The organism is Muriicola sp. Z0-33, from assembly GCF_026126425.1.
GTDB lineage: Bacteria > Bacteroidota > Bacteroidia > Flavobacteriales > Flavobacteriaceae > JAFMPW01.
Genome location: NZ_JAFMPW010000019.1, coordinates 1 through 53,482 on the forward strand (window position 1 = coordinate 1; position 53,482 = coordinate 53,482).

A 53,482-nucleotide genomic window follows, 5' to 3' on the forward strand; every position below is an offset into this window, starting at 1 on the left:
CAAGGGAATGGCTTTCCTTGTAAAGCCAACCCCAAGGCCCTTTCCGAGGTGGAACCGAGGAAAGCATCCAGGCCTTGGAAGAATCACTGTAACGGCATTGCAAGATTGTTTTGCTAAATTGAGATTGCGAGATTCCTGAATTCCGATTTAATAAAATAGTAAACAATGAACTAAAATTCCTGTAGGCCACTTTGCCAGAGCTACATCTGAGTAATTGAGCACCGCAATCATCTTTGTACCGCTTTTTCTGCTAAGATGATTTTTTATTACCGCACTGTACTCCTCTTCAATTTCTTTAACCATTTATATTCTACATTCTGTTTTTTGTTCAGTCTATTTCTTTATTCCGATAATTTCCAATCACTAAACAGATAATTATTTATACAATTGTAATATCTTCAAAGTGGCACCGTTTGACCTAATCAGTGCCATGGTCACTCCGGAATAGCTATAAAGTGCTTTGGATTCATAATCATTAAATATATTATGAAATAAATTCAAATATTATATAAAAAACAAACATACAACCAAAGAAGTAATGTGCGGAATTAACGGGGCAATTGCTCTAAGCAAACAAAAAACGCTCAATTGGCAAGCCGATATGCGCCCTACCATTGAGATCATGAACAATACCATTGAACATCGTGGGCCAGATTCCGATGGTGTTTTTATAAAAGAGCCCATTGCCTTTGGCTTTAGACGGTTGAGTATCATTGACCTTGATGATTCTGCAAACCAGCCCATGTTAAGCAGTGATAAAAACATTGTTTTGGTATTCAATGGGGAGATATATAATTATCTCGAAATCAAATCTGAACTTATCGAAAAAGGATACCGTTTTAGAACAGCATCTGACACCGAAGTAATCATCAACAGCTATTTGGAATATGGCGAGGAATGTGTACAACATTTTAACGGGATGTGGGCATTTGCGATTTATGACTTCAGGAAAAATAAACTCTTTTGTTCACGAGATCGCTTAGGTGTTAAACCGTTTTATTATTGTTATAGTGATAACTGTCTGTTTTTTTCCAGTGAATTAAAGGTTCTTCACAAGGTTTGTAATTTAAGAGATGCCAATCATAGTAAGGTATTTGAGTATTTAGCCTATGGCTATCGACTAAATGATGGAGAAACTTTTTTTAAAGCTTGTTCTGAATTATTACCGGGCACTAATATGGTTTATGAAAATGACAAATTTTCCTTCTTTAAGTACTGGAAATTGGAAGAAAACTCATTTAAGCACAATCCCATTTTAAGCCCACATGAAGAATACATTCAATTATTTGAAAATGCGGTAAAACTGAGATACAGAAGCGATGTTCCTGTTGCGCTCTTATTAAGCGGGGGGTTGGATTCTTCAGCAATAGCAAAAGTTACGGATAACTTAATTGAAAAGGGGGAACTGGAACAAACTGATATTCATGCCTATATTGCATCCTTTCCAAATTTTAAAGATGATGAAACGGCAATTGCCAGAGAATTTATAAAAACATGCCGTCATATAAAGCTCCATGAAATATTAATTGACAAAAGTAATCTTATAAGTGATTTTGAAAATATCATTTATAATTTAGATCACCCCCTTGGTTCTTTTACGAGCATTGCTCATCATAACATTATGAAGGAATGTAAACAAAGAGGCATTAAAGTGGTATTGAACGGGCAGGGAAGTGATGAAGCTTATGCGGGCTACGACCGCTATATTAGTGGGGCCCATTTACTCAATCAATTATTATCATCAGGTGGAAATTTTGCAAAAGAGTTTCGCGCATTAAATTCTCTGAATAATTATTCGAAATCTTTTTTGATTTCACAAATGATTAAATCAATATTAAACCAACCCTTTGCTTCTTATTTAAGAGCAAAATATCAGGAAAAATCAATTTCTTGCTTGAATAACGATTTTATAAATTCGAATTACAAACATTATCAATCAGAATATAAGTTCTCTTTTAAAGGAAATAATTTTAACAACTATCTTTTAAATGATATTAATCACAAGGGGCGCCTAAATCACATTCTACATTATGAAGATATTTCTTCTATGCAACAATCAATAGAAATTCGCTCCCCTTTTATGGATTACAGAATGTTGGAATTTGCTTTTTCAATTCCGACTGAATTAAAATTTAAAAATGGAGTAACTAAAATCATACAGAGAGATACAATAGGTAAATTGTTACCTGATTCTATCAAACTAAACCGAAATAAAATAGGATTTAATACCCCTTTTAATGAATATATCTCTAATGATCCAATTTTTAAATCTTATATTTTTGATATTTTAAACGCTGCAAATTTTAAATCTAAAAAAATCTGGAATTCAGATAAAATTCTTAAAGTTTTCGAAAACCCCACTAAATATCCAAATTTCCCTTTCTGGCGGATTATTAACTTAGAGGTGTGGTCGAAGGTTTATAATATTAATAACCTGTAATTAAATTCTTTTTACGATAGTTCTTTAAGTTCAGATCTAAATAGTTGGTTCTAAACAGTAATAACTAAGGTCATCAAGGAGAAATCAAGATATAAAGGTCTTGTAAAAACATTATTTTCAAAATGTCCGTTATAAATAAATGGCAACATCACTTCCTGGTCGCACAATATTCGGCCTGTTCTTTGGGATCAAGGGGCGGATTCGGGATATCCCCACACTGGTCTAAAAATAGGGCTAAAATTCTATAGCTCGGCTATAGGGCAAGGGCGGCAAAAAACTTAATGAAGTATAGATTTATGAATGACGTTTTAATAATTCAGAGAATTTTCCCTAAATACAGAAAAGATATTTTAGATGAACTTCATCAACACATCAATTTTACTTTAATACATGCAAAGAGCAATTCTGGTATAAAACAAGTTTCGGCTCCTTATTCTAAAACAATTGGTAGTTTTCAATATTCAAAAAAGGAATCTGGACAATTTTTAAATGTCTTTAAATACATATTGAAAAATAAGCCCAAAGTAATTGTACATGAATTCTCTATTGGCGTTTTGTCGCTCATACCAACATACTTACTAGCAAGAGTATTAGGAATAAAATTCCTTCTTTGGGGACATGGGTATGATAGAACCAAAGGTTTTAACCCTAAAAAATCATTAAACGACAAACTGAGATTGTATTTAGTAAAAAAAGTTGATGCCGTAATTTTTTATGGAAGCGAAGCTAAAACCTTGTATTCAGAGTATGTCAGTTGTGATAAACTATTTGTGGCTTTCAATTGCCTAAATACTAAAGTCTTAAGTTCGATTAGAGATAGGCTTGAGAAGGAAGGTCGAGAGAAAATTAAAAATAGAATTGGCTTTACAAAAAAGTACAATTTAATATTTATCGGAAGAATATTAGCATTTAAACAACCTCAAATCCTCCTTGATATATATGACTATTTGTATAATGAACATGGGGACATCATAGGCATTCATTTTGTGGGCGATGGTGAGTATTTAAATCAAGTAAAGGACATGGTAAAGCACAAAAGAATTGAAAAGAATATTACGTTTTATGGTGCAATCCACGACGATATTAAAAACGGAGAATTATTGTATTGCTCCGATTTAATGGTAATGCCAGGTCCGGTAGGACTTTCAGTAAATCATGCCTTCAATTTCGATTGCCCGGTTGTGACGTTTGAGCATAATAAACATAGTCCTGAAATAGAGTATTTAATCAATGAAAAAACCGGTTTTATTGTAGAAACCCGCACTGCAGAAGCGATGGCTTTGATAATCAGTAAATACTTGAAAACTCAAGATATTCAATACAAAATGAAAATTAATTCACGCAAAATGATAGAGACAACATGTTCAATAGATTCCTTTATTAAAGGATTTGTTGATGCTATAAAATTCGTACAGTGCAAAAAATAATAATCAATGAATACAAAAAGAATTCTTTGCATTTTACAACTGCCACCCCCACTGCATGGAGCCAGTTTAATGAATAGCTATGTAATAAATAGTGAGGTTTTAAGAAGAAATTTTACTATAGATATTGTCAATCTACAGTTTGCCAAATCAATAAAGGAATTAGAAAAATTTTCCTTGCTAAAAATTTATAAAGCAATATTATACGGTTTTATGATAGCGAAAATCGTTATTACCAAAAGTCCGGATTTGATATATTTTACTATAGCGCCAAAAGGATTTGCCTTTTACAGAGATGCCTGTTATGTTCTATTACTAAAATTATTAAATTCAAAAATTGTATTCCACCTGCATGGCAAAGGCATTAAAAATAATATCAAGAAAAGCTTTCTTAAAAAGAAAATATATGCCTGGGTATTTAAAAATAGTTATGTAATATGCCTATCCGAACGATTATCAGAGGATATATCTGAAGTATATACATTACCCTACATTGTGCCAAATGGGATCAAAATACTACCAAAAAGAAATGGTATTCAAAATCGATTAAACAAATCTACTGTTAATGTTTTGTTTTTATCAAATTACATTAGAAGTAAAGGTGTATTGGTATTAATTGATGCTTTAGCCATTCTTCATAGTCAAGGATATCTGTTTAACGCTAGATTAGTTGGGGCCCCTGCTGATCTAACTATTGAATTTTTGGAAAATCGGATTGCTAATCAAAGTTTGGCAGAAGTGGTACAAGTAACAGGACCTCTCTATGGAAATGATAAAATAGCTGAGTTTCAAAACGCCGATATATTTACTTTTCCAACCTATAATGAAGCTTTTCCTTTGGTAATTCTTGAGGCAATGCAACACGCCCTTCCAGTGGTTTCAACACTCGAAGGAGGAATTCCTGAAATGACAATAGATGGTAAAACTGGTTTTTTGGTTGAAACTCAAAATGCTCCTATGCTTGCAGAAAAAATAGCTGTATTATTGAAAAATAAAAATATGCGGATAGAGATGGGAAAAAGAGGATATGAAAGGTTTATGGACAATTATACAATAAATCACTTTGAAAAAAATATACATTACATATTTCAAACCTTACTAGATAGCTAAATAAAAGGTTGTTTATAATTGATTATTCTCGATTGCGAATAAATAAAACATAGTGGAAAGAATCTTATATAAAATAAGCTTATGTGTGGAATAGCTGGATTCACTGGTTTTAAGAATAACAACGAACTAGCTGAAGATGCTAATAAAATACAACACCATAGAGGACCCGATAATCAATCGGTATGGTTTGATGAATATATTGCCTTAGCACATCAGAGGCTTTCCATTATTGATTTAAGTGAAGCCGCCAATCAGCCGTTTCATAAAGGTAATCTCGTAATTGTATTTAATGGCGAAATATATAATTACAAACAACTCCAGGAAAAATTAAAAAATGAGAAACAAGTAATTTTCTCCACTTCTTCGGATACCGAGGTTGTACTTGAAATGTACAAACATTTTGGAGTGCAATGCCTTGATTTCTTTTTAGGCATGTTTGCATTTGCTATTTATAATAAGAAAAGTTCTGAACTCATTATAGCACGTGATCATTTTGGGATAAAACCACTTTTTTATACTCAGATTGATAACACTTTTGCTTTTAGTTCTGAACTTAAGACTCTTGTAAGAATACCGGGATTTAATAAAATTATTAACCCTAAATCATTAGTTAGCTGCATAAATTACATATGGGTGTCAGGAAATGAAACCATGTTCAATGATTGTCACAAACTGCCTCCGGCTCATTACCTTACTTATAACAAAAATGAAGGCGTTAAAATAATCAGATATTGGGAGCTAGATGACACATCAAAATCAATTGATACTGAACAACACATAGTTGATGAGCTGACAAGAACTATCGAAAAATCTGTGGCGCGCCACATGGTCGCTGATGTACCTGTAAGTTGCTTTCTAAGTGGCGGCCTGGATTCTTCCCTAATTTCAGTATTGGCGAAAAAGAAAAATCATCTACTATCCACTTATACGATATCTACATTGATGAAGGATAAGAAGATCGAACAAATGCCCGATGATGAAAAATACGCAAAAATTGTTGCAGACACTTTCCAATTTAATCATAATGTACTCCAAATAAACTCAGATATATTAAATGAACTTCCACGCATTGTTCGCGCATTGGACGAGCCTATTGGCGATCCAGCGGCAATAAATACCTATCTTATTTGCAAAGCAGCAAAACAAAAAGGTGCAAAAGTTCTTCTGTCCGGAATGGGAGCTGATGAAATATTTTTTGGTTATAGGAGACAGCAAGCAACACTTTTGGCACTCAGGTATAATAAACTTCCCAAGTTTGTAAAAAGCATAACTTCCGCAGTAGTAAATAGGCTACCTGTAAAAATATTTGGTAAAGGCTTCAAAATTGGCCGATGGGCTAAGCGATTTATAAGCTTTGCAACATTGCCGGCCGATGAAGCTTATATGAGAAGTTACTCCTATTACAGCACAAATGAACTTAGAGATCTTTTTAAAGTTGATTACAAACCTGCTATTGAATTAGTTGCGCATGAACATAAATCCTTGTTTAAATCAAAATATAAAGATGATTTTATCAACCAGATATGTAATATCGATACACAAATGTTTATGTTAGGTTTGAATTTAACCTATACCGATCGAGCCTCCATGGCAGCATCAGTTGAAGTTAGAGTACCTTTTATAGACAAGTTGATGGTGACAAAGGCCATGCAGATACCAGGCCACTTAAAGATTAAAAGAGGAGTGTCAAAATCCATTTTGAAAAAGGCCGCTGAAAAAGTGCTCCCTAAAGAAATTATATATAGAAAAAAAGCTTCCTTTGGGGCTCCAATTCGATCATGGATTGCAAATGATTTAAGGAGCATGGTTGATGAATTGCTTTCGGAGGAGAATATCAATAAAAGAGGATTTCTCAACTATTCTGTCGTGAAACAAATGATAGAAAGCGACCGGAGGGGTGATGAAGATAAAGCTTACCAAATTTATCAGTTATTAACTCTTGAATTATGGTGCAGAGAATATTTAGATAAATGAACTTAATTATCATTTAATTTAAGACAAATAAAAAAATAACCCGATATGCTGCAACTTACCCAAAAACTGAATAACGGTGAAATGCAAGTTCAGGAAGTACCTGCTCCGCAATTAGGGAAAGGAATGGTATTAGTTAAAAACCATTATTCACTAATAAGTGCGGGGACTGAAAGTTCAACGGTTAAGGCTGCCAGGAAAAATTTGATTGGCAAAGCTAAAGAACGGCCACAGCAAGTTAAACAAGTAATTGATACCTTAATTCAACAAGGTCCGGTACAAACTTACAGAGCAGTCTCAAAAAAGTTGGAAGCATACTCTACTTTGGGCTATTCGAGCGCTGGCGAAATTATTGAAGTTGGTGAAGGTGTTACTGAATTTTCAAGAGGAGACTGGGTTGCTTGTGCCGGAGTTGGTTATGCGGTACATGCCGAGATAATTGCCGTTCCTATCAACTTAGTGGTGAAACTAAATAATAAGGCCAGTTTAAAAAACGCAGCATATAATACCTTAGGAGCTATCGCTATGCAAGGGGTCAGACAAGCTGATTTAAGACTTGGCGAGACCTGTGCTGTGATAGGATTGGGTCTATTGGGTCACTTGACTTGTCTTATGTTAAAGGCCTCAGGATTAAGGGTAATTGGAATTGATGTTAATAGTTCAGCTGTTGAATCTGCCAGATCACATTGCACTGATCTAGCGCTTAATAGAAATTCAAAAGGTATTGAAGACCAAATACATCAATTTACAGATGGAATAGGTGTCGACTCCGTGATTATCGCAGCTGGAACCGAAAGTCTCGATCCGATAAATTTTGCCGGTGTCATTGCCAGAAAAAAAGGCAAAGTGGTTATACTAGGAGTAGTCCCAACCGGGTTTGAACGTTATCCGCATTGGTATCGCAAGGAGCTAGAGCTAAAAATGTCGTGCTCTTACGGGCCGGGCCGTTACGATAACAATTACGAGGAAAAGGGCATTGATTATCCGGTTGCATATGTCCGTTGGACTGAAAAACGCAATATGCTAGCTTTCCAACAATTAATTTATAGTGGTACCATTAACATTGATTATTTAACAACTCATGAAATAGACTTTAACGAGGCACCTGATGCTTATGATATGATTCTGAATAATTCAGAGCCGTATATGGGAATTATATTAAAATACGATATTGAAAAAAAGCAGCGTCTATTTCAGAAAATAAGCACAAATAAACCTTCTCCAATTGGCAAAGTTAACATTGCTTTTATAGGTGCCGGAAGTTATGCACAAGGCAATCTGTTGCCCAATATCCCCAAGAATAAACAGGTTACCAGAAAAGGCATCCTTACAAATACAGGGGTAACATCAAAGCGTGTAGCTGAAAGATTTGGTTTTGATTATTGCACATCTGATGAAAAGGATATTTTACAAAATGATGAAGTTAATACGGTATTTATCGCTACCCGACACGATTCCCATGCGGAATACGTATTAAAATCATTGAAGAACAATAAAAACGTTTTTGTTGAAAAACCGTTATGTATTTCCCCTGATGAATTGTCACAAATTACTGATCAGTATAACGGAAAACAACATTTGTTGGTCGGATTCAATCGTCGTTTTAGTCCGCTTTCTGTTGAGTTGAAGAAAAAAATGGGAAAAGGACCAATGTCTATGAATTATAGAATCAATGCAGGTAAACTTCCCAATGACTCCTGGCTTCAAGATATGGAACTTGGTGGCGGTCGTATTATTGGTGAAGTTTGTCATTTTATAGATTACCTCACCTGGATGAATGGAAGTTTACCTATAGGGATTTTCGCCAACGCTTTACCCGATGCAGAAAACAATAATGATACATTAAGTATTCAACTCACTTTTGCCAATGGCTCCATAGGAGTTGTTTCATATTATGCCAACGGACCAAAAACCTTACCGAAGGAGTACATCGAAGTTTTTAATTCGGGCTCAGCCGGAATTCTTAATAATTTCAAAGAATTGAAAATCTTTGGTAAGAAAAAATTCAAGAAGAAATTATTTAATCAGGATAAAGGTCAGGCGAAAATGGTGGATGAATTTATTTGTTCAATTAAAAATGGAACCCCATCCCCAATTTCATTTGAAGAGATAATTTCTGTTTCGAAAGCTAGTTTTGCCGTTTTGGAATCCTTAAAAACGGGGGCGTTGGTTAAAATCTAATCTCAATGGTAGATAAATCAATCGAAACAAGTTTTATAAAGTTAGAAGAATATTGCCGATCAGAAGCCTATAAAGGATATGATCCGTTCGATGGGCTAAATAGTAAACTTTTTGATTATCTGCCATTTTTAAGAAAAAGCAGATTATTTAAACTAATCTGGATCCAATTTTTCAAACGGTCACCTGTAAATTTTAGAAAAATTGCAGGGATAAAGAAAGATTACAACGCTAAGGCGGTTGGTCTGTTTTTATCGGGCTATTGCAATTTGTACAAAATCAATCCTACAGAGACAACCATATTCCAAATCAGGTCTTTTATTGATCAGCTTCAACAGTGTCAATCTGATGAATATTCAGGAAGCTGTTGGGGGTATAATTTTGATTGGCAGGCACGCGCTTTTTTTCAACCTAAAAACACGCCAACGATAGTCGCAACAACTTTTATTAGCAACGCATTGCTAGATGCTTATGAGATTATCGGAGAAGAACACTTGCTCAAAATGGCTCGGAGTTCCTGCGATTTTATTATTAAAGATTTAAACAAAACATATGACGATAAGGGTAATTTTGCATTCTCGTATTCTCCTTTAGATAAAAGTGTGGTTTTCAATGCCTCATTGTTAGGTAGTCGTCTCCTTTCAAGAGTATATAATTTCACCAAAGAAAGTATCCTTATTGAAGAGGCTAAAAAATCCGTGGCATTTTGTTGTAATCAACAACTTAGCAATGGTTCCTGGTGTTATGGAACGCATAGTTTTCATCAATGGATTGATAATTTCCATACCGGTTATAACCTTGAATGTATCGCAGAATACATGAAGTTTTCAGGGGATAATTCTTATGAGCAACACCTTGATATGGGGTTTACTTTTTACATTAAAACATTTTTTACTGAAGAGGGCATTCCGAAATATTATTCCAATTCTATCTATCCCATAGATATTCATGCCCCGGCCCAAATGGTAATTACTTTATCCAAATTGGATAAGTTTCAGGAACAAAAAGAATTATTAGATAGAGTTTTAAAGTGGACAATAACAAATATGCAGTCTGAAAAGGGCTATTTCTATTATCAAATCAATAAGTATTTTCCATCTAAAATACCTTATATTCGATGGGCACAGGCCTGGATGTTCTATGCCTTGAGCACATACCTATTTGAGGAGAACAAGAAAACTAACAAATTGCAAAAACCCTAAAGGAGTTCGACAACGGCAAGAGCACCCACCGGAACTACCTGAAAAGGGAGAACAGGAAATGGCTCAAGTAAAAGGGCATAAGGATGGTAGCGGCCTAGAGTTTATAATCTTTGCGAAGATCAGCAACCCTAAATACTTAAAGACAAAAATTCTAGACTAGAATGGACAATATATATATCCTTAATACCAAAATCCATAATCTAAGCGCACAAGAAACTCTGGACAAAATAGAAAGGGCGATTCAAGATAAAAAACAAATTCATCATGTTGTCGTAAATGCGGGCAAAATAATAGCCATGCAAACAGATAAAGAATTGCAAAAAAGCGTTAATGAAAGTGATATAATCAATGCGGATGGACAGAGCGTGGTATGGGCTTCACGATTCTTGGGCAAACCACTAAAAGAAAGAGTCGCAGGAATCGATCTAATGGAAAGTCTTGTAAAAGTAGCTCACATTAAAAAACATAAAATTTTTTTTCTGGGTGCAAAGGAAGAGGTGGTCAAAGCTGTAGTTGAAAAATATTCCGAGGAGTTTTCACCTGATATCATTGCTGGATATCGCAATGGATATTTTGATCGAATGGAAGAGGAAAAAATTGCAGAACAGATCTCCAGGAGCGAAGCTAATATCTTGTTTGTGGCCATAAGTTCGCCAACAAAAGAGAATTTTTTGTACAGAAACAAAAAGACGCTTTATACAGTTAATTTTATTATGGGAGTAGGCGGAAGCTTCGATGTAGTTTCCGGCAGACTGAAAAGAGCTCCTGTTTGGATGCAAAAAGCTGGATTGGAGTGGTTCTTTCGATTTGTCCAAGAGCCTAAAAGAATGTGGAAACGCTACCTTATTGGTAACACGAAGTTTATATTAATGGTTCTTAAAGAGCGTTTTATATCATAAAATGCTTTTTTAAAAATTAGTAATATTTTGCACTCAAGGAGATTTTATTCATACAAGGTAAATAATAAGGGATCTGGCTTGAAACAGGAAGATCTATATTAAAAATTAGTAATGGTTTATTGATTAATTACTGACACCTTTATATACAATTAACCAAATATCAATTTAGAATGATACTAACGATAGTGGCGGGAGCAAGGCCAAATTTCATGAAAGTTGCGCCCATTATCAAGGCCATACATTTGGCCAATAAAGCAATTCCAGAAAACATCAAATATCGACTGGTTCATACCGGGCAACACTATGATAATAAAATGAGCGGAGTTTTCTTCAATCAACTTGGTATCCCAAAACCAGATGCAAATCTTGGGGCTGGTGGGGGTACGCAGGCAGAGCAAACGGCCTCGATTATGATTAGTTTTGAAAAAGAACTAAGTAACCACCGTCCAGATGTTGTTTTGGTGGTTGGCGATGTAACTTCAACCATGGCTTGCACTATTACGGCAAAAAAAATGTGCATTGATGTTGTGCATGTAGAAGCAGGTATCCGTTCTGGAGACATGAGAATGCCCGAAGAAATTAATAGAATACTTACCGATTCTATTTGTGATCATTTCTTCACTACTACAGAGTTAGCAAACTCTAACTTATCTAAAAGTGGAATTCCGGAAGATAGAATTCATTTAGTAGGAAATACAATGATTGATACATTGTACCAAAACATTGACAATTTAATTCAACCTCCAATTTGGGAGAAATTTAACCTAAAACAAAATGAATATTTTTTAGTTACTCTACATCGTCCTGCCAACGTTGATGATTCCCAGAATTTAAAAAATTTGCTCGATGGCATTTTAAGAAGTTCATATCCGTATCCAGTTTTGTTCCCTGTGCATCCTCGGACCAGAAAAGTACTTGAAGAAATTTCTTATGAAGATAAGCAGTTAATGCAAATGGATCCATTAGCATATTTAGAATTCATTTATTTGGTTAAAAATGCGAGGTGCGTGATCACAGATTCGGGGGGTATTGCAGAAGAAACCACAGCTTTGGACATTCCATGCATTACTTTGCGGGATTCTACTGAACGTCCAGAAACTATATCTATTGGAACAAACGAGTTAGTAGGTCTAGACCCGAATAATATATCTCCTTATATTAAGAAACTAAATAATGGTGAATGGAAAAAAGGAGGTATGCCTGAAATGTGGGATGGTAAAACTTCCAGTAGAATAATTAATAAATTACTTGATATATATGGCTGATTTTGAATGAAGTCAATTATATTTTAGTAGAATGTTTTCGTTAATAGGCTTTTTCTTCTCCTTTAAAGGCATTCTCTACGGTTTGAAATACAATCTTCAGGTCAAGTCCCAAGCTCCATTTTTCGATATAGAAAATGTCCATTCGGACCCTATTTATTATGTCGGCCTTTTTTGTGACTTCGCCTCGATATCCTCTCGTTTGGGCAAGCCCCGTGATACCGGGTTTTACAAAATGCCGTACCAAATATTTGTCAACTGTGGTTTGATAATCAAAAGTATGTAACTCCATATGGGGCCTGGGGCCCACGACACTCATATCGCCCATAAAGACATTAAAAAATTGGGGCAGTTCGTCGAGACTGGTCTTTCTTAGTATTTTTCCGACACAGGTGACGCGCTTGTCGTTTTTGGATGCCATTTTGTTATGGGAGTCCCCGTTTAAGTGCATGGATCGGAACTTATAGCACCAAAAGACCTTGCGCTTCAGGCCGTGGCGTTTTTGCTTAAAGAAGAGCTTTCCGGGAGATTCCAGCTGAATTATTATGAACAGCAGGGGAGTGAGCCACGACAGTACACAAATAATCATTAGGGAAGAGAAGAGGATATCGAAGCTGCGCTTAACGATGCGCGAATACCCGGTGTCTAAAGGTACTTTTCGAAGGCTTAAAACCGGAATGCTGTCGTAGAGTTCAATGGACATGGTACGTGAGAAAATCGCTTTGTTATCGGGAATAATATTGACCTTTATTAAATTGTTGTCCGCAAAGTTTACCAGGTTCTTTAACTCATTATGATTGAATTTTGAGGCGAAGCAATAAATCTCATCCACTTTATTTTCAAGAATAAAGAGAAAACAATCCATGATCTGCCCCAAGTAACTAGGACTTTGTGTAGGATTATCGTCAAAGTAGCCCAGGTAGCGATACCCGAGTGCCGGCTGGTCGAATACTTTTTGTATTTTCTTTAGATTAACATCTCTCCCAATCACAACTACATTTGCCGAATTGCCGCCTATAATACGATAGCTGCGCATTACCCAATAAAATAATAGGCGGTATACGGTCAAACAGGCACAAATTAACAAGAAGACAAAAAGCTGATATTCAAATGACTTATAGGTTCTGCCAATTACTCCAAAAAGAGCAAAATAGGCAAGGCCATAGGTCAAATAAAGTTGAAACATTTTGTTTAGGTTGGTCCCAAATCGCTCTTTGCGATCTGTAGGATAATACCGCAGCATATGGGTAATGAGCAGCCAAGAAATATTATAATAGATTATATGGTAAAGATGGCCATAGATCTCCGGGCTAAGCCAATACAAGATACCATTGATAATACCTAAATGGATTACCAGAGAGATAGGGATAATTAAGTCAGAATTTTTAAAGTCGGTCATCAGTACATTTCAAATAGTTCCGGTGGGGTAACCGATATTTGTTTTGGTTTGTTCCGATAGCACGAATTAGGAGTTATAAACACAATGGCGAGAATCGCTTAACTGTGTAAATAATATCTACCTAAAAAGTAAGACGTTACTTCTTAAAAATTATCTGTTAACTTAAAAGTTGTAGGATTTGTGGGATTGAGGGAAAGATATGCGTTAACATCTAGTTAAATATACATATTTTGAACTAAATGCACAGAATTTATATGGAAATTTTCAAGCTAAAGCAATTGAATTTAAAAAGTATGAAGAAGTTTTTAGAGTTCACATCCAAAACCCGAAAATAATTCCGCAATCTTATAGGACAGTGTTTACTAAAATCTTACCAGTATCATCGGAAAATACTGTAATGTAGGTTGTGATTGGAGTAAAATAAAAAAATAGATGGGTAATTAGCTGTTTTATACGTGATTTATTTTACTTTGCATTCTGTAGGGAGAAGAGTTCATTCTATGTTTTACAAATTTTATGACCTTATCTTTTGAAATTGTCACTAAAAATTCAACCACTTCTTATGAAAATTAACCCCACCAAACCTTTCTTTAAAGGCCAAATTGTATCGCTTCGATTCCCTGTATTCAAATTCTTCGTCATTTTCTTGGTGGCACTACATCTTGCTTCCTGTATCAACACCCGAAAGGTGACCTATTTTAACGATGTTGGGGAAGACCGTTTTCTCGACCAGTTTGAAAATCTTGAGCCCGTACTCCAAAAAAACGATATCCTCAGTATTTCGGTCAGCAGTCTAAATCCGGAAGCAGCGGAAATTTTTAATGTCTCTAATCTCACGGCTACGCAAAGTTTCTCGTCTGAAGGAATAACTACCCAAGCGTCGGGGTATTTGATCGATCAGGAAGGTTTTATCCGTTTTCCTATTTTGGGCAGGCTTCAGGCGGCCGGGTTGACTAAAAGTGGGCTGCGCGAGAAGATTACAAAAGCCTTGAACGACCAACAACTCCTGTTGGATCCGATTGTCGATGTACGTTACCTCAATTACAAAGTTGCGGTGTTAGGTGAGGTGCAAAATCCCTCGGTACTGACCATTCCCAATGAAAAAGTAAGCCTGCTGGAAGCCTTGGGTCTTGCCGGTGATCTCACTATCTATGCCAAACGTGATAATGTGCTTTTGATCCGTGAGAAAGACGGGGTAAAGATGACCCATCGCATTGACCTCACCACCGAAGAGCTCTTGAGCTCTCCGTATTATTACCTGCAATCCAATGACATTATCTACGTGCAGCCCAACAAATCAAAAGTGGCTAGCACCTCACGGGCTATACTATGGCTGCCGGTGATTCTTAGCGCCCTGTCACTTGGGATTATTGCGATCGATCGTTATTAAATTATAAGGTAGAAACAAGCATGTACTACACCAAAAAATCAATCAAAAACAAAGACCTGTACAATACCCTGGTCGATTTGTTTTTCCCCTTTTGGCCGCTTTTGGCATTGCTCCTGATTACATGTCTTGCCTTGGCCTGGGGCTATAAAAAATATCAGGCCCCTACATACCAGGTTTCCGCCACATTGATGATCAAAGACGAGAACAAAGGCGTCGACGATTCGAAAATGCTAGAATCGATGAACCCCTTCGATTCCAAAAAGATTGTAGAAAATGAGATTAAGGTGATTCAATCTCCCGATCTTATTAAAAGAGTGGTGGATAGCTTGGGATTGTATGCCCCCATTTATGCGGAAAAGGATTTCCTTGGTTTAAAAAATATCAAATCGGTACCCGTGTATACGACCTCCCCTATACGTGTCCAGATAAAGAACCCCGAAACTATTGCAATTGCCGAAGAGGAGCCTTCCGAGTATTATTTTAAATACGATGCATTAAAAAAGGCCATTACTATAAACGGGAATTCCTACCCCATCGGTCAATGGGTGAGTAGCCCTTTTGGAGAAGTACGCTTTGTAGAGAATGGCCATAAAGTTCAGCCTGCCAAGAATAGTCTATTTTTCGTATTGGTCAATCCGCGAGTAATGACGACAAGGCTGTTAAAAGCCTTGGAAGTAATACCCCCTGAAAAATTATCCACCGTGATCAACCTTATTTACGAAGATGCCTTACCCAAGAGAGGCGAGGATATTTTGAATGAGTTGATCAAGGCCTATAATCAAAAAGGTATTGAAGACCGAAATAGACTTGCGGCTAATACCATGCAATTCATTGAGGCTCGTATCCAAAATGTGGAGGGCGAACTCAATGAATTAGAGGCCGAAATAGAAAAATATCGCTCCTCCAAAGGCGCTGTCGACCTTAGTGAACAGAGTCGATTGTATTTGCAGGATGCGGGAGAGAATGACCAGAAAATCGCAGATATCAATCTCAAGCTTTCCATTCTCGATAAAGTGGAAAGTTATATACGGTCAAAAGATTCTGGAGGCAGCATAGTGCCCTCCACCTTGGGCATCGACAATCCAGTGTTGACGCAGCTGCTTCAGAAACTCCATGATTCTGAAATCAAATATGAGGGGCTAAGGAACACAACCGGGGCCAATAACCCTTTGCTGACTTCGCTAAGAGATGAAATTAATAAAATACGCCCCAGCATTCTGGAGAACGTGCAGAGTCAGAAGAGCAACTTACAGGCAAGTCTTTCCAATCGAAGCTCAACTTCCGGCAGGTACAACTATGCCTTGAAAACCATCCCAGCACAGGAACGGATACTACTGGAGATTAGCCGTCGCCATGCGGTAAAAGGTGACCTCTTCGCTTTTTTGCTGCAGAAAAGGGAGGAGACGGCCCTTGCCTTCGTCCCTGAGACCGGCGACAATAATGTGGTGGTTTCGGCACAGGCTTCCTTAGAACCGGTGAGTCGGAGTTTGAAGATTTATGGAATTGCATTTTTCTTCTCCCTAGTGCTGTGGACAGCTTATGTGGTAATCAAGGAGCAGCTAAACAACAAAATCCTGTTCCGTTCAGAAATCGAGGAAAGTACCGATTTGCCCGTCATCGGTGAACTCTCCTATTTGGCGAATGCTAAGAAGCTTTCGAACAAAAAACCGAAAGATCAAGTGTTGATCGAGCAGTTCCGACAACTGGATGCCCAATTAGGACTGTATGGTAGGACCTTTAAGAAAAAGAAAATTCTCGTCACCTCTAGCATAGCCGGCGAGGGCAAGAGTTTCGTAAGCCAAAACCTCTCCTATAGCCTCGCCCGGAGCGGTAAAAAGGTAATTCTTGTCGATATGGATCTAAGGAAACCGAATTCCTCCGAAAACTACGGCCTGTTAAAAAGTAACGGGGTTGTTCAGTTTTTAAGGGAAGAGGCTCAACTAAAAGATATTATCACAGAAACCAAATTGGACGAAAATTTATTTGTGATCCCCGCGGGCACCCTAGGCGACGACCATACCCAATTGCTTCTGAACGGAAGATTGGAGCTACTTTTCGGGGAGCTGTCGGAACGCTTTGATTATATCATTATGGACTCCGCCCCCATTGGTCTTGTTCCAGAGGGCAAACTGCTCGCTCAGTTTAGTGACATTACCCTGTTCGTCGTACGCCATGCGATCACGCCCAAAAAGGTCGTACAACACTTAGGTCAAAATCAGGACGATAAATCACTGGAACGCACAGCAATTGTTTTCAATGGCTTAAAAAAGAGGGGGTTTGTAAAAGCAAATAGTGGGTATGGATATGGATATGGGTATAACCAAATGTACGGGTATGGGGTATAAACTCCTTCTGAGTAAAAGTGTTCTTTTAAATGGCAGTTTAATTCTGCTCGATATTCTCATTATAAAAATACTTTGTAATTCACACTTTAATAACATTTTAGAAAACTAAGTCGTTATAATAGAGGGGAGTTTGCATTTATACCCCAAAAAGTAATTTGTTTTAAATCTCAGGGGTAAACCTAAAGTAATCGATGGGCAGCTCGTTTCGTTGAAAATTATAGCATGGCATTTTATGGCCAATTATCGAATTACTAAGTAGAGAATCAAAAAGATGTATTGCCCAATCCTGCTGTTCCAGAGTGAATTTAAATTTTATGATGAGCAAATATTTTATGTCCGTAATTGCTTTTTTCCAGAAATTCATGGTTCAAGGGCATGTACGAAGCGTTAAAGCTAAAAAGAACATTGTTTCATCCGTTTTGATAAAGGGTGGGAGTATCGGGATAAGTCTATTGCTTGTACCGCTTACAATCAACTATGTTAACCCCGACCGCTATGGCATTTGGCTAACAATAAGTTCTATCGTTGCTTGGTTCAGTTTTTTTGATATCGGGCTCACTCAGGGGTTTCGGAATAAATTTGCAGAGGCCAGGGCCATCGGAGATGACGAAAGTGCACAGGTTTATGTAAGTACAACATACGCCGTATTGGGTACTATTTTTACTGTTGTGTTATCAATTTTTCTTCTGGTTAACCCACTTTTAAATTGGAGTGATTTACTCAATGTTTCATCTGAATTTTCTGAGGAGATTTCGCTCTTGGCGATTATAGTTTGTAGCTACTTCTGTTTACAGTTCGTTTTGCGGATAATTACAACGATAATCACGGCAGATCAAGAACCAGCACAGGCATCATTTATCGATTTGGTAGGACAGACAATTGCACTTTTGATAATTGCAATTTTAGTACAAACTACGTCAGGATCTTTAACTTATATGGGCATTGCTCTTTGTGCTGCTCCAATTCTTGCTTTGGTTGCAGCTAATATTTATTTTTTTTCGGGAAGATATAGACGGTATAGGCCATCATTGGCTAAAATCAGGTTTTCGAAAGCTAAGGAATTATTTAAACTTGGAGGGGTTTTTTTCATTATACAGATTGCCAGTATTGTGCAGTTTGAATTGGCAAATATTATAATTGCCAGAAATTTTGGACCTGTTGATGTTACAGATTACAATATTGTTTACAAATATTTTGGCGTCCTCAGTATGACCTTCATGATATTTTTAGCACCGTTCTGGTCTGCTTCTACGGAAGCTTTTTTAAAAAATGATATACAATGGATTAGAAATAGCATTAGAAAATACAATATGCTAAATATAGTATTCATTTTAGCTGGTACAATTCTACTTCTTTTTTCGAATTCTGTCTATACCTTATGGCTGGGAGAGGGTACGGTAGATATAAGTTTTCGATTATCCCTATGGGGGTTTTTTTATTTTAATGTTATGGTGTTTGAATCTAAATATGTTAGCTTTTTAAATGGAATCAGTGCTTTACGCATACAATTTTGGGCCAGTATTTTAAGTCCTTTTCTATTTATAGCTTTGGTACTCTTATTTATAAAACATTTTAATATGGGGGTATATTCATTGTTTGTGGCTTCAATTATTGCCAATTTTAATGGGTTTTTCATCGCTCCCTTGCAGTATTATATGATAATCGTTAAAAAGAAAAGAGGGATATGGATTGCTTAATAAAAACATACCTATGCTAATTTCATCTAAATATTTTCTGGATTGAATAAACTTTTAAAAAGGCTCATAAAAAGGCCCCAGTGGAATAATTTAAGGTCGGTCAATCCTATTTCCAGTCTTTTTGGTTCTGACCGGGGTACTCCCATCGACCGGTTTTATATTGAGGATTTTTTGTCCAATAATTCCTATTTGGTCAAGGGCCATATCCTGGAAATAGCGGACGCCTCCTATAGTAAAAAGTTTGGTGCCAAAATAGAAAAGTATGAGGTGTTGCATTCGGCCGAAGGAAATAATGTCACTATTGCTGGTGACCTCACAGATCTGGGTTCCTTGCCCGAAAATAAAATAGACTGTTTTATCTGCACCCAGACCTTTAATTTTATATACGATTTCAAGGCTGCAATTAAGGGAGCAAGACATTTACTGAAACCTGGTGGATACCTTTTGGCCACGGTTTCTGGTATTTCCCAAATTTCCCGGTACGACATGGAGAGATGGGGAGACTATTGGCGATTTACAACCTTATCGATTGAAAAAACTTTTGGTGAAGTTTTTGGGGAAGAGAATGTGAATGTCGATTTTTATGGCAATGTCCTTGCTGCGGTTGCTTTTTTGGAAGGGATAAGCGCCGAAGAATTGACCAAAAAAGAGCTGTTGTTCAAGGATGAAAACTACCAAGTAACCATTGTGGTAAAAGCCAAAAAATAAATCGATTGCGAATTTAAATTCCACTCCAAAAAATTGATACCTTCAAACAGGGTAAAGGTGGGGCCTGCTTTAATCACTGGATTTTGAGAGGGTTTCTTTAGAGTGATAGTTAAGAAATAAAATTCACTTTTTTCAAGTTCAAACATACTAGATATTCTGTACATAACATTCTTTTAATAATAAAAATGAACCTTAAATAGTAATAAGAATGAACCTTAAATCTAAGATAGATGTCATTGTTCCCAAGGCAATTGATAATGCGATCCACCTGCTCAATCCATTGCTCCTTAATTTATATAAAGAGGAGGGTAAATTGCTTATCTTTTATTTTCATGGAGTTTACAGAAATTTGGAAGATAAAAAACTTAAAGAGGTGTCTCCTCAAAATAATATTACGACAGACCAACTATCTCATTTTATTGAGTACTTCTTAGCCAATAAATATAACTTTATCAGTCCCGCCGATTTGGATGCCGGTTTATCCAGGGAGAAGCGATATATAATGATCACTTTTGACGACGGCTATTTTAACAATACCTGGGCATTACCCATTTTAAGAAAATTCAAAGTACCTGCGACGGTATTTATAACTACACATAATTTAATATCAAATGAGTCTTTTTGGTGGGATGTTGTGTATAAATTTAGAAGTAAGGAGGGTATTACACTTGATGCAATTCGCAAGGAACAGCAATATTTAAAAGCTTTTAAATATTCTGAAATAAATGAATACTTATATGAAAATTTTGGTAAAGACTGTTTTAACCCATGGTCTGATATTGACAGGCCAATGACAAAAGAAGAATTAATAACATTTGCATCTGACGAGTACATTACTATTGGTAACCACACGCACAATCATGCTATTTTGACTAATTATTCAGAACAGGAAATAGAGGAGGAGTTCAAAAAATCAAACCGTATTTTGGAAGAAACATTAGGGGAAAGTATAACCACCATGGCATTTCCAAACGGGAATTTTAATAAAAACATTCTGAATATTACGGAAGAGGCAGGCTTTAAATATGCATTTACGACACAAAGTTCAATTACTCGCCTACCGTTAAAAAATAATGGGACAATTAAACTTAACAGGTTTATGGCCAGAACCACTCCCATTAGTAATTATGGTAGCTTTACAAGACTAGGGTATGACGGCAATACGCTATACGCCAGGGTTAAGGGTAAATTAAAAAATCTTATTTAGGCGGTTAATCAACTAGTTAAAAACAACAATCAAGTTTAATGAAAATCCTACATCTCCAATATAGAACTTCCGCTGCCAGTCCTGCAAATCGACTTCATCAAGCTTTTATAGATAACGGCCTGGAATCGGAAATTTTGACCCTCTATGGAGATAATATCATAAGTCCTGGCATACAGGTACTGGGCAGGAATACCAGATTAAAAGCCAAAGCAAATAATTATATTCAGTCCTATGTCATCAAAAATAAAATAAGTGAGTTTGGAATGTTTTCCTATCCGATAGTCGGTTCTAATATAGCTACCCGAACGGAAGTTTTAGAAGCAGACGTCATTTACATTCATTGGGTCTTATATGGCTTTTTAAGTATAAAAAATCTGCGTCAATTGGCCTCCCTGGGAAAACCTTTGATTTTTGTCATGCATGATATGTGGAATATTACAGGCGGATGTCACCATAGCTTTGAATGCCCAAAGTATGAAAGCCATTGTAACAACTGCCAATTTTTTGAAGGAAATAAGACAAAAGACATTTCTTACAAAGGATTCAAAAAAAAACAGAAATTCTATAATGATTATGAAAATCTTTATTTTGTTTCACCAAGTGCCTGGTTATTTAAAAAAGCACAAAAGTCTGCTTTAACAGGAAAGAAGCCAATTTTTCATATAGGGAATATGCTTAGCGCAAGCCTTTTTAAACCGATAGATAAAAAAGTGGCAAAACAAATTTTAAATGTGGATGGAGATATGAAAATCATCGCCTTCGGGGCAATGGCGGTAGACAGCCCCTACAAAGGCTGGGCTTATCTAAAAAGGGCTCTCCACATTCTTTTAGATTCTGGTTATAGAAATTTTAAAATCTTAGTATTTGGAAGTGGTCAGAATTCTGAAATTGCAGATGCCATGCCTTACGATACCAAATTTGTGGGATTTGTAGATAGTGAATACGCGACATCTGTAATTTACAATGCGGCAGATGTTTTTGTTGCCCCTTCTTTAGCAGATAATCTCCCTTATACGATACTCGAATCTCTATCTTGTGGAACTCCTGTGGTGGCTTTTAATGTGGGCGGTATTCCTGAACTTATTAAGCATAGATTAAATGGGTATTTGGCTGAACAAAAGAATGCTGATGATTTGGCAAAGGGAATAAAATATTGTGTAGATGAAAAAGTGGTAGGGCGAAGACTCCCTGAATTTGATGAAAAATTTATTATCGAAAAACATTTTAAGTTGCTAAATCAGGTTACTTCATAATTTACTTTGATGAATAAACTACCAAATAATCTGCTACATACCACACTCAGGGAACGGGAAATAATAAATATTTTTTGGATTGGATTTTTGGTGTATACTCTTGGTTATACTATTTCTACAACTACGCTGGTCAATTATGTTGTTTGTCAAGTTTTTCAGGTTTTGGGCCTAATGCTTTTTCTGCCCACCTTTTTTTATATTATAAAGTTTCGTTTTGAAAATCGTTATTTACAGTTCGTATTTACCCTTTATTTAGTTTGGATCGCAGTAATAATTACTCGGGGATTCAATTTAAATTATGAGGAACTCAAATTTTTTCTTTTTGATGCTTGGTTCGGGGGAATTTTGTATTTGGCCCCACTTTTTTTAATGATGCCATTAAAATTTTTCTATATAAGGAGGATTTTTAACCTTCTAATCATTTTGGCATTTTTTTACGTGATTTATGATTTGGCGTTTATTAGTCATATCATGAGCTCACAACAAGATAGTGTTCTTAGCAGGGAAATGTTTGAATATTTTGCCAGAACTTTGGCTGTTCCTTGTTTTTTTTTATTAATGATTTATAGCTACCAATCAGGGAAAAAGAAATTTTTTCTGATTTTTATCTTTTTACTTACTGTCTTTTTTGCATTGGTAAGAGCTAGAAGAGGGCTTCTATTTATGTGCGGACTTACAGTATTATTTGCCTATTTACTTTATTTTATACAATCCCGACAGAAATTATTTGTTATCATATTGTCTATTGTATTGGGAGGTGTTTTAATACTATTTGGGTTTGAAATTTTTATGGCAAATAAAAATGGCGTGTTTAGTTATATTATAGATAGGGGATTAGAAGATACTCGTACCGGTGTTGAATTGTGTTTTTATAAGGATATGGAATCCATAGACTGGCTAATTGGTAAAGGCATGGATGGAGCATATTTTTGTCCGGGTATAACCCCGGATGCGATAACCGGCTATAGAACTACTATTGAAACCGATTATCTCCAGCTAATCCTGAAAGGCGGAATAATTTCCTTGTTGCTTTTTTTATTGATAACAATCCCTGCTATTTTTAAAGGTATTTTTTATTCCAATAATTCGCTTAGTAAAGCTGCAGGAATTTGGATTTTATTGATATTATTAAATATGTACCCTGCAACACTCAACACCTTTACCATGCAGTTCATTTTATTGTGGATATCAGTAGGAATTTGTTACTCAAAATCATTTAGGGAAATCCCCGAACAGGTTCTTGTAGATTATTTTAAGGGACGTGAAGATCTCAGAGGAATGGCTGAAGATATCAAAAATCAAACCCTTTAAAAAAATTGAAAGATGCTCTTACCCAAGGTTTTAATAATAAATCAACCTTTCAATTCCAATACGGGCGGTGGGATTACCCTTTCAAATCTTTTCGGTAACTGGGAAAGGAATAAACTGGCCGTTGCGTGCTCGGGATATTCGCTTACCGAAGATATGGATCCCAAGTTATGTAATAATTATTACCAGCTGGGTTCTAAAGAAAGAAAATGGATTTTTCCATTTAATCTCCTCAGACGAAAATATTATTCGGGTCCTATAAATATAGATGATAGGGCAAATAATAATGATAAAATTGTTGTTAAGAAATCAAAACTTCGCGTCAAGCTGATAATGGACTTTATTGTTCCTATTTTTGATTATATAGGGCTTTCCCATTTTCAAGCTAAATTAAAGTTGTCTTCAAGTTTTTGTAAGTGGCTTGATGAGTTTGACCCCGATATATATTACATGCAGGCCTCATCCAGAGAAGATATTATTCTTTGTAATGAGATCATAAAATATAAAAGAAGACCTGTGGTTTTTCATATGATGGATGATTGGCCTTCCTTAATAGGGATAAAAGGTTTCATGAAAAACTTTTGGAAAAGAAAAATAGACAAAGAATTTAGACTGCTGTTGACCAGGGCAGACTTGCTGATGGGTATTAGCGAGTATATGTGCGAAGTATATAAAAAACGTTATGGAAAAGCATTTGTCACTTTTCATAACCCTATTAACTTGAACTTCTGGAAAAAGGTGCAAAGGAACAATTATCAACTTACCAAAAGCCCAACCTTGTTATATGCCGGAAGGATAGGTCTTGGTATCAATAAATCTTTAAGGAACATAGCGGAAGCTATAAAAAAGGTTAACAAAGAACTCCATACCGATATAAAATTTATAATCCAGGCCCAAGATGCCCCCAATTGGATTAAGAATTATAAAAATGTCGACCATAGGGAATTTGTGAAATATGAAGATCTTCCAACTGTTTTTTCAAAAGCTGATTTTTTAATCCTTCCCTATGATTTTAGCACAGAATCCCTAAGTTACATTAAATACTCTATGCCCACAAAAGCCCCTGAATATATGGCAAGTGGTACGCCAATTGTCATTTTTGCCCCAAGAGATACCGCCTTGGTGCAATATGCTGAAAAATATCATTGGGCAACGGTAGTTACAGAAAACAGTGTAGCTGTTCTAACTGAAAAGTTAAAGAAATTGTTTCTTGACATATCTCTTCGAGAACAAGTAGCCAAAACAGCTAAAAATATTGCTGAAACTCGTCATGAATCAAATCTGGTGGTGAGGGAATTTGAACAAATGATTTTAACTGTGGCAGGAAAAAAGAAGATTTAAAAACAATACCTTCATGAACCACCTGGTTATTGGCATTCCAACTTATAAAAGACCGCTGTTGTTAGAGAAATTGGTCAATAGTATTTATACCTGTACCATCGATGAAAAATTTATTTCGGCCGTAGATATTTTGATTATAGATAATGATCAAAACAAAACTGCAGAAGCCACCACTTCAGGGCTTAAAAACAATTGTCCTTTTAATTTCAAGCTCCATTATCATAATTACCCTTTAAAAGGCCTTTCTAATGTTAGAAATGAAATTCTGGAGAAAGCACTTTTATTAGAACCAGATTTTGTTGTCTTTGTTGATGATGACGAGTATGTGACCAAGCCATGGCTGAATGAATTGATTTATACTATTGTAAATAATAACGGGGATATGGCCATGGGTCCGGTTATTCCCGAATTTGAAGTTACGGTTTCAAAGGCAATTTCAAATTGGTTTTTTCCTCCTCAGTACGAAAACAATAAGAAGTTGGATTTCATATTTACCGGTAATCTCATTATGCGTTCCAAATTTTTAAAAGAACATCAATTGCAATTTGATAAAAGGTTCAATAACATTGGTTCTGAAGATTTCTATTTCGGGATATGCGTTCTAAAAGAAAATGGCACTATTTATTATGCCGCAAAAGCAGTAGCCTATGAGTATATTTCTAAAAAAAGGGCAACTCTAAAATGGTTATTACAACGCAGGTATAGGGGGGCAAACTCTTTTATATACATACTGATTATAGAAAAGGAATTCATTGGCGTATTAAAAAAAATAATCATTAGTTTAATCTATTTTATTTTAGGAGTTGTTTGTTTACTTCTCCTTCCTTTTAAATTTAAATACAGGTATATTGGTATTTTAAAAATTGCAGAAGGTTTTGGAGGTCTTACAGGACTGATAAATGTAAGATATAATGAATATTTAAAAGATAATAGATGAGGATTCTTATTATTTATTTGCCATGATAAGGTCTCTTTACCGGTCTAAAATAAATTTTAAAATTATTGTCGCAACACAAGTAATTTACACTATAAGTAAAGGATGAGCATAATCCATTTAAATTTCAAGTACTTATGCGCCTTCCAGTAATTGAGTTGAATTTCATTTTGAGCGTTGTCAAGCTGTTTTCGCCGGCTTTCCGATTACTCTTAAAATAACAGAATCTAATTAGGGCTTGTTGATTTTATGGTTTGCGGCATACTTCGAGGCCGAATTAAAAAACGGCAGATAACAATGCCTATAATTAATCGTCACCCCTTCCCTATTTAGAATATTTTTACATTTAAATAAACAGTTTGATCAGCAGACGGAAAACCATAACAGATTTTGCCGCAACCAATCATAGTCGAAACGTTAAGCACAATTAAAAAAGAAAATTAATATGAAAAAATTTTTGTTAATAATTGAAGATGATTTTGAAGTATTGGGTAATGGTTTAGGCAATGTTGCATACCATCAATATTTACCGGCAAATTTCCTGATGAATTTATGTGATGAAATTGGAATTAAAATGAGTTTTATGGTGGACGTAGCCCACGTCCTCGAATTAAAAAAGAATGCAGCTAGATCTTCAGACATAAGGTTTCAAATCTTACTTTGGGAAGAAACTGTGAAACAAATGGTAGACAGGGGTTTTGATGTTCAATTACATCTTCATCCCCAATGGCTTAACGCAACGTACAAAGAACCTTTCTTTTATTTAGGGGATAATTGGAATTTAGGAAGAAGCAAACAAGATGAACAAGAAATTTTAATAAAAAATAGCGTTGAGTATCTCACGAACCTGATCACTCCTATAAAAAAAGATTACAAACTATCTACATTTAAAGCCGGATCATGGGGGCTACAACCTTCTGAAAATCTATTAGCCTTATTTGATAAATATAATTTTAAAATAATTTGTGGGTTAAGAAAAGACATGCACATTCCATCGGCAGGAATTGATTACAGAGGTCTTGAGGAAGATACATTGCCTTATTGTCCAAACTATAAAGATGTAAGAAAAGTAGGTAAAAATGGTAACTTAGTAATCATTCCTCTTGCTTATTATTCCCCTGATTTTGTGACCCTAAGTAGATTACTTTATCATCTTAAAGTAAAAATGCGTAAAAAACAAGACCCTAGTATATTCTACAATAAATCAATTCCTAATGAGGTTTATTCCAATAATGGAATTAAGAACAAGAAGATATTAAAATTCGGGATGCATCCATATTTAACTCACCTTAAGTTTAGTAACGAGCCTTTTTCTTACCTTAAAAAATCATTTGACACAGTACATAAAAGATTTTTGAAACTTGAAGGAAATGGGATTCCAATAATCTTTGAAAGTCATACAAAACATTATATGGGCAACTACAATAATATCAGTAAATTTTTAAAGTACATTATTACTCAATATAATGAAACAGTTGAGTTTATTACATTTTCTGACTATATAAATAACTATATGAGCAAAACAAAAGTGATTTGCAATGAAGATATCTAATGATAATATTTATCTAGAAGAAGATTTAGAAAAGTTTTTTAAGATAAATAACTCTGTCTGTTTTAATTCAGAATTAGAATTTGATATTCTTATTCTGCCCTCGTTTAATCAATGGGAAGAAATAAAAAATCATTTTCGGTTGGACTTTAGGTACTTTGATAAATTATTATTTAAAATTCACTTTAAAAGAAATAACCATTTAAGAGATCACGAAAGGTGCAATATCCTGAATTTTTTACTAATTGGTTATTACTATTCTAAAGATGTAAGGTATTTCAATGAGTTTTTATTCTTCTATGAAGAAAATGAAAGGTATGTAGAACTAATGACTATCTCAAAAAGTATATTTTACAAAAATATTGTAAATCATAAGCATATACATCCCTTAACATCAACTGAAAAAGTAAGTTCATTTATAGCACAAATAAAAAAAAAAGATATTTTACGTAAAATAGAGAAGCCTGTAAATATTGGGCTAATCGGCAACCCTATTTTTTTTAAAAAGATAAAAGCTCAACTCAATAAAATTGGACTTAATGTAAGTGTGTATCTTGTAAAGTACCATCAAAATAAATATTTGAATGCCTTATTTAACTTTCCACTATTCTGGCCGGTTTTAAGACTTCTTAGAATCATTCCTAACTATAAAGTTGTAAACCATAGAGATAAAAACCTGTCTTTAGCTGAAAAAGGATTAAAAGGTCAGGTTACCATAGGGTTTCATAAATTAGGTATTATCATTAGGGATAATATTATTGAAAATTTTTCAAAAGGACTTCTAAATGACCATTGGGCGGTACTTCCATTTGTTAGAGGGCGCTCTTCCATTGAATTCTCACTGTTGTTTGGGTTTGAAGTAGGAGCCACAGTTCATCTTGTAACAAATAAAATTGACGAAGGGGCAATAGTTAATGTTTATACATACAAAATCGATAAAATACATTCTATTAAGGGCATAAGAAAAAAGGTTAGAAATGATTTAACAACTCGTATTGTTGACGCAATGACTAAATATATATCATCTAACTATAGAACTATAGAAAATAATCCAAATATGGGATTAACATACTACAGTATTCATCCATTATTAGCAAACTACATAGAAACTGACATTTTGAATAAAAGTGTTTAACAATGTATAAAAATAATAGGCGAAATAGTAGTGTATTTATGAGTAGTAGCCCGCTTCAACTTTCGTGTGACTCGACAGGAAAGTGCCACGCAGTCCGCTATTAATCTTATACTAACCGTTGGCATCAATAGCTCAAAAATTTAATCTTACAGTAATTGTACAATATTTAAAAGAAAAACCCCATAAAATAGATCTATGGGATTTAATATTGTGAGTGGACTAAAATTTATATCCTACACCAAATCCAATAGCCAGAGGATGTATATCAACATCTGCGCCAACGGTTGCGCCCAATGCCGAAGTTGCATCGACTGTTGCATCAGTCTGAATAAATATCTTCTTTAGGTCAACATTCAGGAACCATTGGTCGCTTAAAGAATAGTCAAAGCCCCCTTGAAAAGCAAGCCCCAAACTATTTTCATAGTCTACAGCATCGGCTACAGCACCTTCATCTGCTCCGTAGAAAATAGTGAAATTGACACCGGCCCCTAAATAGGGTTTCAGGGCTCCGCCTGTAAAATGGTATTGCAAGGTTAGTGTAGGCGGCAATAACCAAACATCGCCCAATTCTATATCTCCTGCAGCAGTATTAATTGCCTCCACATCGTGTTTTGATGTCCCGAGAATAAGTTCAGCCGCAATATTTTCTGTAAAGAAATAGGTGAAATCCAATTCAGGAATCACAGCTGTGGAAATGTCCACATCACCTCCAATGCTCTCTATGGTGGCACTCTCGTCCGGAGTAATGACCACTCCTCTAAGCCGCACCTGCCATTTACTAAAATCGGATGATGCATTAGCATCATCCTGCCCCTGAACGCTCAATGAAAACAAAACGCCAACCAATAGAATTACTAATAAATTTTTCATATATAATTTCATTTAAGTTAAATCTGGCGCAAAACTATGCTGGAAAAAAAGGGGCGTTCATGATATATATCATAGATGAATTTTTAGTGTCGAGAAATATTTTTATTTCAGCAAAACAAGGGAATAAAAAATCACAGATAGACGGAATCCCAAACCGTTAAGGAAGTCCAAACCGATATTTAAGCTTTAAAAGCAGATAGGATGGCAACAGCTTAAATTCTGTATTATAAGTGCCGATATCACTTATGGCAAAACTCCTGTAAGTTCTGGTATTGAACAAATTATTACCATTTAAGCTTAATTCGAGTTTGTTTTGCCTTAAGGTATAGCGCAAAGCAAAATCAAGAAAATAGTAAGTGTTACTCCTATTATCGCGGTTCCCGAAAAAATATCTTTCTGCCTTCATCTCAATATTAAATCTGCCTCCACCATTATATGACAAATCGAGGAAAGAAATATTGTCTGTATACGCATTCGCCATTATTGTTTTAATCCGATGATTCGTCCACTTTGTACCAGCGTGGAAATTAAGTTTTCCACGAAATCCGGAGCGTAGTTGCAGGCCATAGTTATAAGCAACCGATAAGACTTCTCTTAGCTCCGAATTATTTACCATATTCCCATATTTTAATCTTGAATAACCCAGATCCAATTTAATGTTTGAAGAAAACGCGCTGATATAATGGTCTATTTTAGTGTTGAAATTTAGAAGATCCCTGTCTTTTATCATAAGACGTTCGGATAAACTATAATTAGGATCAATCACCATACTACTTGAAAAGAAATCATGGTTTCTGAGGTAGAGCAATACTGTGTTTGCAAAAAACCTATCACTCCAGTTGCCCAACTTATAACTTAGGAGAAAATTAGAAGCCGTCAATTGACTGAAAGAACCCGCACCTTTTGTAAAAGACTGAAAACCTGTTAAAGCAAAATTGTCATAAACATCTAATATGCTCGCATTAGTGCTAGAAAAGCTATATACCCCTCTAAAGGAACTCTTATCACTTGGTGACCAATCGAAACCAATTCTTGTATTAATAAAAAAGGGGGTTTCATTTACGGTACCAGATGCATTCTCAATGCCGTTAGCCAGTTGATGAAGCCCCAAACTTCCGTTAAATCCTAATTGCTTAGTCTTCCAGGTATATTTCGTTTTAAAATACAGGTCATTGGAGGCATATTCCAAACTGTTCTGATACCCGGGTGGAAGTTCAACTGCATTTATTCCTTCCATTAAGATCAGGTTAGACATAAAAGTATCCTTTCGATATTGATCTCCTATTTGAAACTCAAGTAAATGCCCTTTTTTTTGTTTTGTAAGCAAATGAACTTCAAATGCCAAAAGATTCAATTTGCTCTTGGTATTCTGAACAATATTATCAGCAGTGGTAATTTGAGGGAATAATTCAGGATAAAACAGCTCATTTATAGCATAGCGCTGAGGAACATCTTCATAAATATATCTTCCGCTAAAAAGTAGCATGCTATTTCCCTCCAATTTTCTTGTAAACCTTATAATTTGGTCCATAAAGGAGGCATTGGTCTCCAGGTCTTCAATTGCGGTACTTGAATTAAATGACAAATTACCAATACTATTGTTTTCATTATTACTAAAACGGGAACTTGACATCAAAGAAGCTGTTTGTGACAATTCCAGATCCAGATCAACCTCCATAAACCCAAGTGTACTGTTTTTAAACAAATCGCGATTTTCGATGTTAATGAATTTGGTTCCCAGAATGTCCACAGCAGCAGTACTACTTCTAAAGAAACCGTTTTCATCCCAGCTTAAAAATCCATTGGTTGAAATCTTAAGCCGTTTAAACGGATTAAAAATTGCATTGAGTGAGATGAGTTCAGAGTTGTTAAAATTTGTTCTATCTTTTTTAAAGTTGACAGGGATGGGGTCTATTTGTAATAAATGATGTGCTCTTTGTCCTTCACCAATTGCAGTTAAATCATCATAATTAATCGGATTTATTAGTCCGTCCAAATACCCTTTGGCGTCATGACCAATATCATTAAGGTTGCCGTAGAGATAGTATTTATTCTTCTTCCCATAATTCATCAAAATTGTTGAAAATTCATAATTGTCCGAGCTAGTAAGACCATGGGCCATCTCAACATTGCCAAACCAAATACGTTTTGCCTCTTCCTTTAGTCTTAAATTCAATGCAATTTTATCACTATCCTGAATGTCTTTAAGCAAATCATTTTCCAAATAGTTGTTTATAACCTCTACCTTGTCTATTGATTTAGAGGGCATATTTTTAGTGATCATTTTATAGCCCCGTTTAAAAAAGTCGTCCCCCTCTATCATGACTTTTTCAATTTCCGTATTTCCCACCCTGATACCACCATCCCGATCAACATTAACATTAGGAAGGTGCTTTAAAATATCCTCAACAACTTCTTCACTGCCCCTGGAGAATGCATCCACGTCAAAAACTATAGTGTCTTTTCTGATGTCAATTGGTTTATCATCAATTAAAATGACTTCATCCAGGACAACCACACTTTTATTAAGTACAACGTTTAAGGTAAATGCTCTTTCTGAGACAGAAGACACCTTTATAGGTCTGCTTTGTTTTTCAAAGCCAAGGGAAGAGAATTCAAGGACAAAATTTCCCGCTGCCTTTAAGTTGAGCTCGTAAAAGCCATCAGAATTTGTAAATGTGTAGGAATGTATCTTATTGTCCATAGACTTACAAACAACATTTGCATTTGTAATTGCCTTATCGCCAATTGTTCTGATTTTTCCTTTAACAACAAATTGCCCGTGAAGAGGAAGTACCAAAACAAAAAAACACAAAAAGTATTTCCACTGATTATTCAATTGCTATTGATCTTAGTGCTGTCGTTACTTTTTTTAACCTCAATTCTTATATTGGAAATGTGGACAGACCTATCGCTTTTAGTCAGTATTCTCCTTGCCTTTTCCTCAATGGAATTGGTGATACTGTCCTGATACTTCTGTAGAAGTTCTTCGTATTGAGAATTGCTGATATAATCCGCATCCGATGAGGGAGCATCCATAGTTTGCTTAAAAGGATAAACGACTTTAGTAGCCGCCAGATACAGCTTTCGATCTTCAGAATACAGCTCAAGTATTAAGCCCAATAACTGGCCAAATTCAAAAGGGCCGAAAGTGGTTGGTATATCCCTTGTAAACCAGGCGATATAACGATTCCCCTTGTATTCCAAAGTTGCTTTTAAGCAATCAAAGGATTGTATTTTTTTGGTGTCCGATGCTATCTCCCATTCCTGCTCCTGAATAGGTTCCTGGATAAATACTTTGCTTTGGGAGTTAAAATCCTGAACGGAACGTATAAAATGTTGACGTCTGTATTCATAGTAGTAACTATTAGAAAGAGTATCCACGACTTCGCGGTTCACATTTAATCTGAATTGATCCACCCCAAATTCCTTAACTTCATTGATTTCTTCATTTTTGGCATCTATCTTATAATTGAATAAAGATCGACTGGCATTGAAAAGTAAGATGGAAGAAAATTTTCTAGTGGTATTATCCAGGATCTTAAATACTTCATATTCTACTTTCACATCAGACATGGAGTTGTCCTGCGAACAAACAGCACTATAGCCCAGGAGGAAGAATATCATAATATATTTCATATGATTGGTATAAAAATTGCCATCCGGTGGTATCCGAATGGCAATGAGAATAACGTAGATATCAGATACCAAGTTGCGCTCTTAAATCTGCGATTAGTGCCTTAATGACACTCTTTATTTCAGAACAACTGGCAGTAACCGTAGCACTTACGCTAATGGTAGTTTTATGACCAGTACTAGCCACTCCTACGTTGCCTTCCATACCCAAAGTATGACTTACAGTTACGGTTGCAGTTACTGAACAATCATCCCTTGTATAATCAAAAAAATCATCAAGCGTGGAAAGATCAAAAATTTCCATTTCATCAATGGTCTCAAATTCAAATAATATAGCTTCATTATAATTATCTCCATCCTGGATAATTTTAATACTGGGCCTCACTTTCTCCGAGGTAGTACTTCCTGTTACTGCTGAAACAGAACCGAGCGTTAATAAACTTAGTGTCAGGAATAAAATAGTTTTCTTCATAATTCTTTGTTGATAAATGTTACTGTCTACTTTCAGGTTTACTGTCGCTGTTTCGACATGTCCGACAACCAATTGGATTGTAGAGAGGTGAATTGATTTTAACTCTCCATTTGCGGTGAAAATAGATTGCCCCAACGCAATAAGCTTGCAGCATCAAGGGCAAAATTTATCTTAGAATGATTTTGATGAGAATTGGTTAACTTTAGTAATTTAGATTCAAAAGAAAATTTTCTTGAAGCAGAAAGCCGTCCTTATTACTGTCTTATTATTACTCACCGCCATTATCTACGCTGTAACAGCCGGTTTCTTTAGTAGTGATATAGGAGAATACTCAGATAGGCCATTGCCGGATGTGGTGGACTATAATTTTGACATTAAACCCATACTTTCAGACAATTGTTATACTTGTCATGGCCCTGACGCCAATAAACGAAAAGCCGGTCTGAGACTGGATATTGAAGAAATGGCGTTCGCCGAATTAAAGGAAAACCCGGGAAAACATGCTCTGGTAGCCGGGAAACCAGGACAAAGCATTTTGTACAAGCGAATTACTTCTGATGACCCTAAAATGTTAATGCCCCCACCAGAGGCCAACCTGGCCTTAACACAATACGAAAAGAAACTTATTAAGAAATGGATTGCTCAAGGCGGGAAATATGAAAAACACTGGGCATTTATTCCTCCAGGTAAAATAGCACCCCCCAAATCCAAAACCACAGATTGGATCCAGAGTGAAATTGATGCTTTCGTTTTACAGAAATTGGAAGAAAACAATATAGCACCTAGTGAAAAAGCAGCAAAAGAAACACTTATACGTCGTATAGCATTAGATTTAACCGGTCTTCCTCCAAAGCCGGGGCAAACCGAGCAATTTATATCGGACAATTCCGAAAATGCCATTCCGGATCTCATCGATGAATTTCTGGCATCACCTTCCTATGGGGAACGTATGACCCAGATGTGGCTCGATGTTGCCCGATATGCAGATTCTCATGGTTACCAGGATGATAGTTACAGAACCATGTGGCCCTGGCGAGATTGGGTGATCCATGCATTTAATAATAATATGCCCTACGATAGATTTTTAACCTGGCAGTTAGCCGGCGATCTTCTACCCAATGCCAATATGGAACAAATTCTGGCAACAGGATTCAATAGAAATCATCCCATAACACAGGAGGGAGGAATAATTCATGAAGAGTACCTCTCTTACTATGTTGTAGACAGGACCAATACACTGGGCAAAGGCATCCTGGGAATAACATTGGAATGTGCTAAATGCCATGATCATAAATATGATCCCATTAGCCAGAAGGAGTATTATGGAGTCTATGCCTTTTTTAATAATGTCAACGAAAAGGGAATACAGATGGATGCCGTCCAGGCCGCACGCCAGAAGTATTTTGCCGATTCCCCTTATATTACCATTACAGACAGCGAAGTGGAAGGTGTCTTGTCTTTTATCAATAATGAGGAAGGAGAAGGAGTCAATGTGATGGTCATGAACGATTCTACCCCCAGGCAAACCTATCTCTTAAACAGGGGAAATTATGACGAGCCAACAGATAGTGTGGAAACAACAACACCAGCAAGTATTTTTCCTTTTTCACCAGAATTGCCCAAGAACAGATTAGGACTCGCAAAATGGGTCACAGATAAAAACAACCCACTGACAGCGAGGGTATTTGTCAACCGTATCTGGGCTATGCTTTTTGGAAATGGACTTGTAGAAACATCAGAAGATTTTGGGGTACAGGGGAGCCTTCCTTCGCACCCGGCTTTATTAGACTGGCTTTCTAGAGATTTTATGGAACACAATTGGGACATCAAATACCTGATTAAAAAAATTATGCTATCTGCCACCTATCAGCAAAGCTCCAAACTAAGGCCAGAGCTAAAAAATGTAGATCCAAACAACAGACTGCTGGCAAGGGCACAGCGATTCAGGATGAGCGGAGAAATGATTCGGGATTATTTTTTAGCGACCAGCGGCCTCTTAAATGAGGAAATAGGAGGAGCCAGCGTAAAACCCTATCAGCCTCCAGGCCTATGGGAAGAAACAAACGCAGGAAGCAACAGAGGAGTACTCACTACTTATGTGGAAGATAAAGGTGAAGATTTGTACAGGCGCTCTTTGTATACATTTTGGAAACGGACATTGCCACCTCCCAGCATGTCAATTTTTGATGCCCCCACCCGCGATTTCTGCGAGGTTAGGCGTCAGAAAACCAATACACCCTTGCAAGCACTGGCATTGCAAAACGACATTCAAATGTTAGAAGCCGCCAGGTATCTTGCTCAGCAGACCGTCGCCAACCATTCTGATGATGAAACCCTTGTAGCAAACATTTTCCAAAAAATATTGGCAAGGCCGCCTAAAGACCAGGAAATATCAGTTATTAACAAGTACTTTGAAGAAGCATTGGCCAGTTATGCTGATAAGACTGAAGAAGCTGAAAAGCTCATGGCTGTAGGGGCATCGGAAGTGCTGGAAACAGAACCGGTCAAAACCGCTGCTCTTATGCTTACAGCACAGGTCATTTATAACCTGGACGAAACCATTACTAAAGAATAACACCGATGGATAAAGATAAATTAAAGCAGGAAAACCCTTTAAAGGTAAACAGAAGGCATTTTTTCTCTCAACTGAGTGTTGGAATAGGATCTTTGGCGCTTGGTTCTTTACTTATCCCCGATCTCTTTAAACAAAGCTCACAGGAGATGGCCAGCAGGCCATTGGGAATTCCTCATTTTGCACCTAAGGCAAAACGCATCATATACCTTTTCCAGGCGGGAGCCCCATCACAACTTGAGACTTTTGATTACAAACCAACACTGGAAAAACGAATGGGAGAAGATCTTCCCGATTCTATTCGCAATGGGCAGCGACTTACAGGAATGACTTCCGGGCAAGAGAGCTTTCCTTTAATGCCCTCCGCAGCAAAATTTAAGCAATATGGTAATAGCGGGGCATGGGTAAGCGATTTCTTTCCTCATATTGCAAAAATAGCCGACGATATCTGTATCATCAGAAGTATGCATACCGAGGCTATCAACCACGACCCGGCAATAACTTTTTTCCAAACCGGCAGCCAGCAATCTGGCAGACCTAGCATGGGTTCCTGGATGAGCTATGGTTTGGGTAGTGAAAACAAAAACCTTCCTTCTTTTGTTGTTCTAACCTCCAGGGGCAAAGGCAATAGTCAGGGATTGTATTCAAAGTTATGGTCTAGTGGGTTTTTGGATTCCAAACATCAGGGGGTGCTGCTTCGGGCAGGCAAAAATCCAGTTTTATACCTGAATGATCCAGAAGGCATTTCCAGGTCTGATAAACGTCATCTTTTGGATCAGGTATCCTCCTTAAATAAACTGCACCACGTAGAAACGGGGGACGACGAAATTGAATCAAGGATTGCTCAGTATGAAATGGCCTATAGAATGCAAATGTCCGTACCCGATGTAATGGATATTTCCAAAGAATCTGCTGCGACCATTCAACTCTACGGTGAAGATTGTCAGGTGCCAGGAACCTATGCCGCTAATTGTTTACAGGCCCGCAGGCTTGCAGAGAATGGGGTAAGATTTATACAGTTGTACCATCAGGGGTGGGATCAGCATGGAAATCTCCCTAACGAAATGGCAGGACAAGCAAAGGATGTCGACAAGGCTTCTGCTGCACTGGTGTTAGATTTAAAGCAACGCGGAATGTTGGAAGACACCCTGGTCATCTGGGGTGGGGAATTTGGTCGATCTAACTATTGCCAGGGTAAATTTGATCCTGCAAATTACGGCAGGGATCATCATCCACGGGCATTTAGCATATGGATGGCCGGTGGAGGTATTAAACCTGGTATTACCTATGGGGAGACCGATGAGTTTGGCTATAATATTATTAATAATCCTGTTCATATAAACGATTTCCACGCTACCCTGATGCATTCTATGGGGCTTAATCACGAACAACTGACATACAAATATCAAGGTCGTCGTTTTAGGCTTACAGACGTTGCCGGAAATGTCGTAAAAGATCTATTGGCTTAACATATGACAACAACATCAAGAAAAAGATGGGTAGATTACCTTATCCTCGGACTGCTTATTTTCCTCTGCTTCTGCCTGCTTTTTGAATCTCATATTTCACCTCCGGCTCTGATCTCCTGGCTGGGACATTGGCATCCGGTTGTTTTACATTTTCCCATAGTCCTGGTAATTATTGCTGTTGTATTGCTTTTAAGCGGTAAAAAAGTCTCATATGTTTTACTTTCCATTAGCTGTCTGGCCGCCTTAATAACCGCTATAAGCGGATTTTTCCTGGGGCTGGGGTCTGATGAAAAGGGAGATTTGCTGTTTTGGCATCAATTATTAGGTGCTGCTGTGGCAATTGGCATGTCTATATGGTATTGGTTAGCCAACAATGGATACGCTAAAAGTACAGTAACAAAAGGATTGGGCCTTGTCTTACTTTTAATGATTGGGTTTACCGGTCATTATGGAGGGATGATCACCCATGGTCAAAATTTCCTCGCGTTACCCGGGGGAACTAAAACAGATATCATTCCTGATAATCCGCTCATCTATGAACATATTGTAGGGCGTATTTTGGACGCGAAATGTGTTAAATGTCACAATCCCAATAAAACCAAAGGTGAATTTCTAATGACCAGTTTTGAAGCCTTGTTAAAAGGCGGTGAAAGTGGGGCAAATATTATACCCGGGGGGCCGGATGAAAGTGAATTCATCAGCAGGCTGGAACTGCCAATAGAAGATGAAGACCACATGCCCCCTGAAGGAGAAACCCCTTTGGATGCCGGTGAAATTGAGATTATGAAAAGATGGATTGCCTTAGGCGCCTCAGACACCTTAAGATTAAACCATCTGGAAAGTAAGGACCCCCTCGCCATATTGATTAAAGAAATGATGGTGCCAGATCCATTGGAAAAATGGGCGCAGCTTCCCGGGGTTCAGGACAGTACACTCACCCGTCTCGCTTCAGATTATTTAACCATTACCAGAATTGCGGCTTCTTCTAATGCTTTGAGAATTGCCATGTACAAACCTCCGAAATATGATATAACTACCTTGACCAGACTAAAAGTTATTTCGGAAAATATCGTAGAATTAGATCTGAGCGGTTTACCCATTGGCAAAGATGAAATGCATATGATTGCCGGGTGTAAAAACTTAGAATGGCTGGAAATAAATAATACCCCAATTACCGATAATGATCTTGATACCTTAAAGGTATTATCAAATTTAAAGCTGCTCAAGGTATTTGAGACAGATATCGCAGACAATAGTCTGGACATACTTAAGAATATCAAAAGTCTGGAGCAGCTCTATATATGGGAAACCTCGGTTACAGAACCTGGCATACTCCAACTTAAAAAAGACAGACCTGATCTGGAAATATTCAGTGGAATCAACAGCGAACTAAAGACCTTTTTCGCTGAAAATGACACATTGGCAATTAAGGAAAAAACCAAATAAATTGGCTATTAGAAATGGCTATTGCCCGATATCTTCGGCCAGGAAGGCCACTAATTCGTTTGCTGAGAATTCTGTTGTCAGTGCTATTGGGTTGCAACAGACCTCGCAATCTTCAACATAGGTCTGTTTATGGACTGAACTATCTAGCAGCATTGAAATTTCTTCCCAGCAATAAGGACATTGAAAGAAATGTTCGTACATAGCACTACTAAATTATAGATCAACATTTAATAACTGTCCTGTAAGTTGCAACAATTGTAACTCTGCCAGTTTAGCATCATATTTGGCCAAATTCTTGTTGGTTTGTGCATTCAGTAGGTTGATCTGTGCCACCCTGAATTCAATAGAGGTTATTCTTCCCAATTGAAACTGCTCCCTGGACCTTTCAAAATTGTTCTGATTGGTGGTAACGTTCTGTTCCTGGATGTGAAAGATGTTCAGACGGTTTTCATAAATAGCCAGGGCATTAAGGATATCCCTGTCCACTTCAAGCGCAATCTGGTCTTTGAGTAACTGTTGATTCTCATAGGCAATCTTAGCATTCTTGACACGAACGGTAGTACCACCACCGTCAAACAAATTCCAGGTAAGGCTTGCCCCAAGCCCTAAATTCCAGTTGGTGTTATTGGTGCCGGGAAAAAATGCCGAGGCGGCGCTCTGATTTAAATTCCAGCCATAAGAACCAGTTAAACCAATAGTGGGCAAATAACCAGATCTGCTGATTTTAATATCGTACTCATTAATGGCTAAATTTCGTTCTGTCTGCTGTATGGCCACATTGTTCTCCCTGGCACTGGCAATTAATTCGTCTAGTTGCAACCTGGGAATAAAATTAATTAGCGTATCCACAGAAAACGATTCATTAAGGCTCCTATTTAGCACTACATTCAGATCTCGTTTTGCATTGGCGAGTTGCTGCCTGGCATTTAAAAGATTAATACTGTCATTGGTTACATCAACCTGTGCATTCAGGATATCTAGCTTGGTATTCTGTCCATATTCAAAGGCATATTCCGATCTCGTAATTCTGTTTTTAGACACTTCAAGTGCCTGCATCAAAACATTTTCATTTTCTGAAAGGCGGGCTATCTCAAAATAGACGCTAAAAAGCTGTAAAATCGTATTCTCAATAGTTTCTCTGGCCTGCAGTTCACTCAACTGATATTGTTCCTTAAGGCTTTTATAATTGTAAAGTCTGCCAAGACCGTCGAAGAGGGTATAATTTACCGTTAGGCCCGAGTTATAGCGCTGTGCTTCGGCCTGATCAATATTCACGTCTTCCCGTGGCGTCCCATCGGGATTAAGCTGGCCCGGAAATTCGATAACAGAATCATCCCTGTTATAATTGGCCCCCGCATTGGCTGTTAGTGTTGGCAAAAACCCGGAATTCAGCAAACTTTTATTGTTTTCCGCAATTTCTACCTGATTCCTGGCCACCTCTATTCCAAAGTTATTTTCTAATACCAGGGAAACTGCTTCTTCCTTGGAAAGCGAAATTTCCTGGGCATTTATGGTATTAAAAACCAACAGCAATAAGCTGAGTAAAACATATTTATTTCTCATTACTCTTTTACTTCAAATTCTAAAGGATTATTTGGTTCAGTGGTTTTATCACCAGTTCCATTTGGACTACCATTAAGCCGTTGTTTTAACTGCCCAGCCAAATCTATTTCATCTTTCTGCTCTTTAATGGCTCTTTCTACTTCTTCCTTGGTTATATTATCTCCCGTGGCCAACCACTTGGTACCCACCTTCATTTTATTACTAAAGGACAAAAAGAGCGGGAGCATTATTAAAGTTAGTACAGTTGCAAAGCCAATTCCATAAGCAATAGATATGGCCATAGGGATCAGAAATTGCGCTTGTCTGCTGGTCTCCAACATCAGTGGAGCAAGACCAGCAATGGTTGTTATTGAGGTTAGAAAAATTGCCCTGAACCTTGATCTTCCCGCTTCATAAAGTGCATGATCAAATTCCATTCCCTCACGGAGATTGCTATTGAATTTACCAATTAGTACGAGACCGTCATTTACCATTATTCCTATAAGTGCGATAATCCCCAGCATAGACAGGATGTTAATTGGAAAATCATGTATATAATGGCCCCATCCTACACCGGTAAGGCTAAAAGGTACAAGCAACAACAACATTAAAGGCTGACTAAAACTTCTAAAAGTAAATGCGATGGTCATATAAATTAAGCCCAGCACAATTAGTCCGACAAAATTTATAGAATTGGTCAACTTATTCCTTTCCCTGTTCTGTCCTTCATAGGAGGCAGTAACTGTAGGGTATTTAGATTGAATAGCGGGCATTATATTATTCCGGATATCGGTCACAATATCTACTGCACTGGTGGTTTTATCGTTTTTAAGATCGGCAATAATCTGAATCTCCCTCTGCCCTTCTAATCTGTTAATAGCAACATCACCACGCTCAATAGAATAGGAAGCGATTTCTTTTAAAGGGATGCGGTCTCCTGTCGGGGTTACAATACGCATTTCATCCAAATCGGATATAGAAGAACGATTAGTCCTGTCATAACGCACCCATACGCGAATCTCGTCCTGTCCTCTTTGGAACCTTTGGGCTTGTGCCCCGAAAAAACCTGCACGCACCTGGTTCATTATAGATCTTAAATCTAACCCCAATAAATAGGCATTATCTTTTAGTTCGAGTCGTATTTCCTTTATCCCGGCCGGATCGTTATCAGCAATATCTTTTAAGGCCGAATTATTCTGCATGGCCGTTTTAAGCTCTTTTTTGGCAGCTTTTAATTCCTGGATATTATTCCCCAGCAGTGATACAGAAACCGGATTACCACCAAAATTTCCTCCAGAACCATAAATAAGACTTTCTGTTCCAATTACGGGACCTACCAACTCTTCTAACCTGTTAGTTACCAAATTGGATTGCACCGCATCCGGGCGTTCCTCTCCGGGTAGTAAATTAATTATCAGAGTGGCAGCCGAAGACCCCGGACCCACTTCCCTGATAACATTTTCAAACAATTGTTTTGAAGTTCCTTTAAGGTACTGTTCTGTCAGTTCCTCATTGACGATGGCCGATTTTTCCTCAATAAGACTTATAATAGAATCTGTAACCCGTTCATTGGTCCCATTGGGCATTAACAATTCTACCCTGACCTGATCACTCGCAATTCTTGGAAAAAAAGCAGTTCGGATTATACCGCCGCCAATTGAGCCAAATGTTAAAATCAGTGCGGCGAGAAAGATGGAAAAAGTCAGTAATTTATTCTGAATGGAAAATCGGAGTGCAGGACTATACATATTATCGCGCATCCACTTCATAAACCTATCGCCGGCCTGATTTATCACCCTCAATTTGGCAAAAGCTCTTGCCAACCCATTTTTAGGTTGTTTATCCTTTGGCCTTAATGCTTTAGAATGCGCCAAATGCGCCGGTAATATAATCAGTGCTTCAACCAGGGAAACTACAAGGGTTAAAATAACAATCACAGATACTTCCCCAAAGAAATCCCCTATTCTGCCATCGAGGAACAGAAATATAGAAAATGCCAACACCGTAGTGACAATTGCCGATACTATGGGAGGTAACACTTCCATAGTGCCATCTACAGCTGCTTGTATAGGCGACTTCCCCTTTTCGTAGTGTTGATAGATGTTCTCGGCTATGACTATTCCGTCATCTACAAGAATACCAATTACGATAATCATCCCGAATAATGACAAGACATTAATGGTAACATTAAAGAATCCGGCAAAAATGAACATCCCCAGAAACGATATAGGCAGGCCAAAAGCTACCCAAAAAGCCAGGCGGGTATTCAGAAAGAGCGACAGGAAAATAAGTACCAGTATCATTCCCATTATCGCATTTTCAGAAAGTAACTGAGTACGCTGGGTAAGAGTGGTTGACAAATCTCTCACAACATCGAGTTGTATATTGTCGTACTTCTCGTTGTACTCGGTTATATAGGCTTTGATTTTTTCTGCAGAGCCAATGAGATCTTCCGTATTGGTACTGGTAATAGTAACGTTGACAGAGAGTTTCCCATCAAAATAACTGGCATTGGGAGATTCTGAAAATCTGTCGCGGATGACCGCAACATCTTTAAGGCGCACGGCCTGTCCGGAGGCATCCGCCCTGATTATTATATTTGAAAGTTCATCCCCGTAATAGGAGCGGTTATTAGCGCGTATTAAATATTCTTCCGCAGAAGTCTTGATATTCCCCCCAGTTACCAAAATATTGGCATTGCCAACTGCCTGGGAAACTTCAGTAAATGACATATTATAAGCCAGAAGGCTGTTTTCGTTTACTGCAATTTCTATCTCTTCCAGAGGATATCCGGAAATCTGAATCTGAGATATGCCTTCAATAGCTCTAATATCATTCTCTATCTGCCTTCCGATCTGTTTTAAGGTCGCCAATGGAATATTTTCACCGCTAATGGCAAAGGTTATTGTTGGTCTAACAGGCTCCAATTTGGAAACTATCAGTGGTTCCATTCCAACAGGAAATGTGGGCACCCTGTCTACTGCATTCTTAACCTCGAGAAGCATAAAGTCTATGTCCCTTCCTTTTTCTATTTCAACATTTATGTTACCACTATTTTCACGAGATGTGGAAGTAACACGTTCTACTCCCTGCAATCCTTTGAGGTTATCTTCAATTTTGAGAACAATTCCTTCTTCCACTTCCAAAGGAGAAGCACCTGGATAGGTGATATTAATTAGAATATTCTTCGAATCAGTAAGTGGAAAAAAGGACGACTTTAATCCAATTGCCCCCACTATTCCAAAAACAGCAAAGGCCAATATAATGACGTTGACAGCAACGTGATACTTAATAAAATAGGCAATTATGTTTCTCATGATTACTGTGTTTTAGGGGCTTCTTCATAGATCTTTACGGCCATTCCAGTATACGCACCAATCAAGGGTTTTGACATAATTGTAGTCCCGTCAGGAATTTCTTTAAGAACGACTCTTTTCTCAGAGAAATAAACCGGATTAACATCAATCAAATCCAGGATGGAATCCTTAACGACAAAAATCTGGTTGTTTTCCAAAAGGAGATTCCTGTCTATTTCAATAGCGTTGTCTTCTTGCTTTGCATTTAAGCTTGCCTCCAGGTACATGCCTTCTTTAAGCGTATTGTCGCTCACTTCAATAAAGGCTTTTATTGTCTGCGAAGCCTGATCTACACTTCCGTTTATTCTTGTCACTTTACCTTTATAGGTTCTGGTCTTATCCAAATTGGTTAAATCAACAGCTTCCCCAACTCTCAATAAGTCGCTATAGGTCTTTCCTATAGCAACTTCCAATTCATAAACATCTGTATTTATGAATTCGCCCAGCTTCTGACCCGCTCGTACCAAGGTGCCCTCAGTTACAAGTGCCTCGGTTAGTACTCCGGAAAAAGGTGCCGAAATTCTATACTTGGACAATCGTTGTTCCTGGTTTTTTACATTGTAATAGGTAGTTAATATTCCCCTTCCAGTAATAAAGAACTTTTCCTTTTCAGAGGTCATTTCCGGTAAAGCCGGAGTACTTTTGGCCATATCAAAACCGTTTAGGTATGCCTGCCACTTAGGATAGATATCAGGATAGTCTAATCTGAGATCTGGCATTACGGAGGTAAGTTGGTTATAGAGATTACTTTTGGAGGATTGTACCCCAGCAGCATATTCCGAAGCATCAATTCTGATTATTGCTTCTCCTTTTCGATATTCTTGTCCAGGTTTAAACAGTTTGCTGCCTTTTCTGAAAACTCCCTGTACTTCAGAGTACAATTCAACTCTTCTTTTAGCAATAAGATTTCCGTTGGCCGGAACAATAATAGCCACGGCACCATTTTCAACCACTTCGGTAAAAACGGTTTTAACTACTTTTTCTGCTTTTGGTTTGAAGCTTTTTTTGTTTGCAATTATATTTCTAGCCATAAATACAGCCCCTATAATCAATAATACTCCAAGGATTGATAAAATAATTTTTCTCATAAGGTATTTTGTAATGAAACTGTTTTAGCTTCAAAATTTATCTGAATTTTCTTCAATATTTCAATAATAGTGTGCTTCTCCTGATCAGAAATGCCATTTTCCATCACTTCTAAAATATGTTTTATTACCGGCCTGGTATTTTTAAAAAGCAGCCGTCCTTTCTCAGTTAAATAAACTTTATTTATCCTCTTATCACGTTTGCTCTGTATTCGTACAATAACTTCTTTTCTTTCCATGGTAGCAAGCAATCGGGCCAGAGAAGATTTATCCCGATAGGTAAGCAAGGCCAATTCGTTTTGTGGCAGCCCATCCTCATCATGCAATTTTTTCAGAATAATCATTTGCTCCTTGGTAATATCCAAGCCTGCAGTATCAAAGGCCTCCTGCAAATGATAATCCACCATCTTGACCGTTTTTCCGATCCAGGGGCCTATTGATCTTTCAAAGTCAATTACTTCCTCCTCATTTTTCATTTGGCGAAACTAGGGAATTATAATTTAGTTGCATATGCAACCAATGTTAAAAGTATCATAATTCTTGTTTATATTATTTAGAGTATTGGGTAAACAAAAAGGGATGCAATCACGCATCCCTTTTAACCAAACTAACTAAACTATAAAGTCAACTATTACTAATCTATATCGTCCTCAAATTTTGTATCAGCCATTCTCGTTCTCGAGAAATCAACATTTTTTAAATCTATCTTAATCTTATCCTTGTCGTAATCAAATACAAGGAAACTTCTGGATTCCATCTCCTCAAGGTTCTCAAAGGAATTAAAATTATTGTTTTGTATTTGCAGAATTTCCAGGCTTGCCATTTGTCCAAACTCTTTTGGTATAGCACCTCCTAATTGATTATTGGCCAAAACCAGCTCTTTTAGTTCCACTAAATTACCAAGTTCTTCAGGTATTTCACCAAAGAGGGTATTTTCAAAAAGCCCCAGGCTTTCTAATCCCACAAGGTTGCCTAAAGTCTCCGGTATTCTACCTATTATGCTATTACTTGAAAGATTAAGAACTTTAAGCTTTGTATTCTCCCCAATACTGTTCGGAATCCTTCCTGAAATAAAATTATTAAAAGCTGTTAGCTCTTCAAGACGGGTCAGTTTTCCAATATCAGATGGCAGAGCACCCTTAATTCTATTCATCTCTATTTTTAGTACTACTAAATTTGAAAGTTCTACGATAGAAGGGGGTATTTGCCCGCTTATATTGTTAAATGCAAGGTTCAGGCTTTTTAGATATTTGAGACTACCGATGCTCTCTGGCAGTGTCCCCACCAAATTATTCCTGAAAAGATTTATTTCTGTGACCTGGTTATTAACTACTTTAACCCCATACCATTTAGCTACCGGTTCTTCTAGGTTCCATTTTTTTACCCAGTTATTCCCCTGGGTGCTTTCGTGGAAGTCTAGCAAGGCTGATCTTTCCTGCTCGGAAACCTGCGCCTTAAGCACATGACCTGCGAAGAAAACCAATATGAATATAAGAAGCAGTTTTTTCATAAAAATATAGATTTGGAAAAAGCGCATAATCGCTATAATTTTATCCTATAATCTAATAAAGAATTACCTTACAAAAATAACGTAAATAGCTGATAAAATGCACATTTAATCGATGAACGGTCAATTTTTGTTGTGAAACAGCTTTTTAGTGTTGTGTAGCATTTTACGATTTGGATAAAAAGTGTATTTATCCCAGACTTTCCAACTCAATGGAAATTTTTTCCCACTTCGTCATCAACTTCTCCAGCTCATTTTTCTTATTCTGATATCCATTAAAAAAATCGGGCTTTGAAATAGTCGCATCATAGTTCATTAAAAGCTCATGATCTATGGCTGCAACTTCCTTTTCCAAGGTGGCGATTTCTCTTTCAACGGCACGCATAGAGTTTTTTAATGACTTTAATTTCTTCTGTGTTTGATAATCCTGATCTTTCTTTACAACTTTTGTTTTAAGGCTGCTATCTTTCTGCTTTTTCTCGATCTCTCTAAAATTTTCAACCGCACGCTGATCCAGATAGTAATTAATATCTCCCAGGTATTCCTTTATTTTTTTATCTCTGAACTCATAAACCTTGTTAGTAAGACCCTGGAGAAAATCCCTGTCATGCGAAACCAGAATTAATGTGCCGTTAAAATTCTGCAGTGCCTGCTTTAAAACGTTTTTGGAACGGATATCCAAATGATTAGTAGGCTCATCCATTATCAAAACATTAAAGGGTTGTAATAGCATTTTAGCCAAAGCCAGTCTATTGCGTTCTCCCCCTGAGAGCACTCTGACATATTTCTCCACATCATCCCCGCTAAAGAGAAAAGAGCCTAAAATATCCCTTACTTTGCTTCTGTTGGTTTCATTTGCCGCATCTATCATTGTATCCAACACCGTCTTATTACCGTCCAGATATTCTGCCTGATTCTGCGCGAAATAGCCTATTTGAACATTATGGCCGTGTTTTAAATGCCCTTCATAGTCCAATTCATCTACCATTATTTTTGCCAGGGTAGTTTTACCCTGGCCGTTCTGCCCTACGAAAGCCGTCTTGCTATCTCGCTCCAATAACAAGTTTATATTCTTAAGGACTTCTTTCTTCCCATAGCTTTTGGAAAGTTGTTCAATTTCAAATATTACTTTGCCAGGGGTAACCGAAACTGGAAAACGCAATTTCATTACGGCATTATCTTCATCATCTACTTCAATCCGTTCTAATTTGTCTAGTTTTTTTATCAGCGACTGGGCCATAGCTGCTTTGGAAGATTTTGCCCTGAACTTTTCGATCAGCCTCTCTGCCTGTTGAATTTCCCTATCCTGATTTTTTTGGGCATTGCGCTGCTGCTCTTTCATTTCTTCGCGCAGCTCTAAGTATTTTGTATAGGGTTTGTTGTAATCGTAAATGCGGCCAAGTGATATTTCAATCGTCCGATTGGTAACATTGTCTAAAAACATTTTATCGTGAGAAACAATTACCACTGCTCCTGGAAAATTTTTGAGGAATTGCTCGAGCCATATAATAGATTCAATATCCAGGTGATTCGTAGGCTCATCCAGTAGCAAGACATCATTGTTCTGCAACAACAATTTGGCTAATTCAATACGCATTCTCCAACCCCCGGAAAAAGTATCGGTTTTCTTTGCAAAATCTTCACGCTTAAATCCAAGGCCCAAAAGTATCTTTTCCGTATCCCCCTGATAATTATACCCACCTAAAATTTCATACCTGTGTGTACAGTCGTTCAGGTCTATGATCAGTTGGTTATAACTGTCGCTTTCATAATCTGTTTTCTCAGCCAGTTGGGTATTGATGCTATCTAACTGCTGTTCTAACTGTTTAATTTCTACAAAAGCCTGATAGGCTTCTTCTAATATGGTTCTTCCCTTTTCAAAATCTATGTCCTGCTTTAAAAAACCAATTTTCAGGTCCTTCTCGGCGGCAATAGTCCCTGAATCCGGACTCATTTCCTTAGAAAGCAGTTTTAACAATGTGGACTTTCCTGCACCATTTTTACCAATCAGACCAACCCGGTCCCCGGAATTTAACCTGAAGGCTATTTCTTTAAATAAATACTCTCCTCCAAAGGAAACAGAAAGATTATGAATATTAAGCATTTTTTGTGACTATGGTTACATATAGAAATAGAGTGATGCCCTATTTTTGTCAAAACTTTTGCAAATGTTAAAAAAAGGAATGAAAGCCTACAGTATTTTAACAGGAAGTTGTCCTAAATGCCATTCGGAAAGCATGTATGAGCATACTAATCCTTATCGCCTGGGCCACCTTTTTGATATGCACGAGCGTTGTTCTCATTGTAATACCAAATACAAGATAGAACCTTCTTTTTTTTACGGGGCCATGTACGTCAGCTATGCTGTGGGGATTGCATTTGCCGTAGCGGCCTTTGTAATTGCCTTCTTAATTTTTAGCGCCTCATTGATCAACACATTTATAGCCATCGTAGGCACTTTAATACTATTTATGCCCGTGATCATAAGAGTATCAAGAAATATCTGGATTAATTTTTTCATTCATTACGACAAGAAAGCAGTAAAGGCCTGACCGTTGCGTCTATATACGACCAACTCATCTATTATCATATTTTTTATAGAATCTGGCGATGTCCATTTCGGGCTGCAGCGGTTTATCATATTCAATAAGATTAAATAGTTGCTCTGCTACATAGGGTGCTATCATCACACCTCGCGATCCCATTCCATTAAGAACATACATATTCTTATGTTGCGGGTGTTGACCTACCAGTGGCCGCCTGTCTGTAACCGTTGGCCTGATTCCGGCTAAATGCTCTTCTACATTGAAATCCACTTTGACGAATGCTTTTAACTTCTCTATGAGCTCTGACCTCGCTTCAGGGGTAGGAATATTGGTCTTGTCTTTCCATTTATATGTTGCGCCCACCCTGTAATAGTCGTCTCCTAGTGGAACGATAAAAACCCCTGATTTTACTATCATGTCTGCTTTGAGTTTCGGAGCTTTTATTTTTATTAACTCTCCTTTTGTCCCTGTAAGCGGAAGGTAGTTAAAAAATGGATTCTGGTGCAGACCAAACCCTTCAGCAAAAACTATACGTTTCGCTTTGATTGCATTATAACTTACAAAATTACTTTCTATTTTGAGGGCTGAATGAAGAAAGGTGCCTTGCTCTAATTTTCCACTTTTGTTTAAATAGTCCGTGTAGTTTTCTATTAACTCCTTTGTGGCGACCCGGCCTGTCCCTAGCACTTGTCCAAATCCAAAAGGTGCTTCGAGCCCCGGGTTATGGTTTTCCTTAATTTCATTAGATAGAAAAGGCTGCAATGCAGGGGTATCAGCTGCCTGGAACCAGTTGTTCTGTTCTTCAATAGATGCAAATCTCCTCAATACAGGGAGCTTATGATCTAATGTAACTCCCAATTTTTTCTCCAGGGCCGCATAAAATGGTTGTACCAAAGGCAATTGCTTATCGGCTTTCCAGGCAAGGGTAAACCTTTTCAGGATAACGGGATTATAAAGTCCGGCAGCCACAATAGAAGAGGTTTGGGAAGTATCACTGACCACCCTGAAAGATCTCCCATGTTTTTCCAGAGTTTCGGATAATGCAACTCCGGCCAAGCCCAAACCTACAATTAAGTAATCCAGCATGGGACAAAGGTAGGGAAAGCGGCCCTGATTTAAACCAGGTTTAAACTCGTCGAAATAAAAAACGCCACATCCTGGGATGTGGCGTTTTTATATATGCTTTGAATTGGAATTAAGCATCAGGCACTAATAGGCCCACATATCTTGTTCTCTATCCCTGATAGTTTCCTTGATACGTTTGGATTCCAGTAATTGGAACAAAGCGTTATCTGCGATGTATTCCTGAATTACACGGTCTCCATGGACATTGTCTTCTTTGTAAATAGTACCGTTAAATCTCCTTGCATTCAACAACATATCAAAAGATATGGGTTGTGCAGAATTACGTTGGTTAAAGACCTTTGCATCGTGCAGAATCTGCCTGGCACTTGGAAGCCAAACCCAGAAAAGTTCTACTTTGGCATCCGCAGGATCCATTGATTCGTCATCTATAAAGTTAACGTCTGGTGCAACTGGTGCAATCCCCAACATGCGATATTTTAATTCTCCTTGTCGCTTATCAAAATACCATATTCCTTTAATACGATACTCTTCAATATCAGCGGCAGTAAGATCTCTTCGGTTGATGTATTCATCCGATAACTCTTCACCAGCATTGATTTGCTCATATCCTAAATCTGTAGTATCTACTTTCTGCAATGTAGCTTCCAGATCGCTAAATACTCTCTTTTCAGTAAAATAGGAATCTACATAAACATCAGTAAGCTTACCGCTTTTGATATTCTTAATAAAAACATCATATAAAGACCTTCTGTCTTTACCTATATCTATAGTATCTAAAGGATAATATAAGGGAAAATTAACTCGCTCATCAAGATCTATTACTTCCCATACGGTTTTAGACCATAGGATATCCCTATCATCAACATAACCGTACTCCAAGTAAGTGTCATTATCCATAGCCTTCTGAGCTTCTGTCTTTTTACCAATATCCTGTGGTTTCTTGGCATTCAAGATATTTGCCTGCCCTAACATGGATATGGGTAACAATGTTACAGCTCCAATTAAAATTACATTCTTCCAATTCATTTTATATACTTTTAAAAGTACCGGGCAACACTAGTGTCGCCCGGAATTTCTTACTATTAATTTGTGAGCTCCACGAGTACCGGAGACACTTTCTTTAATTTATAAGTCTTATTATTTGTAATGTAAGCGTTGATATCAAAGATCTGAACGGCATCTCCACGTTTTGCTCTTTTTAAAGCAGACTTGGCTCTGGCATCCAACTTGTTACCCTTGACACTTACTGTAGGCTGACCTGGCACTTTAAATTTAAATCCGCTAATTGCAAGATTTAAGTCAAAATCGAAGTCTTCAAGCAATGCTCCAATCGTAGAAACCTCAAGATTTCTTTTTGGCATCTTAGAACTATTCGCTTCACCTCTTACAGTACCTGAAGGTCTAGGTATATCCTTGATCCTAAATTCAGTACTGGAAGATACAGGTTGTCCATCCGGTAAGGTACCACGTGCTGATATGGTCACAGTTCTTCCTTTTCCAGGATTCATCACGTATTTGCTACCACTTCTTTTGGAAAGACCTGGCGCAGATGCGGTTACCTTGTTATTTGGTATGCCGGGAATAGAGATCGACATTGGATTTGAAACACCTCTATACACTACATTCATCTTATCAGCAGCTATCAAAGCAGCATTAGGTTTGGTAATTGTAGAGAAAGTATTCTTTACAGGTACTTCCTTTTCATTACCATCCTGCATATAGAACAAGCTACCTTTAATTTCATGATCTCCAGGATTACCTGCACTAATCAACATCTTCACTCCACCTTCCTCTAGTTCATAATCGCGCCCTTCACTTAGTTTGCGACCATCTAAAGTTAACTCGGCCTTCACAGGCTTTGCAGACTTATCAGTTTTTCCAAGAACAATACTACCCTGGAACTTCTCACCAGCATAAAATGCTGCTTTTTCCTGTTCCAATAATGTAGAGAAATTTGCAAAAGAAATCTGATTGGTCAACTCACCCTGAAGCATAGCTTTCAATGCAGCTTCTTCAGTAGCCTTAATATCCGACTGAAGCGCAGTAAGCTTTGTTAGAGAAGCTATAAGTGGAAAACCTTCATAGTTATAATTAATCCAGTCTACCTTAGCACCGTCTCTGCGAGCTACCTTACCATTCTCATCTCCAGTTTTAAATCTGGCTTCAACGGACGCCTTCACTTCATCATATCCGTCACCAAGTATATCAACTACTTGTGTACGGTAATCATTTAATCTTTTAAGGAACTCCTTTCCTTCCGGAGCCAGGTTATCGCCCTGAAAGAACTTCTGATCTAAATAATCAGACTTGTCCATTACCTGGTAATCTTTAGGATCGTCGATTTCTTTCGTCATCGCCGTTTTCAATTCTTCAAGATATACGAAGTAATCCTTAGAGAGTGCCTTAATTTTCTGGCCATCTTTATACAGCTTATCATATTTAGCTGCATCTTCAGATGCCTTAGTTTCCAAGCTAGCTAAAAAAGCTTCATTGCTTTCCGTAGCTTTAGTATTAGAAGCTTCAAACTTTTCGTTCATAAGACCGAACGCAGCCAGAACTTCTTTACTCATATTTAATGCCAGCATCGCGATGAAGATCAAATACATAAGGTTGATCATCTTTTGCCTTGCTGATAGCTTTCCTCCTGCCATGTTTTCTAATTAGATTTTAATTAATAATTTGATTTGGGTTATTGTACTAAATCTAATTAGTTGCCATTCATTGCAGTCAGCATACCACCATAAACTCCATTTAAAGAAGAAAGGTTACTGGCTAAAGATTCCATTTGATCTTTAAGTGCACTTGCATTCTGTACTACTTCTTCATTAACAGAAGCTTGTTTGCTAGCGCTTTCCAATTGTACTTTATAAAGACTGTTTAAAGACTCCATCTGAGAAGCAGCATGTGTCATCTCTTCAGAATATTTCTTAGTAGATTCCATGGCATCCACGGTAGGTACTATTCCTTTGGCTGCACCTTCAAAATTTCTAATGCTGTCACCAAGGCTTTCCATAAGGTTAGCATCGATATTAGCTTCTTTTAAAAGTTCGTCCAATTTTCTAGATAAAATTCCTTCTGCTTCCTGAGCTTCCTGAACTTCATTCTTGCCACTAGACATACCACCAGAAAGTTCCGGATATACC

At 37.2% G+C, this 53,482-nt stretch carries 39 protein-coding genes; 23 read left to right on the plus strand and 16 right to left on the minus strand.

What is annotated here, in order from left to right:
• Window positions 1-538 precede the first annotated feature (538 nt).
• The 8 genes from asnB (J1G40_RS17215) to wecB all read left to right on the plus strand — a co-directional run bounded on the left by asnB (J1G40_RS17215) (window position 539) and on the right by wecB (window position 12,489).
• Window positions 539-2,440: an asparagine synthase (glutamine-hydrolyzing) gene (asnB, locus tag J1G40_RS17215; protein WP_265243903.1), complete on the plus strand. Its 1,902-nt coding sequence runs from the start codon at window positions 539-541 to the stop codon at window positions 2,438-2,440.
• 296 nt (window positions 2,441-2,736) lie between these two features.
• Window positions 2,737-3,867 (plus strand): glycosyltransferase, encoded by a 1,131-nt coding sequence (locus J1G40_RS17220; RefSeq protein ID WP_265243904.1) that lies wholly within the window; start codon window positions 2,737-2,739, stop codon window positions 3,865-3,867.
• A gap of 6 nt (window positions 3,868-3,873) precedes the next feature.
• The gene (locus J1G40_RS17225; RefSeq protein ID WP_265243905.1) at window positions 3,874-4,974 is read left to right on the plus strand and encodes a glycosyltransferase family 4 protein; all 1,101 of its coding nucleotides are present in this window, start codon (window positions 3,874-3,876) and stop codon (window positions 4,972-4,974) included.
• Between the two features lie 81 nt (window positions 4,975-5,055).
• Window positions 5,056-6,948: an asparagine synthase (glutamine-hydrolyzing) gene (gene asnB / locus J1G40_RS17230; protein WP_265243906.1), complete on the plus strand. Its 1,893-nt coding sequence runs from the start codon at window positions 5,056-5,058 to the stop codon at window positions 6,946-6,948.
• Window positions 6,949-6,993: 45 nt separating this feature from the next.
• Window positions 6,994-9,126, plus strand: coding sequence for a bi-domain-containing oxidoreductase (locus J1G40_RS17235; RefSeq protein WP_265243907.1), 2,133 nt, complete (start codon window positions 6,994-6,996; stop codon window positions 9,124-9,126).
• Window positions 9,127-9,131: 5 nt separating this feature from the next.
• Window positions 9,132-10,325: a delta-aminolevulinic acid dehydratase gene (locus J1G40_RS17240; RefSeq protein ID WP_265243908.1), complete on the plus strand. Its 1,194-nt coding sequence runs from the start codon at window positions 9,132-9,134 to the stop codon at window positions 10,323-10,325.
• A gap of 161 nt (window positions 10,326-10,486) precedes the next feature.
• On the plus strand, window positions 10,487-11,224 hold the full coding sequence (locus J1G40_RS17245) for a WecB/TagA/CpsF family glycosyltransferase (RefSeq protein ID WP_265243909.1): 738 nt from the start codon (window positions 10,487-10,489) through the stop codon (window positions 11,222-11,224).
• A 170-nt stretch (window positions 11,225-11,394) separates the two neighbouring features.
• On the plus strand, window positions 11,395-12,489 hold the full coding sequence (wecB, locus tag J1G40_RS17250) for a non-hydrolyzing UDP-N-acetylglucosamine 2-epimerase (RefSeq protein ID WP_265243910.1): 1,095 nt from the start codon (window positions 11,395-11,397) through the stop codon (window positions 12,487-12,489).
• Between the two features lie 40 nt (window positions 12,490-12,529).
• Here wecB and J1G40_RS17255 read toward each other — a convergent pair whose 3' ends face one another.
• A complete protein-coding gene (locus J1G40_RS17255; RefSeq protein WP_265243911.1) occupies window positions 12,530-13,885 on the minus strand; it encodes an exopolysaccharide biosynthesis polyprenyl glycosylphosphotransferase in 1,356 nt (451 codons plus the stop codon).
• Between the two features lie 562 nt (window positions 13,886-14,447).
• Between J1G40_RS17255 and J1G40_RS17260 the strand changes: the two genes are divergently transcribed.
• The 11 genes from J1G40_RS17260 (at window position 14,448) to J1G40_RS17310 (ending at window position 28,752) form a co-directional block, all read left to right on the plus strand.
• Window positions 14,448-15,275, plus strand: a complete 828-nt coding sequence (locus J1G40_RS17260) for a polysaccharide biosynthesis/export family protein (RefSeq protein WP_265243912.1) — start codon at window positions 14,448-14,450, stop codon at window positions 15,273-15,275.
• A 20-nt stretch (window positions 15,276-15,295) separates the two neighbouring features.
• A complete protein-coding gene (locus J1G40_RS17265) occupies window positions 15,296-17,620 on the plus strand; it encodes a GumC family protein (RefSeq protein ID WP_265243913.1) in 2,325 nt (774 codons plus the stop codon).
• 314 nt (window positions 17,621-17,934) lie between these two features.
• On the plus strand, window positions 17,935-19,317 hold the full coding sequence (locus tag J1G40_RS17270) for an MATE family efflux transporter (protein WP_265243914.1): 1,383 nt from the start codon (window positions 17,935-17,937) through the stop codon (window positions 19,315-19,317).
• A gap of 42 nt (window positions 19,318-19,359) precedes the next feature.
• Window positions 19,360-20,025, plus strand: a complete 666-nt coding sequence (locus tag J1G40_RS17275) for a class I SAM-dependent methyltransferase (protein WP_265243915.1) — start codon at window positions 19,360-19,362, stop codon at window positions 20,023-20,025.
• 208 nt (window positions 20,026-20,233) lie between these two features.
• Window positions 20,234-21,232 carry a polysaccharide deacetylase family protein gene (locus J1G40_RS17280; RefSeq protein WP_265243916.1) on the plus strand — a complete coding sequence of 333 codons (999 nt, stop codon included), beginning with the start codon at window positions 20,234-20,236 and terminating at the stop codon, window positions 21,230-21,232.
• Window positions 21,233-21,270: 38 nt separating this feature from the next.
• Window positions 21,271-22,485 (plus strand): glycosyltransferase, encoded by a 1,215-nt coding sequence (locus tag J1G40_RS17285; RefSeq protein ID WP_265243917.1) that lies wholly within the window; start codon window positions 21,271-21,273, stop codon window positions 22,483-22,485.
• A 471-nt stretch (window positions 22,486-22,956) separates the two neighbouring features.
• Window positions 22,957-23,796 (plus strand): hypothetical protein, encoded by an 840-nt coding sequence (locus J1G40_RS17290; RefSeq protein ID WP_265243918.1) that lies wholly within the window; start codon window positions 22,957-22,959, stop codon window positions 23,794-23,796.
• A gap of 12 nt (window positions 23,797-23,808) precedes the next feature.
• Entirely contained in the window at window positions 23,809-25,134 is a 1,326-nt protein-coding gene (locus tag J1G40_RS17295; RefSeq protein ID WP_265243919.1) for a glycosyltransferase, read from the plus strand.
• 13 nt (window positions 25,135-25,147) lie between these two features.
• Window positions 25,148-26,071: a glycosyltransferase family 2 protein gene (locus tag J1G40_RS17300; RefSeq protein WP_265243920.1), complete on the plus strand. Its 924-nt coding sequence runs from the start codon at window positions 25,148-25,150 to the stop codon at window positions 26,069-26,071.
• Window positions 26,072-26,513: 442 nt separating this feature from the next.
• Entirely contained in the window at window positions 26,514-27,620 is a 1,107-nt protein-coding gene (locus J1G40_RS17305; RefSeq protein WP_265243921.1) for a hypothetical protein, read from the plus strand.
• Entirely contained in the window at window positions 27,607-28,752 is a 1,146-nt protein-coding gene (locus J1G40_RS17310) for a formyltransferase family protein (protein WP_265243922.1), read from the plus strand. Before J1G40_RS17305 ends, J1G40_RS17310 begins: the two co-directional genes overlap by 14 nt.
• 219 nt (window positions 28,753-28,971) lie before the next feature.
• Here the strand turns inward: J1G40_RS17310 and J1G40_RS17315 are convergent, their stop codons facing one another.
• From J1G40_RS17315 to J1G40_RS17330, 4 genes are all read right to left on the minus strand, one after another.
• Window positions 28,972-29,622, minus strand: coding sequence for an OmpW/AlkL family protein (locus J1G40_RS17315; protein WP_265243923.1), 651 nt, complete (start codon window positions 29,620-29,622; stop codon window positions 28,972-28,974).
• 157 nt (window positions 29,623-29,779) lie between these two features.
• Window positions 29,780-32,461 (minus strand): carboxypeptidase-like regulatory domain-containing protein, encoded by a 2,682-nt coding sequence (locus J1G40_RS17320; protein ID WP_321160209.1) that lies wholly within the window; start codon window positions 32,459-32,461, stop codon window positions 29,780-29,782.
• Window positions 32,458-33,261, minus strand: a complete 804-nt coding sequence (locus J1G40_RS17325) for a GLPGLI family protein (protein ID WP_265243924.1) — start codon at window positions 33,259-33,261, stop codon at window positions 32,458-32,460. Before J1G40_RS17325 ends, J1G40_RS17320 begins: the two co-directional genes overlap by 4 nt.
• A 61-nt stretch (window positions 33,262-33,322) precedes the next feature.
• On the minus strand, window positions 33,323-33,730 hold the full coding sequence (locus tag J1G40_RS17330) for a hypothetical protein (RefSeq protein ID WP_265243925.1): 408 nt from the start codon (window positions 33,728-33,730) through the stop codon (window positions 33,323-33,325).
• A gap of 232 nt (window positions 33,731-33,962) precedes the next feature.
• On the opposite strand from J1G40_RS17330, the gene J1G40_RS17335 reads away from it, so the two are divergent.
• From J1G40_RS17335 to J1G40_RS17345, 3 genes are read left to right on the plus strand one after another with little or no spacing between them, the layout of a single operon-like run.
• Complete coding sequence (locus J1G40_RS17335; RefSeq protein ID WP_265243926.1) at window positions 33,963-36,305, plus strand: PSD1 and planctomycete cytochrome C domain-containing protein; 2,343 nt, start codon at window positions 33,963-33,965, stop codon at window positions 36,303-36,305.
• A gap of 5 nt (window positions 36,306-36,310) precedes the next feature.
• A complete protein-coding gene (locus tag J1G40_RS17340) occupies window positions 36,311-37,771 on the plus strand; it encodes a DUF1501 domain-containing protein (RefSeq protein ID WP_265243927.1) in 1,461 nt (486 codons plus the stop codon).
• Window positions 37,772-37,774: 3 nt separating this feature from the next.
• Window positions 37,775-39,217: a c-type cytochrome domain-containing protein gene (locus tag J1G40_RS17345; RefSeq protein WP_265243928.1), complete on the plus strand. Its 1,443-nt coding sequence runs from the start codon at window positions 37,775-37,777 to the stop codon at window positions 39,215-39,217.
• Between the two features lie 18 nt (window positions 39,218-39,235).
• Here J1G40_RS17345 and J1G40_RS17350 read toward each other — a convergent pair whose 3' ends face one another.
• From J1G40_RS17350 to J1G40_RS17380, 7 genes are all read right to left on the minus strand, one after another.
• On the minus strand, window positions 39,236-39,418 hold the full coding sequence (locus tag J1G40_RS17350) for a CPXCG motif-containing cysteine-rich protein (RefSeq protein ID WP_265243929.1): 183 nt from the start codon (window positions 39,416-39,418) through the stop codon (window positions 39,236-39,238).
• 12 nt (window positions 39,419-39,430) lie between these two features.
• Window positions 39,431-40,780 carry a TolC family protein gene (locus tag J1G40_RS17355; RefSeq protein ID WP_265243930.1) on the minus strand — a complete coding sequence of 450 codons (1,350 nt, stop codon included), beginning with the start codon at window positions 40,778-40,780 and terminating at the stop codon, window positions 39,431-39,433.
• A complete protein-coding gene (locus J1G40_RS17360; protein WP_265243931.1) occupies window positions 40,780-44,076 on the minus strand; it encodes an efflux RND transporter permease subunit in 3,297 nt (1,098 codons plus the stop codon). The genes J1G40_RS17355 and J1G40_RS17360 overlap by 1 nt, the downstream gene beginning before the upstream one ends.
• A 2-nt stretch (window positions 44,077-44,078) precedes the next feature.
• Entirely contained in the window at window positions 44,079-45,203 is a 1,125-nt protein-coding gene (locus J1G40_RS17365; RefSeq protein WP_265243932.1) for an efflux RND transporter periplasmic adaptor subunit, read from the minus strand.
• Window positions 45,200-45,676 (minus strand): MarR family winged helix-turn-helix transcriptional regulator, encoded by a 477-nt coding sequence (locus J1G40_RS17370; protein WP_265243933.1) that lies wholly within the window; start codon window positions 45,674-45,676, stop codon window positions 45,200-45,202. The genes J1G40_RS17365 and J1G40_RS17370 overlap by 4 nt, the downstream gene beginning before the upstream one ends.
• A gap of 158 nt (window positions 45,677-45,834) precedes the next feature.
• The gene (locus J1G40_RS17375; protein ID WP_265243934.1) at window positions 45,835-46,710 is read right to left on the minus strand and encodes a hypothetical protein; all 876 of its coding nucleotides are present in this window, start codon (window positions 46,708-46,710) and stop codon (window positions 45,835-45,837) included.
• A gap of 187 nt (window positions 46,711-46,897) precedes the next feature.
• Window positions 46,898-48,811, minus strand: coding sequence for an ABC-F family ATP-binding cassette domain-containing protein (locus J1G40_RS17380; protein ID WP_265243935.1), 1,914 nt, complete (start codon window positions 48,809-48,811; stop codon window positions 46,898-46,900).
• A gap of 64 nt (window positions 48,812-48,875) precedes the next feature.
• Between J1G40_RS17380 and J1G40_RS17385 the strand changes: the two genes are divergently transcribed.
• Window positions 48,876-49,259: a DUF983 domain-containing protein gene (locus J1G40_RS17385; RefSeq protein ID WP_265243936.1), complete on the plus strand. Its 384-nt coding sequence runs from the start codon at window positions 48,876-48,878 to the stop codon at window positions 49,257-49,259.
• A 24-nt stretch (window positions 49,260-49,283) separates the two neighbouring features.
• Here the strand turns inward: J1G40_RS17385 and J1G40_RS17390 are convergent, their stop codons facing one another.
• The 4 genes from J1G40_RS17390 to gldL form a co-directional block, all read right to left on the minus strand.
• Complete coding sequence (locus J1G40_RS17390; RefSeq protein ID WP_265243937.1) at window positions 49,284-50,339, minus strand: NAD(P)/FAD-dependent oxidoreductase; 1,056 nt, start codon at window positions 50,337-50,339, stop codon at window positions 49,284-49,286.
• Between the two features lie 123 nt (window positions 50,340-50,462).
• Window positions 50,463-51,365, minus strand: a complete 903-nt coding sequence (gene gldN / locus J1G40_RS17395) for a gliding motility protein GldN (protein ID WP_265243938.1) — start codon at window positions 51,363-51,365, stop codon at window positions 50,463-50,465.
• Window positions 51,366-51,421: 56 nt separating this feature from the next.
• Window positions 51,422-52,990 carry a gliding motility protein GldM gene (gene gldM / locus J1G40_RS17400; protein ID WP_265243939.1) on the minus strand — a complete coding sequence of 523 codons (1,569 nt, stop codon included), beginning with the start codon at window positions 52,988-52,990 and terminating at the stop codon, window positions 51,422-51,424.
• Between the two features lie 56 nt (window positions 52,991-53,046).
• Window positions 53,047-53,482 (minus strand): gliding motility protein GldL (gldL, locus tag J1G40_RS17405; protein WP_265243940.1); only part of this gene is annotated, 436 nt, incomplete at its 5' end.

What these genes read in the sequence shown, in the direction of transcription:
- asnB (WP_265243903.1), top strand. Translation starts at nt 539, where the DNA reads ATGTGCGGAATTAACGGGGCAATTGCTCTAAGCAAACAAAAAACGCTC.
- J1G40_RS17220 (WP_265243904.1), top strand. Translation starts at nt 2,737, where the DNA reads ATGAATGACGTTTTAATAATTCAGAGAATTTTCCCTAAATACAGAAAA.
- J1G40_RS17225 (WP_265243905.1), top strand. Translation starts at nt 3,874, where the DNA reads ATGAATACAAAAAGAATTCTTTGCATTTTACAACTGCCACCCCCACTG.
- asnB (WP_265243906.1), top strand. Translation starts at nt 5,056, where the DNA reads ATGTGTGGAATAGCTGGATTCACTGGTTTTAAGAATAACAACGAACTA.
- J1G40_RS17235 (WP_265243907.1), top strand. Translation starts at nt 6,994, where the DNA reads ATGCTGCAACTTACCCAAAAACTGAATAACGGTGAAATGCAAGTTCAG.
- J1G40_RS17240 (WP_265243908.1), top strand. Translation starts at nt 9,132, where the DNA reads ATGGTAGATAAATCAATCGAAACAAGTTTTATAAAGTTAGAAGAATAT.
- J1G40_RS17245 (WP_265243909.1), top strand. Translation starts at nt 10,487, where the DNA reads ATGGACAATATATATATCCTTAATACCAAAATCCATAATCTAAGCGCA.
- wecB (WP_265243910.1), top strand. Translation starts at nt 11,395, where the DNA reads ATGATACTAACGATAGTGGCGGGAGCAAGGCCAAATTTCATGAAAGTT.
- J1G40_RS17255 (WP_265243911.1), bottom strand. Translation starts at nt 13,885, where the DNA reads ATGACCGACTTTAAAAATTCTGACTTAATTATCCCTATCTCTCTGGTA.
- J1G40_RS17260 (WP_265243912.1), top strand. Translation starts at nt 14,448, where the DNA reads ATGAAAATTAACCCCACCAAACCTTTCTTTAAAGGCCAAATTGTATCG.
- J1G40_RS17265 (WP_265243913.1), top strand. Translation starts at nt 15,296, where the DNA reads ATGTACTACACCAAAAAATCAATCAAAAACAAAGACCTGTACAATACC.
- J1G40_RS17270 (WP_265243914.1), top strand. Translation starts at nt 17,935, where the DNA reads ATGATGAGCAAATATTTTATGTCCGTAATTGCTTTTTTCCAGAAATTC.
- J1G40_RS17280 (WP_265243916.1), top strand. Translation starts at nt 20,234, where the DNA reads ATGAACCTTAAATCTAAGATAGATGTCATTGTTCCCAAGGCAATTGAT.
- J1G40_RS17285 (WP_265243917.1), top strand. Translation starts at nt 21,271, where the DNA reads ATGAAAATCCTACATCTCCAATATAGAACTTCCGCTGCCAGTCCTGCA.
- J1G40_RS17290 (WP_265243918.1), top strand. Translation starts at nt 22,957, where the DNA reads ATGAGCTCACAACAAGATAGTGTTCTTAGCAGGGAAATGTTTGAATAT.
- J1G40_RS17295 (WP_265243919.1), top strand. Translation starts at nt 23,809, where the DNA reads ATGCTCTTACCCAAGGTTTTAATAATAAATCAACCTTTCAATTCCAAT.
- J1G40_RS17300 (WP_265243920.1), top strand. Translation starts at nt 25,148, where the DNA reads ATGAACCACCTGGTTATTGGCATTCCAACTTATAAAAGACCGCTGTTG.
- J1G40_RS17305 (WP_265243921.1), top strand. Translation starts at nt 26,514, where the DNA reads ATGAAAAAATTTTTGTTAATAATTGAAGATGATTTTGAAGTATTGGGT.
- J1G40_RS17310 (WP_265243922.1), top strand. Translation starts at nt 27,607, where the DNA reads ATGAAGATATCTAATGATAATATTTATCTAGAAGAAGATTTAGAAAAG.
- J1G40_RS17315 (WP_265243923.1), bottom strand. Translation starts at nt 29,622, where the DNA reads ATGAAAAATTTATTAGTAATTCTATTGGTTGGCGTTTTGTTTTCATTG.
- J1G40_RS17325 (WP_265243924.1), bottom strand. Translation starts at nt 33,261, where the DNA reads ATGAAATATATTATGATATTCTTCCTCCTGGGCTATAGTGCTGTTTGT.
- J1G40_RS17330 (WP_265243925.1), bottom strand. Translation starts at nt 33,730, where the DNA reads ATGAAGAAAACTATTTTATTCCTGACACTAAGTTTATTAACGCTCGGT.
- J1G40_RS17340 (WP_265243927.1), top strand. Translation starts at nt 36,311, where the DNA reads ATGGATAAAGATAAATTAAAGCAGGAAAACCCTTTAAAGGTAAACAGA.
- J1G40_RS17345 (WP_265243928.1), top strand. Translation starts at nt 37,775, where the DNA reads ATGACAACAACATCAAGAAAAAGATGGGTAGATTACCTTATCCTCGGA.
- J1G40_RS17350 (WP_265243929.1), bottom strand. Translation starts at nt 39,418, where the DNA reads ATGTACGAACATTTCTTTCAATGTCCTTATTGCTGGGAAGAAATTTCA.
- J1G40_RS17355 (WP_265243930.1), bottom strand. Translation starts at nt 40,780, where the DNA reads ATGAGAAATAAATATGTTTTACTCAGCTTATTGCTGTTGGTTTTTAAT.
- J1G40_RS17360 (WP_265243931.1), bottom strand. Translation starts at nt 44,076, where the DNA reads ATGAGAAACATAATTGCCTATTTTATTAAGTATCACGTTGCTGTCAAC.
- J1G40_RS17365 (WP_265243932.1), bottom strand. Translation starts at nt 45,203, where the DNA reads ATGAGAAAAATTATTTTATCAATCCTTGGAGTATTATTGATTATAGGG.
- J1G40_RS17370 (WP_265243933.1), bottom strand. Translation starts at nt 45,676, where the DNA reads ATGAAAAATGAGGAGGAAGTAATTGACTTTGAAAGATCAATAGGCCCC.
- J1G40_RS17375 (WP_265243934.1), bottom strand. Translation starts at nt 46,710, where the DNA reads ATGAAAAAACTGCTTCTTATATTCATATTGGTTTTCTTCGCAGGTCAT.
- J1G40_RS17380 (WP_265243935.1), bottom strand. Translation starts at nt 48,811, where the DNA reads ATGCTTAATATTCATAATCTTTCTGTTTCCTTTGGAGGAGAGTATTTA.
- J1G40_RS17385 (WP_265243936.1), top strand. Translation starts at nt 48,876, where the DNA reads ATGTTAAAAAAAGGAATGAAAGCCTACAGTATTTTAACAGGAAGTTGT.
- J1G40_RS17390 (WP_265243937.1), bottom strand. Translation starts at nt 50,339, where the DNA reads ATGCTGGATTACTTAATTGTAGGTTTGGGCTTGGCCGGAGTTGCATTA.
- gldN (WP_265243938.1), bottom strand. Translation starts at nt 51,365, where the DNA reads ATGAATTGGAAGAATGTAATTTTAATTGGAGCTGTAACATTGTTACCC.
- gldM (WP_265243939.1), bottom strand. Translation starts at nt 52,990, where the DNA reads ATGGCAGGAGGAAAGCTATCAGCAAGGCAAAAGATGATCAACCTTATG.